This is a genomic window from Flavobacterium sp. GNP002 (assembly GCF_054343795.1).
The window spans coordinates 692,057-749,727 of record NZ_JBTGUW010000001.1; the positions used below are offsets into that span (position 1 = coordinate 692,057).

Here is a 57,671-nt window from a genome sequence, read left to right on the forward strand (position 1 = left end):
AAAAAAATACATATTAGCTGATGTAGCGGTGGTTGGAGACATAAGTTTTAACTCTCAAACCGTAGTCACTTTCTCAGGTTTGCAAAAAGGACAAGAAATAACAGTTCCAGGTGAAGAAATCAGTGCTGCTATAAAAAAACTTGGAAAACTAGGTCTCTTTGATGAAATTTCATTTTATGTAAATAAAGTGCAAAATGACAGTATTTATCTTGATTTGAATATTGTAGAGTTACCTAAATTAAACCAAGTAAAATTTGTAGGTGTTAAGAAAACAAAGACAGAAGCTTTAATAAAAGACAACAGTTTAAATAAAAACAAAGTAGTTAATGAGAACTTGATTACTACTACAAAAAACTACATAGAAAACAAATACAAAAAAGACGGTTTTTACAATACTAAAGTAAACATAAACACTGTTAAAGATACTTCAACAGTAAATTCAGTAAATATGCTTGTCACTATTGACAAGGGTGAAAAGGTAAAAATTCAAACAATTGATTTTGTAGGAAATACAAAAATGTCAGACAAAGCTTTGAGAAAAGCGATGAAGGATACGAAACAAAAAAATCCTATTCGAATTCTAAAGGCATCTAAATTTATAAAAGACAAATACAAAACGGATTTAGAAAAAGTAATTTCAGCTTATAAAGAAAAAGGGTACAGAGACGCCAGAATACTTTCGGATTCCGTAACTTTTGATAAAGAAAAGAACGCATTATCCATTAAAATTAATGTTGAGGAAGGGAACAAATATTACTTTGGAGACATTAAATTTTTAGGAAATACAGTATACACGGATCAAGGATTGAGCCGAGTATTAGGTGTGAAAAAAGGAGAAACATATAATGGTGTTCTGTTGCAAAAAAGGATTGCAGATGCATCAAAACCTGACGGAGAAGATATTGACAACTTATATAAAAATAACGGTTATTTATTTTCTAATATAAATGCGGTTGAGGTAAGAACTGCAAATGACACTATTGATTTTGAAATACGAATCACTGAAGGGCCAATTGCTTATTTCAATAAAATCACTGTTGTTGGAAATGATAAAACAAATGACCGTGTAATTTATCGTGAATTAAGAACAAAACCAGGAGAAAAATACAGCAAAGACGAATTAGTTAGAACCGTACGTGAAATTGGACAGTTAGGTTTTTTTGATCCAGAAGCGATTGATCCAAAATTCAAAAATGTTGATGCAAGTGCTGGAACGGTAGATATAGAATACAATCTTGTAGAAAAAGGATCGAGTCAAATTGAACTTCAAGGAGGTTATGGTGGTGGTGGTTTCATTGGTACGCTTGGACTATCTTTCAACAATTTTTCTGCACGAAATATGTTCAACAAAGATGCTTACAAACCACTACCAATGGGAGATGGTCAAAAAGTATCTTTACGTTTGCAAGCCAGTACATTTTTTCAAACATACAGTGTTTCATTTTCAGAACCTTGGTTTGGTGGAAAAAAACCAGTACAATTTAGCAGCTCTATATCGTATAGTAAACAATTTTTAAATAATTTTGTTACACAAAAAGCTGATAAAACTAAAAGTTTTAACATCATGACATTGTCTGTTGGTTTAGCAAAAAGACTTACTGTTCCAGATGATTTCTTTGTATTGTCACAATCGTTAAGTTACCAACATTATGATTTAAATAATTACAATACAGGATTATTTACTTTTGGAGATGGAACGTCAAGAAACTTTGCCTACACGGTTGGGTTAACAAGAAGTAATAAAGGTGTGAATCCAATTTTTCCAACATACGGATCGGAGTTTAGTATTTCAGCTAAATTAACTCCTCCTTATTCATTGCTAAACGGAACAGATTATGCAACATTAGGCGATAAAGAAGAATATAAATTAAAAAATAAAGAGGATATAAAAGATGTTGCGGGAAATATTATCCTTGAGAAAGGTGCTTATTTAGATGCCCAAGGGAATAAAGTTGGGACTTATCAAGAGGCAGCTGCAGACGCTGCATTAGTCGATCAAAAGAAATTTAATTGGTTAGAATATTATAAAATAAAGTTTAAAGCAGATTGGTATACAAAAATTTATGGTAAATTAGTACTTAGAACCTTGACTGAATTTGGGTTCCTTGGAGCATACAATCAAGACAGAGGTGTTGTTCCTTTTGAACGATTCTATCTTGGTGGGGATGGACAGGCAAACTATTCTATGGACGGTAGAGAAACAGTACAGTTGAGAGGATACAAAAACAACACGTTGACACCTGTAAATGAAACTGGAGATCAAATTGGAGCTACTGTTTTTAATAAATTCTCCATGGAATTACGTTATCCGATAACATTGAAATCATCGGCTTCGATTTATGCATTGGCATTCATGGAAGCAGGATCATCGTTTAAGGATTTCAAAAGCTATAATCCTTTTGCATTAAATCGTTCTGCAGGAGTTGGATTACGTGTATTTATGCCAGCATTTGGATTATTAGGAATTGATTTTGCTCATGGGTTTGATCCAGTACGAGATAATCTACAATCAGTTCATTTCATCATTGGACAACAATTTTAAAAAAATGACATAAAATTTTCTAATACTATAACGTTATGAGAAAACAATTTTTATATCTATTTTTAGCGTTAGTCGTTGTACAAACAATAGACGCGCAAACCAGAGGGACTAAACTAGGCTACATTGACATGGAGTACATTTTACAAAATGTACCTGATTATACGGAAGCAAAAGCTCAATTAGAGCAAAAGGCTGAAAAGTGGAAACTGGAAATCGATACTAAGAAAATTGAAATCAATAAACTGAAGGAAGCCTTAAAGGCCGAAAGAGCCTTGTTGACTAAAGAGCTTATTGATGAAAGAGAAACAGAAATTAATTTTCTTGAAAACGAAAATCTGGATTACCAACAAAAAAGATTTGGTGCCAACGGGGATTTGATGATCCAAAAATCGGTTTTGGTAAAACCAATACAAGATCAAGTTTTTACTGCAGTTCAAGATATTGCAGAACGGTTAAAATATGATTTTATCTTCGACAAAACTTCTGACTTGACCATGTTATTTGCGGCAAAAAGATTTGACATCAGCGATCAAATTTTACGCACATTAAACAGGACCGAAAAGAGAGAACAGTTGACTAAAAAACAACAAAAAGAGGAAGAAGCCAAACAAAATAAAGAAGATGCATTGGATGAAAATCCAGCATTGGCAGACAGACAAAAACTCTTAGATGATAAAAAAGCAACAAGAGATAAAATACTCGCTGATAGAAAATTACTTCAGGAGCAAAAGAAAAAGGAGTTTGATGATAAAAGGAAACAAGTTATAGCCGACAGAGAGGCTAAAAAAAATGGCACGGTTTCTGCAAATGTTAAAGCAGACGCCACAGAAAAAGCTGCAAGTAATGACCCAGCTAAAGACAGTGCAAAACTAGCCATTGAAGATGCTAAACAAAAACAAGCTGATGCAAGAGCGAAAACATTAGAGGATCGTAAGAAAGTTTTAGAGGATCGCAAGAAAGCATTAGACGATAAAAGAAAAAAAATACTAGAAGACAGAGAAGCTATCAGGAAAGCCAAAGAAGAAAAATTAAAAGAAAATACAAACAAAAATTAATTATTAAATATTTTAAAAACGATGAAACAAATTAAAACTCTATTTATTGCTGCAATTTTTATTTTAGGAGCAAACCAAACAATTAATGCACAAGCAAAAACTGCTCATGTTGATGTAAGTGAGATTATGACAAAAATGCCAGCAATGCTAGACGCTCAAAAACAATTGGATAAATTGAGTACTACGTATGATGCTGACTACAAAAAAATGGTTGAAGAATACCAAGGAAAATTGAAAAAATACGAAGCTGAAGCTGCTACAGTTACTGAAGCTGTAAATGGTGATCGTTCTAAAGAAGTTCAAGATATGCAAAAAAGAATTGTTGACTTTAGAGACAATGCTCAAAAAGAATTACAACAAAAAGAATCTGATATCGTAAAACCATTAATGGAAAAAGTAAGAGCTTCTATTCAAAAAGTAGGTAAAGCTAAAGGATTCCAATATGTTCTAGATGGTTCTAGTCTTTTACTTGCTGATGGTCCAAACTTGACTATGGATGTAAAAAAAGATTTAGGTTTCTAAAAAAAACAGATAATCGTACAAAACTGCTCACCCTTATCTTAGGTTTGAGCAGTTTTTTGTTTAAAATAAATTTTAGGAAATTCAAATTCCAGCATGTAACTTTGTTTTTATGAACAGTAATAATCAACCAATAGGAATTTTTGACTCAGGGATTGGCGGAACTTCAATTTGGAAAGCAATTCATCAATTACTACCCAATGAAAAAACTATATATCTGGCAGATAGTAAAAATGCCCCTTATGGACAAAAATCCAAACAAGAGATTATTGCTTTGAGTATGAAAAATACTGATTTCCTACTGGAGATGAAATGTAAATTAATCGTGATCGCTTGTAATACTGCAACGACTAATGCAATCCAAGAATTAAGAGCAAAATATGACATTCCGTTTATAGGTATTGAACCAGCAATAAAACCCGCCGTTACACATTCTAAAACGCAAATAATAGGAATCTTGGCGACACAAGGCACTTTGAATAGTGAACTTTTTAACAAGACTACAGAAAAGTACCAAGACACAAAAATAATTGAGCAAGTAGGTCACGGATTAGTCCAACTGATTGAAAACGGGGACATCAATTCCCCAGAAATGACGAAACTACTTCACTCCTACCTGACTCCAATGATTGAAGCTAACATTGATTATTTAGTGTTAGGTTGCAGTCATTATCCATATTTGATTCCTCAAATAAAAAAAATTCTTCCGGAGCACATTCAAATTATAGATTCTGGTGAAGCTGTTGCGAAACAAACAAAAAATATATTACGAGACAAAGTAGGTTTTTTATCGAAAGAAAAAAGTGAACCTATTTTTTACACGAATACAAATCCCAGAGTTTTGACTGAAATTTTAGAAAATAAATATTCGGTTGAAGAAATAGAATTTTAAACAATATTTTTTACTCTTCCTCTTTAAACCAACTTGAATACATCACGTAATTATTCGAAATGCGTTCGATTTCACCCGCAAAATCAGATTGATCAATATCTTTCACTTTTTTAGCAGGAACTCCCGCCCAGATAGTACCAGATGCTACAACTGTATTTTGGGTAATAACGGCACCGGCAGCCACAATAGAATTGCTTTCGATAACACAATTATCCATAACAATCGCTCCCATCCCTATTAAAACGTTATCGTGTACCAGACATCCATGCACAATGGCATTATGGCCAATAGAAACATTATTTCCTATAATTGTTGGGTGCTTTTTATACGTACAATGAATTACTGCTCCATCTTGTATGTTTACTTTATTCCCAATTTTGATGAAATTTACATCACCTCTAATTACAGCGTTAAACCAAACGCTACAATTTTTTCCAAAAGAAACATCGCCTACAATAGTTGCATTTTCGGCTACATAACAATCCTCAGGAATTGAAGGTGATTTACCGTTTACAGATTTAATTAGCATGAAAAAAAGAATAAATATTAATTAATTGCAGGACAGTTGCAATCGTATTTCACAGGCTTGCAGAACAAATCGATACCTAAAGTAATTTGGTGATAGCCACCATTATCGAATTTAACAGCTCCCGATAATTGAGAATACGTATAAGCAAACATAAATTTATCAAAGTTGACACCAACTATTGGCGTAATATATTGAAGTTTTTGTTTCGAAACAGAATTTCCATTAATGTATTCTGCACCATCAAAACTTCTTCTATAAGATAATCCGCCCCAAAGCTTTCCAAAATCTAACGTCTTGTAAGCTTTAAAGTTAATGTCAATCGATTTTTCTTTGGTTTGATCCACCATTTGGAATAAAATAGATGGCTCCCATAATATTTTGTCTTTGTCACCAAAAATATATCCGGCACTCAATAAATACTTTCTTAAATTATCACTTTCATATTCCGTGTAAATATCTCTTCTGGTTTCTATCGCGTTCTTTACTGTAGCATGTGCATAAAAATCCAAGTAGTTGTATGATGCTCCAATATCCACATTAAAATAAGAGTCCTTTTGCACGACAGTTCCATCAATAATGGGATCAAAATCCCCAGATTGCATAAATTCAGTTTCGTCTAATTGGCTCTGAATTAATCCTGCGCTGATTCCAAATGACAACTGGTTCAAATCAATTTCATTTCTTGAAAACATTAAGTGATAGGCATAACTAAACTTAACTCCTTTTTGGGAATGATATCCGTTTTTATCATTGAAAAGTATAATTCCGGCACCTGCTTTTTCACCTACTCTCCCATTAAAACTTAAGGTTTGAAGCTCTGGAGCATCCTCCTGGTCAAACCATTGTTTACGACCAGTCAACCTAATTTTGGCACAATTTGACGCGCCTGCCATTGAAGGATGAATTAAGTAATAATTATCGGAAAGATAATCAGAATAAACTGGGATTCCTTCCTGCGAAAAGGAATAGAAGGATATAAAAAAAAGGGACGATAAAAATCTAATTTTATTATACATTTAATTACTTTTTAATAGGAATGAATAATTTTAAATCAATAAAAGTTTTATGGAAACAAGAGCTAACAGCTTATCTAAAAATTAAACTAAAGTTAATTTATTCATTAAAAACTCAAATATAGTTATTCATAGAAAATAACTTTAGTAAATTTGTAAAAATTTAAAAGTCATGAACAAAGTTAGCATAAAAGAAACACAAAACCCAACTATATTAAAGTTTGAATTTCAAGATTTTATAACTCAAAATGAAAGTTTTGAATTCAAAAACATTGATGAGACTAAAACGTCTCCACTAGCACAACAATTATTTTACCTTCCCTTTGTAAAAACAATTTATATCTCCGGAAATTTTATAGCAATCGAAAAATATAGCATTGTGGAATGGGATGATGTCAAAGATGCCGTAGCAGAACAAATGGAAACATTTGTAAACAATGGCGGAACAATAATCACTATTGACGAAAACAAAACTAAAAAACAGCCTGTGACCGTTTATGGAGAAACCACTCCAAATCCAGCTGCATTGAAATTTGTAGTGAGTAAAATGTTGACTAAAAACGCTATCGAATTCAAAAATATTGATCAAACAGGTGCATCTCCATTAGCAAAAGAACTTTTTAAATTTCCTTATGTGAAAGAGATTTTCATTGATGAAAACTACATCTCGGTAACTAAATATGAAATCAATGAATGGCAGGAAATAACATTAGAATTAAGAAGTTTCATCAAGCTATATATTGAAAACGGCGGAACAGTTCTAGATGAAAATTTCATTCAAGCCACTACAGCAGAAGAAGATACCAAAGCAAAAGAGTTTGATAATCTGGATGTAACCTCGCAACAAATCATCAACATATTAGAGGAATATGTAAAACCTGCAGTGCAAGCTGACGGTGGAAATATTGCATTCGATTCGTATAACGAAACTGACAAGACAGTAAAAGTTATCCTTCAAGGAGCTTGCAGCGGGTGTCCGTCATCAACATTTACTTTAAAAAGCGGTATAGAAAACATGCTGAAAAGCATGCTGAACGACGAAGGAATTAAAGTGGAAGCTGTAAACGCATAAGCAAAATAAAATTACACAATTAATTGTAAATGTTATAGTTATGTGAAAATAATTGCCATTTTAAATAAAATAGGTACATTTAATACTTAACTTAACAAATAGAAATTATCTCAGTATTAAAAGTAATTGAAGTGCTTTCCAGTTCAGATATAAGTTGGGAAGATGCCACTCGAAAAGGAGTAGCAAAGGCGGCTAAAACCATAAACCACATACGTTCTGTGTACATTAAAGACCAAAGCGCTGCCGTAAGTGGAGGTGAAATCACAGAATATAGAGTAAACCTAAAATTAACTTTCGAACTCGAATAGATTAATTGGACCGATTCATTTAAGCGTTTGCTGCGGCGAACGCTTTTTTATTTCTAGAAGCTATTTAAGGCTATCATTTGCATTACTTTCTGGCGTCAGGTAATTCTTTTATTTTCAAACTGAATGATTCTGGCTGAAACCAAAAATTAAATAGTGTTATTATCCGCACGCTATACAATAAAGAAAACGTTGTTTTATGTTTTCCAAAACAGGACGAAATTGATACCAAATGCTGATTTTCAGTAAATTATTAATAGTTTAATAAAGCAATCCTAAAAAAAATTGTTTAATATTGTAGGACTAATCAAATAAAAATACCATGGGACTATCTTCATTTTTAAAAAATTTATTTGGCTCAGCCAAAGAAACTGCCAGCGAATTAGCTGACAAAGCTGAAACTACTTTTGAGCAAGCAAAAGAGACTGCTGCACCTTACCTTGAAAAAGCAGAAACATTTGCAGAAGAAACATTTGAAAAAGCAAAAGAAACAGCCACTCCTTATCTTGAAAAAGCAGAAACATTTGCAGAAGAAACATTTGAAAAAGCAAAAGAAACTGCCACTCCTTACCTTGAAAAAGCAGAGACATTTGTAGAAGAAACATTAGAAAAAGTAAAAGAAACTGCAGCTCCAATTATAGATAAAGTAGAAGATTTTGCTGGTCTTGCAAAAGAAACGGTTATTGAACATTCTGAGAAAGTAGTAGAATCCGTAAAAGAAAAAACTGCCGCAGCCATAGAAAAAGTCGAAGAAATAGCAAGTGAAACTAAAACAATAGCTACTGATGCTGTTGAAACTGTTTCTGAAAAAGCAAGTGAATTAGCAAAAGATGGTGATGCAGACACCACTGAAAAAGCTAAAGAAACTAAAAATAAAATAGAAGAAGACGCAGATTAATTTATAAAAAAATAATTTATTTGTATTTTTGCACTTCAAACTTAGCCTTCTCTTTTGAGAAGGTTTTTTATTAGATAAAAAATGAACTTAAATCCAAATCAGTTAACTGATTATGCCAATACATTCATCACAGTATTGGTTGATTATTCGCCAAAAATTATTTCTGCCTTTGTAATTTTATTTATTGGTCTTTACGCCATTCGGCTTATCAATAGATTCATTAGAAAACTAATGATAAAAAGAGATTTAGATCCTACCTTGACAAAGTTCCTTGCCGATATTTTACTTTGGGTTTTGAGAGTACTCTTGTTTGTGACTTTCATTTCAAATCTAGGAATAGAAACTTCGTCATTTGTAGCCATTTTAGGCGCAATGGGACTTGCTGTAGGCTTATCACTTCAAGGTTCCTTATCGAATTTTGCTGGCGGCATGTTAATCATTCTTTTTAAACCTTTTAAGGTAAATGATACTATTGAAGCACAAGGAGTAATAGGAACTGTCAGCGAAATACAAGTATTTGTAACCAAATTAATCACAGCAAATAATCAAACTATTTTTGTTCCAAATGGCTCTTTGTCAAATGGAAACATTATCAATTATTCTTTGCAAAAAATTAGAAGAGCTGATTTGACCATCGCCATTTCCTATGATACGGATATTAAAAAAGTGAAAGAAATAATTACTGCCATTTTAAAAAATAATCCAAAAGTACTTCAAACCCCTGCTGCCGAAGTTTCTGTAAAAAACTTAACTGACAATGCCATTCAACTTGCGGTGAGACCATGGGCAAATAATGAAGATTATGGTGTCGTTTTCTCTGAAACTTTAGAAAGCTGCAAACTGGAATTTGACGCTGCCGGAATTGTAATTCAACCTTATGTAAGAGAATCAACTAAGGAGAATTCTTAATTTAAATAAATTATTTCTTTGGAGTTGTAATCATAAAGTCTTTCAAATAATACGGTTCAAAATAAGCGACATCTACAGTGTCGCTTTTTTTGAATTTTTCAAAACTTATCGCACTCATTTCTTTAGCAGAAGGATATACAATTTCATCAAGGAAAATATAATTTTCTTTGGTCAAAACTGACTTGCACTTTTCTGCACAATCACCAACAAAATAAAGTGTTTCTTGCAAATTTTCAAATGAATTCTCTGTAATTATTTCGGCTAGAACTTCTCTTTTTCGTTCCAAATTTGGAGTAAAAACAGCACTATACACTTCCATTCTTCGGGCATCAATCATGGGAATGATTAATCCGTTTGAAATGGCTACCTGCGACGCCAAAGCTTGTAAAGTATCTACAGCAATTAATGGAATATCAAGTGCATAACACAGTCCTTTAGCCGCCGAAACGCCTATTCGCAATCCTGTGTAAGATCCTGGACCTTGACTCACTGCAATGGCAGATAAATCATTAAGCTTAATTCCCGCCTCTTTTATAATTTCCTCAATAAAAACATGAAGTCGTTCTGCATGAGAATATCCTTCTTCGGCAATTTCTTTGCATACAATTGTTTTACCGTTTTTTGCAAGAGCAACTGAACAGTTTTTCGTAGCGGTTTCTATGTTGAGAATGTATTCCAATTTTCAGATTTTATTTTAACTTGAAAATCACAATCATGAAATATATTTCATGATTGTGATTTTTAAAATATTAGTATACTCTATTATTTCTTATTTTCCGTTTTATCCTTATCCGTTTTTAACGTTACCTTATCTCCAGAATTTAAATCCTTTGAAACGGTAGTATAAGGCCCGGTTATCACTACGTCTCCTTTTTTAAGACCGGTTAAAACCTCAATATTTGTATCGTCCTGAATTCCGGTTTTGATAATTCTAATTTTAGCTTTATCACCTACTTTTACAAATACGCATTCAAATTTCTTATCACTTTTAGGTGCAGCTCCTTTTTGTTCTTCATTAGGATCTTCAACTTTAATTTCTTTTACAGCCGTCGTATCTGATTTTACTACAACTGAACTAATTGGCACTGACAATACATTCGTTTTTGTTTCTGTAATAATATCAACCGTTGCAGTCATTCCAGGTCTAAAAGGAGAATAGGTATCTGGTTTTCCTTCTAATAAATCTTGATACGATTCTTTCAGAATTCTTACTTTAACTTTAAAATTAGTTACTTGATCTGCTGTCAAAGCTGAACTAGCTGAATTAGAAATACTAGTTACAGTTCCTTTAAATTGTTTTTTTAGATAAGCATCAACTTCAACATTAGCATCATCACCTACTTTAATTTTCACAATATCATTTTCGTTGACATCCACTTCCACTTCCATGTTATTCAAGTTGGCTACTCTCAAAATCTCTGTTCCAGTCATTTGTTGTGTACCTAAAACGCGCTCACCTAATTCTACGTTTAACATAGAAATTGTTCCATCCGCTGGCGCATAGATTGTCGTACGTCCTAAATTGTCTTTGGCTTCGTTTACAGTTGCCGACGCACTTTGAACATTAAAATAAGCCGTTTGTTTAGCTGCTTTTGCCACTTCATAAGAGGCAACTGCTTTATCCCAATCTGACTTTGAAATAATTCCTTTTTCGAATAATGTTTTATTTCGGTCGTAACTTGACTTAGACTCTTTGAACGAAGCATCGGCCTGACTCAAATTTGCTCTTGTTCCTGATAAATTAGAAACTGAACGATTGTAACCTGAAGTATATAAATCTGGGTTTATTTTAACTAATAAATCCCCTTTCTTTACAACTTGTCCTTCTTTTACGTTTAAAGAAATAATCTCTCCTGATACCTCAGATGAAATTTTAACTTCAATTTCTGGTTGAATTTTCCCTGTAGCCGAAACCGTTTCAACAATAGTTACAGGATTGACTTGGGCGATTTCAACTTCAGTTCCCTTGTCCTTATTCCCGATAACTCCAGATTTTGAAAGTCCTATTAACGCAGCAATAAGTACTACTGCTCCACCTATTAGTATATAAATTGTTTTCTTTGACATGATAAATTAGTTTTTGATAAGTGGAATTCCAAAATAGAATTCTAATATTTTAATTTTAAAAATATAATCGTATTTTGTTCTAAGAACATCTGATTGTGCATTAGTAAGTAAGGTTTGTGATTGATTAAAATCAAAAGCATTCATCAAACCAACTGCATATTTCTCTTTGGCATAATCATACGCTCCTTGTCTTGATTCAAGTGCTACAACCGAAGATTCATAAGCATTCAAAGCACCTTTCGCATCTGCAAATGCAGTGAAAACATTTCTTTGTAAATCTAAATCTTGTTGCTCTACAGCGATTTTTGATCTTTCTAAACTTACTTTAGAACGCTCTACATTATTTTTAGCTGAAAATCCATTAAAGATAGGAATCGATAACTGAGCTCCAAAAGATTGTCCTTTATTATCCCCGAATTGATCAAAAAATGGCGCTGGACTTTTTGTACCAATTACATTTCCCATACTGTCAAAAGCAGGAACATCTGCATAAGAAACTCGACTATTAAAACTATAAAACCCTTGTAAAGTAGGTTGAAAAGCTCCTTTGGCAATTTCTAAATTTTTCTGTGAAATTTCTAAATTAGTTCTTGCAATTTTCAATTCAGTCCTTCCTTCTTTAGCTTTATCATAAATGGCTACCGGAGATTGTGCCATAATATTATTTTCATCTTTAATGTCTGTTTCATCAACAACATCAAAGTTTTCAAAGTCTTTTAGTTGTAATAATTGAGCCAAACTCAATTTTGAAATTAATAACGCATTGTCTGCAGCAATAACATTTTGATTGTTTGATGCTACAGTAGCTTTTATGTCCAATAAATCGCCACGCGGAATAGATCCTGCTTTCACTAACTCTTCTGAGCGCGCATATTGTTTTTCATTAATTCCCAATTGTTCTTTCTGCACTTTTAAGTTTTCTTTATTAAAAAGCACTTGTAAAAAAGCATTGGCAACATTCAAAGCTACATCTTCCTGCATTTTAAGCAATTGGTATTTAGCCGCCACAATCGAAAGATTGGCTTTACGCAATGTATTTTGGTTTTGTAAACCTTTGTAAATATCCACTCCCACATTTGCTCCAGCAGACGTAAACTGAGTCGTTTGATTACGCAAAAGCCCTGTTGTAATATCCTGATTCAAACCAATGTTCCAAGAATGAGAAGCACTGGCATTCAATGATGGAAGGAAGTTCCCAATCGCTCCTTTTTTATCAATGGCTGCCGTTTTAGTATCTAACTCGGATTGCTTGATTGAGATATTATTTTGTATGGCATATTTTACGCATTCTTCCAGAGTCCATTTTTTGGATTGTCCCTGAACGGACAAACCAAATAGCACAATAAAAACGAAACTGATACAACTATTTTTTTTCATATATTTTGAATGAAAGTGTAGCAAAGGTACTACACATATTTAACATTTTTTTAAAAACTAAAATTCTTTTTTGAATGTATTTTTAAGGTTTCATTTCTTCATTTTTTAGACCTTGATTCCATATTTTTATTTTATCTGACGCTTTAATTCCGCTTTTTATTTCAACATAAATTCCATCGCTAACGCCTAAAACTAAATCTTTTCTTGTAAATTTTTGCACTCCGGTTTCAACCTCGACGTATGGTTTTTGTGTTTTTTTATCAAATTGAATCAAGGATTCTTTTATTGCTAAAACCTTATCCGCTTTTTCTAAAATAATGGAAGCATTTGCACTTAAACCTGCTCTGATAAAAGTATCGTCTCTATTTGCCAAAGATGCTTTTATTTCGAATTGAATCGCTCCATTTTCTGTTTTACCTTTTGGGGCAATATATTGTAGAACGGCATCAAATTTTTTGTTTTCAATAGCACCAACAGTAATTTCGATGGGCAATTTTTCTTTTATTTTACCTACTTCTGACTCGTCAATTTTCCCGACGAATATCATACGGCCAACATCGGCAACACTGGCTATAGTTGTTCCCTCATTGAAATTATTGCTTTCAATTACTTGATTTCCTACTTTCACTGGAACATCCAGCACCATTCCATTTACTGTAGAACGAATCAAAGTATTGGCATAACTTCCCAGTCCGGAAGTTGTTCCAGTTTTCACAATATCATACCCTTGTCGAGATGCACTATAATTCTGTTTCGCTTGTTTATATGCTAATTGAGCCGCATCAAAATCATTAGCCGAAATAACACCTTTATCAAATAAGGTTTTTTGTCTCAAAAACACTTTCTCTTGATTGTCTAAAGCAATTTTAGATGTTTGCACCTGATTTTGAGAATTACTTAAATTAGATACATTGGCAACAACTTTAATTTTTGCTATTAAATCACCCGCTTTGATATTCTCACCTGCTTTGATGTAAACCGCTTCAATAATACCTGAAATATTAGGTTTGATAAGCACCTCTTCATCTGGAACAATATTACCGGTTGCAATGGTATTCTTCACAATCGTTTTTATTTCTGCCTTATCGGTTTCAAAAACAATTGGAGATTCCTGATTCTTGGCATACAAATAATACAAAGCACCAAAGAACACTAGCGCGATTGTAATTAAAATAGTTATGGTTAATCCTTTTTTCATTTTGCTTATTGTTTAATCGATTAAATATTTTTTTGATTGATACTTTTATTCAGTTCTTAATGCGTCTACTGGCTTTACATTTATGGCAGTTTGAGCCGGAATTAATCCTGCTAATAAACCCGAACCAATGAGTATAAGCAAAGCAATAAAAACAACTGTCAAATCTACACTTGGATTGGCGAACATCATTCCTTCACTTGGCATAGATGCTAAAACCATATTGATAACTGCTAATAATCCTGTAGCCAATGCAATTCCAAACATTCCTGCGACAATAGTCAGAAAGATAGCTTCTGATAATATTTGGGAACGAATCGCACCCGGAGTTGCGCCTAAAGCTCTTCGAATTCCTATTTCTTTGGTACGCTCTTTAACAACAATCAACATAATATTAGAAATCCCAATTACTCCGGAAAGCAATACCAATGTTCCTACAAAATAAGCAATGAATTTTAGAATAAGGAACAAGCCTTGTATCTTGCTAAACTCCTGAAACAAATCAAAATTACCAATCGCTCTGTCATCTTGAGGATGTATTGAATGTCTGGATTTCATGAAGTCTAAAATTTTAGGTTTCAACTCCGTAATTGAAGCATCATCATTAGCTGTAAGCGCCATCCATCCTACTGTATCACCATAATTAAACGCTTGTTGAAAGGTAGTAAATGGCATAAAAATATTTTTTTGAGCGGATTCAGCATCTCCATTATTTCTAGATTTTGAGTTATAAACACCCACTACCATAAAATTCACGCCATTAATCTTGATGTAAGTCCCAATAACTTCTTCTGCTTTCTCATACATTTCGTTTATTACGCCTTGACCAATAACTGCAACTTTACGCTTCAATAAAATATCTTGCTGATTCACAAAACGCCCTTTTATGATGTCCATTGATTCTTGCTTAATCAATTCCGGGTAATCTCCGTAAATCGTATAAGCTGCCGTTTTTGTTCCTCTGACCACATTATTTGCTCCTTCATAACCACCCAATTGATTTCTGGGCGAAACGTATAATAAATCCGGAAAATTCTCTTTCAAAGCATTAATATCAGCATTTTTAAAATTAAATTCTCTGGTTGTAGGCAATCCTTTGAACGGTTTTGAAGTAGTTTGTGACCACATAAACATAGTATTGGTCGCAATTCCATCAAACCCTTTTTTAACGCCATTTTCCAATCCATTTCCTGCAGCGAGTAATATTACCAAAATAAATATTCCCCAAAAAACACCAAACGCAGTAAGAATCGTCCTGAATGTATTAGCAGTTAAAGCCTCTAAAATCTCGTTCCATTTATCTCTATCAAACATAATTATTCGTCTCTAAGTGCTACAATGGGTTTAATTTTGGCAGCTCTGTATGCCGGAAAAAATCCAGCCAAAGCACCAGCAACAACTAATAATATCAAAGTGGTTAAAGCAATGCTAAAATCAACTTCGGGATTCAAAAAATAATCGCTTGATACTTGCGGACCAACTAACTCCAGCAATAATAAACTTGATAAAAGCCCAACAAATCCAGCTATTGTCGTAATAAAAATGGATTCATGCAAAATCATTCCGATGATAGAAACAGGAGAGGCGCCAAGTGCTTTTCTAATACCAATTTCTTTGGTTCTTTCTTTTACAATAATCAACATGATATTACTTACTCCAACTACTCCTGCGATTATGGTACAAATTCCAACCCACCAAAAAAACAATCGGATATATAGATTTAAATCATAAAACTGTTTTGCATTTTTTATAGAATTATTAATTCCTATAGCACTTTCATCATCTGGTGCAATTGTATTTTTACTTCTCAATAATTGTCCTAACTCTTCTGTGAATTTTGTTGATTGCGCTAAAGCTTCCTCGTAAGTATCTTTTTTAGGAAGTGTAAAATCAAGATTACTAATTTTATCCCCTACACCAAAAGCTTGTTGCGTCGTTGTCAACGGCAAATAAACTCTGGATTCCTCCCTTTCTCCAGCAGGATCAGTAAAAACTCCTATCACTTTAAATGTGATATTATTAATGACAATCTGTTCACCAATAGGATTTTTTTCTTTAAACAAATCCAACTTTACTTTTTGTCCAATAACCGTTACTTTTTCACTGTTTTTTAAATCATTTTCATTGATAAATCTTCCTTCAACTATGGTGGCATTTTCAACATTTATATAATCAGGATAAACCCCTATAAATCTATAATTTCCAGTTTCTTTACCATAAACCATAACTCCGTTCCAAAAAATATAATTGGCAGATTTTATGTTTAATTGATCTCCAAATTTCTGAATTGAAATAGCATAGTCACTATTTCTGAATTGAATTTGTCTCCCCGGATTTAATCCTTTAAACCCTTTTGTTGTAGTACCTGACCAAACAGAAATTAATCCATCAGCATCACGTTCAAACTGTTTTTCAATCCCATTTTGAAGTCCTTTACCCACGCCCAAAAGGATTACTAATATGAAAATTCCAGAAGCCACAGAAATTCCCGTGAGAAAAGTTCTCAGTTTGTTCTTGGCAATTGCCTCAAAAATTTCCTGCCAGCGCTCTACATTAAACATAAGCGGATGCTCTTACTTGTTCTACTAATTTATCATCGATGATTAAACCATCTTTTAAAACCACATTTCTTTTGCACATGGCAGCAATATCAGGCTCATGCGTTACAATCAAAATGGTTTTTCCCTCGTCATTAATCCCTTGTATCAACTCCATAACTTCATAAGATGTTTTGGTATCCAAAGCTCCTGTAGGCTCATCGGCCAATAATACTTTGGGATTTGAGGCCAATGCTCTTGCAATGGCAACACGTTGTTTTTGTCCACCGGAAAGTTCATTTGGTAAGTGATGTGAATGTGATGACAAACCTACTTTTTCCAAAAAATTCATTGCAATTTCATTGCGTTCTTTCCTTTTTATACCTTGATAATATAATGGCATCGCCACATTATCTAAAGCACTTTTATAATTTATTAAATTGAAAGATTGAAAAACAAAACCTAAAAACTTGTTGCGATATCTTGAAGCAATAGTTTCGTTGAGATTTTTAATAGGCACATTATCCAAAATGTAATTCCCAGAATCAGCTTCGTCAAGAATTCCAAGAATATTAAGCAGTGTAGATTTCCCTGAACCAGAAGAACCCATAATAGCTACCAATTCCCCTTCTTTAATGTTGAAATTAATTCCTTTTAATACATGTAATTCGGAATTTCCCATTTTATAGGACTTATGCAAATCTTTAATTTCAATCATAATTATGTTAATTTTAAAACAATATTAATTCTTCTCTAAAAGAAATTGTAATAAGAAAACGTTAATACCTTTATCAGGAATTTAATCATAAGACTTAATTGCTGTGAAAATGTTACACATTAATCCTAAAAAAGAATTGTTTTGCTAATTTTGCCTCATCAAACTAAAATAAAATGCATAGATATTTTTTAGCCCTTCTTACCTTTTTTTCTATCATATTGATAACAAGCTGTTCTACGACAAACAAAATAGCTACTCTAAAACCAGAACCAGATGATGCCACTCCTTTAGTATACGAAAACACTCCTTCCTTTATCAATTTACCCATCAGTGTAAAATTGAAGGATATCGAAAACCAAACAAATTCACTTCTGAATGGGCTGATTTATGAAGACAATAATATCGAAGATGATGATATTGAAATGAAGATTTGGAAATTAGCACCAATCACAATCAAAAATGACAACGCTGCCAATGGTCAAAAAATCAGAACGGTCTTACCCTTGAAAGCTATCGTAAAATATAGGATCGGAACAAAGAAAATGGGTGTCGAATTATACAACACTAAAGAATTTAATCTTGATGGCGTCGTAACTTTACTCAGCGATGTAGGTTTAACCAATTGGAAAATGAATACCAAAACGGAACTAAAATCATTGGATTGGAATGAAAGTCCTACGATGACCGTTTTTGGAAAAAATGTGCCCGTAACCTATCTTATCAATCCCGGAATAAAGCTTTTCAAGTCTAAAATAGAAAAGAAAATTGATGATGCTATTGCAAAATCAATGGATTTCAAGCCGAATGTTTTGGCAGCATTAGAAAAAATTTGCGTTCCTTTTCAAATGAGTGAGACTTATGAAAGTTGGCTTCGAATTGTTCCTATCGAAATTTATTCTACTAATGCCAAACTCAAAAACGACACTTTTGTATTGGAAATGGGAATGAAATGCAACATGGAAACATTAATAGGAAGGCAACCCGAATCTAAATTTAATGCCAGCAAAATTGTTTTAAAACCCGTATCTAAAATACCTCAGGAAATTACTGCAAACATTGTTGCTGTTTCTACCTATCTAGAAGCTTCAAAACTAATGACTAAGAATTTCGCCGGACAAGAATTTGGTTCAGGTTCCAAGAAAGTAAAAGTTCAAAATGTTGCTATTTGGCACAAAAACGGAAAAATGATAATTGCTTTAGATGTATTGGGATCTGTAAACGGAACCATCTATTTAGCCGGTTTTCCTCAATATAACGACAAAACCAAAGAAGTATTTTTCGACCAATTGGATTATGCTTTAGACACAAAAAATAAATTAATGCGAACTGCCAATTGGTTAGCGCAAGGACTAATTTTAAGAAAAATAGAGCAAAGCTGTCGCTACTCCATCAAACCAAATCTTGAAGAAGGCCAAAAAAGCATGATGACCTATTTAAAAAATTATTCTCCGATGCAAGGGGTTTTTGTAAACGGAAAAATGGAGGAAATTCAATTTCAAAAAATCCAATTGACAAATCAAGCTATTATTGCCTTTATAAAAGTAAAAGGAACCGTTAATGTTTCCGTAGATGGACTGAAGTAGAGTGGTCAGTTTGTAGTCATCAGTAAACCATCAAACACAATGTTTTAAGATTGATTTTTGAATCGCTATTGAAATTAATTTTTTAGGATTTTTTCTTTTTCATTCGATAGATAGCATACCCAATTCCTGCAACAAGCAGATATGGAATTACCATTAAATAAACGATTCCATCATTTACCGCTGCTGCTTTAGTTGTATTTCCTTCACTAGTCAATGCGGCGCGACACATGGCACATTGCGCATTTGCTGATAGCGAGGAAAGACTAAAAACCAGAAGAAAGGCATAAACGCAAAACTTCTCGATTCTACTCTTAGCTTTTAACTCTTTACTCTTAGATTTAGTATACATAATACGGTGAAATCATTAAATAAACAACTACTCCAGTTACGGCAACATACAACCAAATAGGAAAAGTAATTTTGGATATTTTTTTATGCTTGTCAAAATTTTCTGCCAATGCTCTAACATACGTTATTAAAACCATAGGAATAATGGCAATCGACAAAATAATATGAGTAATTAAAATTAGCAAATAAACTATTCTCAAAGATCCGACACTTAATTTTTCAGAATCTTCCAATAAATGGTTATGATTTAAGTCTCCGAATACAGCAGAATCAGAAGTCATATGATACGCTACATACATAACTAGAAAAGCAACAGACAAAGCAATAGCTGAAGTCATTAACCTTTCATGAAGTTTTCTTTTTCCATTTTTAATAGCAACAACTGCCGCGATTAAAATAATAGCTGTAATACCATTGGTAGTAGCATATATTGGTGGCAAAAATGAAAGTGGTTCTACATTATATCCAAAATCTTTTAATTTTACTCCAAAAAGTATGGCTACCACAACTGGTATTAAAATTGAAACTGCTATAATAAACTTATTAAACCTATGTTCTAACGTGTTATTTTCCATTATTATTCTTTTAATAAAATATTAATATCTTGCTGAATATTTCTTACTCCTTTTTTATCCAAACCATCATAATATAAAATTGGATTTCCAAAATCATCATTTCTACAACGGATATTTCCATTTTTATCAATCAATGCAAACAATCCTGAATGTTCGAAACCACCAGCAACTTTTTTATTCTCACCTGCATAAAGATTAAAACCTTTATTAGCTAAATTAAAAATATAGGCTTTATCTCCGGTTAAAAAATTCCAATTGGAGGATTTTACACCTAAAAGATCTGCATGGTCTTTTAATACTTGTGGCGTGTCATGAGCTGGATCTATAGTAATTGAGACAATTCCAAAATTAGGATTACCAAAAAAACTCTTTTCTAAAACCAACATACTTTCATTCATTTTTGGGCAAATCGTAGGACAGGTAGAAAAGAAAAATTCCAAAACATACACTTTACCCTTGTAGGTTTCATTAGTAATTTTCTTGTTGTCTTGATTTACTAATTCGAATTTAGGCGCAGGTCCTATTTTAATTAGTTGCCCTTCTTCTGCAGTTACTGGATTAACACTGTCAAGTCTATCCCCTTGAACCACTTTATCGTTTTTAATTCTTTCAACTATTTTTGGAACTGCATAAATCCCAAAAATCAAAATAATAAAAGAGATTCCTATGTATGATTTATTTTTGAACATATAATATTAAATTTTTCTAGTAGCGTTGTTGTTCTTTTTAAGAGCTGCTCGATATTCATAAAGTATAACTTTAAAATCATCCAGCATTTCATTACTCAACTCTGCTGGGTGAAATGTATTGTAACCTTCTTTAGTGTTTTTTACTAGTTTTCGACCGCGAAGATTTCGTTTTTTATCAATAATGTAGACTTTTGGCGTACCAGAATTCTCATCTAATTTTTCAACCAATTTCAATTGATCATAATAAGTGGCAATCTCTTCTGTTGATGCAAATACAAAGCGCCATTGAGCAACATCAGTAAAAGCACCCAAAGCATCTACCACTTTTTTAGCATCTTTTTCAGTTCCAGTTGGACAAATCATCACAAACTGAACATCTTTGAACTCATGATACCTTTGATAAATTTTTTGATTTAAATTGAAAAGATTTCCTCTGTTTATTAAAAGCTCAGTGCCCATAAAACCGAGAATCGTTACTTTGCCATTCAAACTAACTTTTTGGCCGTCTAAAGATTGCCAATTACCTAAATCAGCAGTATTAGGAGTTATTGTAGGTAATTTAGTAAAGCCATTCACACCTGAAGCAAAAAAAAGGTAGGCAACTATAGGTAAAATAAAAAGAACGAAAAGGACAATATTTTTTTTCATTGTAGTGATACTTATTAAAGTACAAAAATAAAAAAAGGTACGCAATGCGTACCCTCTTTTTGAATTAATATCTTGTTAAAAATTCCATTTAATAGTAGAATTTTTAAAAACCTCATAAATATAATCCCCTTCTGTCAAAAGAATGAAGAGTAAATATAATATCAGAAAAATTACTGGAAAAACAACTGCACTTCTTAAAGAACTTTTTTCACCTTCCATGTGCATAAATGCATATACAATGTAATAGGCTTTAAAAATAGTAAGAGCATAGAATATCCAATTAAGTAAGTTCATACTTAAAAAATCATTCATGAAAAGGAAATCTGGTTTCAATATACCCAAATAAACTTCAACAATAGTAACGGCAGATAATATTCCGAAAACTTTCCAGATTCTACCTATATTAGATACGTGTTCGTGTGACATGATAATTACTTTTTGAAAATTAAACTAGATAGAAAACTGTAAATACAAATACCCATACTAAATCGACAAAGTGCCAATATAGACCCACTTTTTCTACCATTTCATAACTTTTTCTTTTCTCATAAGTTCCAATTAACACATTGAAAAATATGATAATATTAATGATTACTCCAGAAAAAACGTGGAATCCGTGGAAACCAGTGATAAAGAAAAAGAAGTCAGCAAATAATTTACTTCCGTATTCGTTTCTTACCAAGTTTGCGCCTTCAACAACATAATGTGCTTGACTCAATCTTGCTTCAGACTCTTCTCTCGAAAGGATTGTTTTCTTCTTGTCTTTGGTTATAACCTCAGTTCTGATCAAAAGCTCAGGATGTGCTTTGAAACCCGCTTGAACTTCGGCAACAGAATAAGAAGGCAAAGTTGGTTCATCCATAAACCATTTTCCTTTACTTCTAGTCAACTGTTCTCTTTCTTCAGGTAAAACAGCTGCAAACTCAGCTAAAGCAACACGATTACCGTCTTTATCCACAAACTGAAGTAAACTTCCTCCTTTTGTTTCGATAGCTCCGTATTCCCCTTTGATGAAATTTTTCCATTCCCATGCTTGAGATCCTACGAAAATCAAACCACCGATAATGGTTAAGAACATGTAAAGAACTACTTTGTTCTTTTTCATTTGATGACCTGCATCAACAGCCAAAACCATTGTTACAGATGAAAAAATCAAAATAAAAGTCATTAATGCCACATAATACATCGGAGCAGAAACGCCGTGCATAAATGGGAAGTGAGTAAACACTTCATCGGCCAATGGCCAAGTTTCAATAAATTTAAATCGAGAAAAACCATACGCCGCTAGAAATCCAGAGAACGTTAAAGCATCTGATACGATAAAAAACCACATCATTAATTTGCCATAACTTGCTCCCATTGGCTCATTGCCGCCTCCCCAAGTTTTTTCTTCACTATTTGCAGTAGTAACTGTCGCTTCCATAAAAGATATTCGTTAAAAAGTTCCCAAATTTACGTTTTTTTCTTATTTAAAGAAATATAAAAACAAAAACAAATAAACCCATAATAAGTCAAGAAAGTGCCAGTACATTGCACCTAGTTCAATTCCAAGGGTTTGAGATGAATTGTATTTTTGTTTAAAATGATTATAAATTATAATTAGAAGTGAAATCACGCCACCAGCAAGGTGAATCAAGTGCACAACCGTAACAACGTATAAAAAAGTAGTGGTTATTGAGCTTCCACTTCCGGTGAAATAATACCCATTATCCACTATTTGTCCAAATCCTACGAACTGTAAAATTACAAACAATATTCCTAGAACTAATGTCGTCAAAAGAAAAATTGTCGTTTTACTTTGATTGTTTTTCTGAATTGCTTTTTTAGCCAAATGAAAAGCAACACTACAACCTATTATAGCTGCTGTACTATAATAAAATGCTATTGGTAATTGAAAATCCTTTAACCAGTCAGCTCTTGACTTACTCACTACAAAAGCACTGGTAAGACCAGCAAACATCATAGTCATACTTACCATTGCAAACAACAAAATCAACTTATATGATCTGGCTGTTCTGGATTTTTGTTCCTCAGTTGTCATTATCATCTCCATAACTATCTTAAAAATTTATCAAATATATAAACCAATTGTAACAATGTAATATAAGAAACGCTAACTAGCATTAAAGTTCTGGCCGCTTTTGCAGTTCTTAATTTATATAATCGAACAGCATAAAAAAGCATCCATAATCCCAGTAAAAATACAATAATCGCAGCAATTGGCGTCATGTATAATCGTCCTGTATAACCCAAAACTGGTAAAAGTGACGCCAAAATCAACCAAACTGTATATAGAATAATCTGCAATGCAGTTCCTTTGTCTTTTTTACCTGTAGGCAACATAAAGAAACCGGCTTTCTCATAATCTTCATACAAAAACCACCCAATCGCCCAAAAATGGGGAAATTGCCAAAAAAACTGAATTAAAAACAAAGTTCCCGCTTCTATTCCAAATTCTCCTGTTGCCGCAACCCAACCCAACATAAAAGGAATTGCTCCAGGGAAAGCTCCCACAAAAACAGACAATGAAGTCATCGTTTTCAAAGGAGTATAAACGCTTGTATATAAAAATATTGAAATGGCGCCAAACATAGCGGTTTTTGGATTGATCGTATAAAGCATCGCAATCCCTACAATCGTTAAAAAACTCGCAATAATCAAAGCCGTAACCTGAGACATTCTGCCAGCTGGAACGGGACGATTTTTCGTTCTATCCATCAAAGCATCTAAATCTTTTTCAATAACTTGATTAAAAGCATTTGATGCTCCTACCATACAATAGCCACCAACTGCCAATTTTAGTAAAACCATCCAATCCAATGAATGCAAATCATAAATCCCAAGCATAAATCCCGCGATAGACGAAAACACAACACTAATAGCTAAACGCGCCTTAGTGATCTCTCGGAAATCAATATAAATGGATTTTAATGAAAATGTATTTTGTGTTGCGTCCAATACTAGAGTTTGTTTGTTTTGAAAAACTTTTGCAAAAGTAGTGTATCAAAAGGGATTTGACAAAAAACAATTCACAAAAGATTAATAATCAAAATACCAATTAAAAATATCAGCTCTCAATCCTAAAGTAAACCAATTAGTGCTTTCGGTAAAAGTGGTCACAGTGTTTTTTGCAGGATCAAAACTTCTGTAAATATAACATCCAAAAAGCTTCAGGTTCGTAGCTGGATTCACCAAATAACCACCTTGAAAATCAGCTATAAAAACAGCCGTTTTATTTCCCTGGCCTACTTTTACACCACTATCAAAAGCCCTATTTTCATCGTAATCTTTATAGATATTCCCACCGTAATTAAAACTGTCTTCGGCTGTATCAAAATCCAGTCCTCGTGTTCCCACAGTAACTTTTGCATCAGCAAAAAGCCTTCCTTTATGATAACGAGCAATGGCAATAAATTCCTTGAAATTTCCGCCCCATTGATGCCCAATACTCTGATTGTTATGCGCATAATTTGTAATTGGCATACTATGAGAATACACATACGGACGCACATGATTGTATTCTAATTGCAACAATAAATTATCTACTTCGAAAGCATTGTAGTACTTAATACCTAACTGATAACCGTACTTATTTTTCCAACTATTGTCTCTCTCCTTGATGTCTCCAAGAGAAAATTCATCCAGAATAAACTGTCCGTAAAAATTGATTTGATTACTCCATTTGTACTTAAAAGTCAATCCTAAAACTGCATTTCCACTTCTTGCCGAAGATGCAAATTCAACTGAACGATAAAATATGATTGGATTCACAAAATTCACATCAAATCCTCTGTCATTCGTGTTAGTCCAAATTACCGATTCGAAAAAACCAAGATTTAATTTATTTGAAACATTCCAACTCAAATAATGATTTGCCATAAATTTTGTGGCATACGTTCTTTCTAATGTCACCTCAGGACGAACATCCTTGAGCCACATATATGTATTCGTATATTTTATTTTCCAAAAATTAGTGTTCAATTTGAAATAAGGATACGGACTGGCACCATCACTTTCTAACAAAGAGCGGTATCCATCACCAATAAAATTTCTGCCGTAACCCAATTGCAAATCATAATATTTACTGGGCGCAAAAGTCAAATTGGCTTCAGCCAAAGGAAAATCATACGCATCTGTTTTGAAGTCTTTTGCAATTCCTATCCCCGGAATAATCGCAGGATTTCCTCCAGCGGGCTTAATAGATTCTGCATAACGATTTAAGTAATCTGCAAAACGTCCTTGGCTCTCAAAAACCGTGGTAGAAAAGTTAAGCTGCTTGCCCAAACCTCCTCTAAAATTGAGTCCTCGTGTATTTACATAACTGTAAGACGCCTCACTTTTTGAAGCTTTACCAACTTGTAAATCAAGTATAGGATTTAATGTAAACCAATACCCATCGCCCTGGATTTCTACAGTACTCTCATTCCATAATTTTCTTGCCCACCAACTAGAAGCTTTCTTTTTTATCTTTTCATTAACTGCTTTCAAGTCGTAATATTTTGAAACCTCAGCATACGTATATGGTTTTGAAGCGGTGTGATTATTACTTCCCACTTGATTTAAGGCCCCATCAAACTGAGCGTAATAACTATGCGAAAAAGGAACATTCAAATGACTTTCAAACTCAGAATTAGTGAATTTTTTATAAACAATACTATCTAATTCCGTAAGTTTCGGTTTATTATTTGAAACGATTTCGGCTTTCGCCAAAGCTTCAGCCTCAATTTCATCCCTACTTTTTAAAGGTATGGCAATAGTTATGGTAAACTTAGAATAGGTAGGTTTTCCGTTATAGGTTGACGGTTCTATTTTTGGAAATGTACCAAAAACCCTTTTTGTTTCTTTTATCAATGCTTCATCAACAGCATCAACATAAATCACTTTAAAAACACCATTACTGTCCACTTCAAAAAGGACTTTTACATTCCCTTGAAAATTATTTTGTTTTAAATTATCCGGAACTTGAAAATTTTGAAAAACAAAATCCTGAACTTGATTGTAAAAACAGCTTTCTAAAACTTTAGATTGTAGATTTACACAATCCGGAAAAACAGGAAATCGCTCCGCCGATTTGCCTGATTGTACTGAAGCAGTATTTAAATCTTGAGAATATGTAAAAAAGGAGTACGAAAATAAAAATAAAGCCAACAACCCTTTTTTCATGTTTATATTTTTTGTGAATTTAATATTCATTATGTGAATTTTGTCCGTTAGCAATACTTTTTGCGCCTGATGTACCTATTCTTTTCACTCCTAATTGAATCATCTTAACCGCTTCCTCATAGGTCCTTACACCTCCTGCAGCTTTCACGGGAAGGGGCGATGCATTTTCAAGCATCATCAGTATTGAAGGAATAGTGGCGCCGTTTGGTAAATTATTTTCTGTTTTATAAAAACCCGTCGAGGACTTCACAAAAACTGATGCAAAGAGCTCTTGTTTGAAATTAGAAACTATTATATTTTTTATCAAACTTGACAACTGGATAATCTCCTTATCACTTAAAGCCGCCACTTCAATAATCCACTTTACAACCTTATTATTATCTAAACCCAATTGGGTACATTTCAAAACTTCTTCTTTTACCAAGGCTAAATCTCCTCTTTTGAATGCTTCATAATTACATACAAAATCTAAATCATCAGTACCATCCTGTATAGCTTGAAGAGCTTCGATAAGTTTATTTTCTAACGAAGATTTACCTTCAGGAAAATCAATTACAGTTCCTATTGATACAACTGAATTTGCCTCAACAATCATTTTTTTTGCCAATGAAACCATATTAGGACGAATCATAATAAGCTTAAAATGTTCCTCAATTGCTTCTTGGACAAATCCTTTGACTACCAAAGTATTTTCTTTTTCGCTGAGTCCCGCTTCTTCTGCCGTTTTTAAATAGGTAGAATCTAAATATTGCTTGATATTCATGCGCTTTGATTTCTTAATTAGAGTCGATTATTACGCACAAAAATACATTTTATATAAACATAAGTTTACTATAAAATTTTACTTTTTTGCATTTTTAACGCTAGAACTGAAGTTTTTACATGCTTTTAAAAAAAAGATGAACCATACTAAATAAACATTCGTGTTTTTGAATGCCATAAAATAAAAAGTCCCACCAAAGTGGGACTCTATAATAAATTGAATTTTATCTAAACTTTGTTTTTAAATCCAATAAAATGACAACAGCTACTCCTAAAATTGCACCAGATAAATTTGCTAAAACATCAAATACATCTGCATGCCTTGTGGTTGTAAATAATTCTTGCGCAATTTCAATACCTATTCCAAAAAAAACAGAAAACAGAAAAGAAATTATTATGGGTTTTAAACTGTTTAATGCATTTGTATATTTTTGAAGAAATAAAAAACAAAGCACTGTTAAAACAAAATGAAAAAAAACATGCACTAATTTATCCAGATTTGAAACCTCTCCCAGTGGAACATTATTCAGTTGAACCAAACAAAAAAAAGCAATAACTCCAGCCCATAATAAAGCGGCCAAAAAATATATTTGTTTAGGCACCAATAAGTTCTTTGTAAGAATCACTAGATAACAAATCATCTACTTCTGCCATATTTGCAATTTTTATTTTGATCATCCATCCAGCTCCATAAGGGTCTGAATTAACACTTTCAGGAGTACTTTCAAGAGCGTCATTGAAAGCAATAATTTCACCTGTCAATGGAAGGAACAAATCAGAAACGGTTTTAACTGCTTCTACCGTACCAAAAACCTCATCTTTGTCTAAAGTCTGGTCTAAAGTTTCAACTTCAACATAAACGATATCTCCTAATTCTTTTTGTGCGAAATCAGTGATTCCTACAGTTGCAGTATCGCCATCAATACTAACCCATTCGTGATCTTTAGTGTACTTTAAATTTACTGGTATGTTCATATAAATTGTAATTGATAATTATTTATTGATAATTTAAATTTTATGCCACAAATGTAATAATCTTCTATTCAAAATTGTTCCCTTTTAGAAAAATTAATTCCCAAAATTATAACGAAGTGTGATTCCGGAACGAACATTTGTCAACGGAAAAGAAGTGGATATTACTGCTTTTGAAAAAGAGTGATCATAGTAGAAAATAGCCGTAAGGTTTTTACTAAAAGCATAATCTGCTTTGACCGTCAAAGACCATATGTTTTGTCCTCCTGCCAATTGATTGTTATCGTAATCCAAATATCTTACAATCGTTTGATTGTTTCTATAGGTCACATCTGCTTTCAAATTGATATCGCTTTTTATTATTCCTGTTGGATTATCAGCTAGCCTGGAAGAGAAAATCACATCTTTGAAACGATAACCCAGTCCTACCACATATTCTATCCCTTTAACTTCTGTCAACAAATTATTATCAAAACTCATTGATAAAGCTCTGTCTTTTTTAATTTCAGCCAATACTTTTAATGAACTTTTCAATTCAAAATCCATTCTTAACAATGGATTAAATTGTTCCACCAAGTTTATATTTGACATTATAGTTTGATTGAAAAAATTACCACTAGCATCCTTTCCATCTGGGTCTTTGTCGTATTCAAAATTTGATCTAAACGCATTTATCGTGTAAGAAGCTCTATAATTATGTTGCAAAGAGAAACGTTTAAAATTCTTTTTAAACAAACCATAACGCATCAAGCCATTGTATTTTATCGACCAATTTGGAATCGGGAAGTTTCTAAAAATCCCGAGAGAAACATCCGAAGCATTTCCGCCTGAGTAAGCCGCTAAAAATGCAGGCAACAATACTGCTTGATTATTTTTTCCATACCCTATCGGAAATCCATCTGGGTCTAAATTACCTGGATTATTGACATCAATTCCTCGTTGTGTAGCTAATCGATTGGCTACCGTAAGTCTGTTCATTCTAAAATCATCAAATGCAACCGATGAATTTTCATCACTAGCAGAAAACGAAGTTTTTATCAACATCGCAGAAATTGAAAAAATACCTGTATCATATGGCGATCTAGGATTATAAACCCCATCCGTAACATCATATTGTTCTGTAGAATTTTCAGAGTAAGCGCGGTCTAATGTCAGGTCAACTTTTAAATCTGGTAACAAATCTACATTTGCAGTAGCTTTAAATAATTTATTGGTTACTTGAGAAAAATTTTGATTAAAATCAGGATAATTAGTCAACCAACCTCTTTTTGCTGCTTCATATCGCACATCGGCTTGACTTCCAAAAATAAATCCTAACGATGGCCTTGACGAACCCAAAAATCCTACACTTGGTGTATAGCCGGGTAAAACCGTACCGCTGTTATAGGTGTAATTCATCTGAATGTTTTTAATACTAGTCAAAACACCTATAAAACCATCTACAAATTCATTGTTTTTTGGTACTTGATTAGGATTTGTATTTACTATTTTTTCACCTGGTTTTGGAGCAGTTGTTTTAGGTTTTGGAACCGTTTTATTTGCATTTTTTGTCAGCCCTAAATATTTATACAACATGTCCATATTTAAAGTTGCATTCAAATTGTTTGAACTCGCATTTTGAACGGTGTTTCCTAAATTATAATTATTCCCTTCGATTTCTATTTGTGACAATGCATTAGAAGTACGCTGCCAGCTATAGTCTCCCGTATAGGAATAATTGGCTTTGACAAAACTAAATAATGGAATTTTATTAATTGGAATTTCATAATTCACAACCAATTGTTGCATGTGTTGATTTGGATCTCCAATGTCCCAATAACTATCCCAGATTGTAAAAGTATCTATAGGTTCATTGTCCTCATTCAAATAATTTTTTACAATATTACTGGAAGAAGCCGTATAATTTAATTTCAATGACTTAGTCAAATTATAATTAAATCCATATTGATAATTGAAGGCAAAATTTCTTCGATACAAAGGGTCCAATCCAATTCCCTCAACATCTACCTGTCTAAATTGCTGACGGTTGTATTGTCTGATGATATTGGTATTAAACGACACATTAGAAGGCAAATAATTAAAATTGAAATCGCTTAATAATTTCCAATAATTACTTTTTTTCATGAATTTTGTCTTCTTGAAAGGCTCTACTGATTTTGGTTTAAAAGTATAGGCATAGTCCACCGATGTATTTACTTGCTGATCTACATAATCTTCAATTTCAAAATCATGTCTTTCCACTTCATTAAAAGACTGAGAAAAAGTAAAATTCTCCGGATCGTATACACGCTGTTTTTGTTCTGGACTGCGGTCTTTTCTAACCCCAATGAAGTTTATACTTTTACGTTTTGTATAATCAATAGCTCTTTTTTCAATATTGTCTTTTTCGTTCTGGTCCGCTGTATTAGCAAGCAATTGTTTTAGTTTTATGTCTTGATTAAAAGGATCATATTCCGGAGTTATAGTCTCCTCACCAATAGCATAATTAAAAGGCAGATTAATTTGCCATTTTGGAGGCAATAATTTACCAAGATTAACATTTGTCACAATACTATACTGCTCTGTGTCCTCACGATTTCTTTCGTTTGGTCCTTGTTCTAAAGTTCCAAAACCAATAGTACTCTTTTTACCTGAAGCAGAAACTGTAGCAAAATCAGCTAAATTTGTATCAACATTCAATAAAGCAGCCATCCCGCCTTGATTATCCATATCAGCTAAGCGAAGTTCATTGAACCAAACTTCTCCTTTAATATCATTTCGGGATTCATTGTTTTTTAGACCAACCATAAGCGTTCGTACTAATCCAAAATTAGGATTTCCTTTTATACCCAATCGCAACCTGTCACTTCCGTCACCCTCCGTATTTGCCGGATCATTATCCGGATAATAAATACCATCTAAGGGCAATGTGCTTGGGTTAATACTCATTGCAAGAATTTTCAATTTTGTCAATAAAGCCAAAGACAAATCAATCTCATTTTCTTCTGGCCAAACTTCCTCAGCGCTCAAAGGCGAACAATCTGTATTTGAAGCAGAAGTTGGGTTCGTCACTTTTAAAGGAATTTCAATTTGATAAAAATTTTGAGTAAAGTCATTTCCAAAACGGATGAATCCAACCATTTGATTGTCTTGTAGCACAACTTCATTTGGTAATGATTCTGCGTGTAAAAACATTTTCAGTTTCTTGAATTGACGCATATCAATACTTACATTTTTAAAAACTGCTCTGGAATCTTCTGGTTCTAATCCGCTTCCTGATACTCTCAATGCTAACGACTGCTCATTTTGATTGATAACCGTATTATTATTGTATAGTTGTTCTCGTTGCACTCCTGGAGGAACAATATAATTAATTGGACATCTCTCGTTATTTTCCTGAACATTAACCGCTAAAACATCAACATTAGTATTATCATCAGCAACATTAGTATCATTAAAATCAAGCGTATTGGTATAGCGTCTCCATTCTCCTCTTACCAAATCCAACGCACCAAAACGAACAGTTACTTCTTCACTAAAACCTGTCATAAACATTCTCATGAAACGTATAGATCTAAAATCAGAAATGTTTCCTATAGTATTTTCAGGTTGTGAAACCGGTATTTTAAACTGCAGCCATCTCGCATCCGTAGTCGAACCATCCGGCAAAGTCACTTGGGTATTTCTTATATCAGTAATATAATTTTCCCCTACATTCATATTTGGCTGAACATCAATACTATATTCGTAATACGCATTGATAGTATTCATCGTATTATCCCTGTTAATATCCTCTACATCTGGAACGGTAGTTGCTCCTCTGTTAGGGTCATTAATATCAACTGCCGAGTTTCCATCAGTACCGTTATACATTTTATATCGGTCTAAAATTCCTCCGGAAGCATTCAAATAAAAGGTATAATCATCTGCCGCTGGATCCAACTCTGAGGCAAAATTTGTATATACTGCTCCTTCATTGCTATTAGCCAAACCATCCAAACCAATATCTTGACTCGTTCTGTTTGCTACATTAGTATCAAAAGCATAAATTAGTGATTGTGAAGCCGGAACATCTCCCCATAATGGCTGTGGATTTACCAATATCTGATCAGGTCCAAGTCCGTTTTCATATTGTTTTCTTCCATCTTTCAAAACATCTTCAGATATTTCACCTAAATTGAAATAAATTTTTCCCGTATTCGCTTGTGGCACCTGACCGTTTCCTACATAAGGATCTAATACCCAAAACTGAATATATTCAACATTTCCTTGTTCGAAATTAGTCGAATTTAATGAGCGCATAATTCCTCCAAAATTATCTCTTGGATTTGTAGCCGAATTCAAATTGTTATTATACGGACCTCTATCAGAAGGATAATAACTTAAATCTAATGTATTTATAACTTGTGACTGTCCTTGTGCAATATCCGTTAACGGATACAATTCCTCACTAAAAATTCTTCTGGTTTTATTAAATGACAAATCTTCATTTGAAATCCCTGTTGGTTTTTGAGTATAAAAAATAGGATCAATAGAATACCAAGCTAGTTTGGCGCGTTTAAAACCATAACTCAAATCATTTGCATTTGCATTGAAATCATAAGTGCTCATGGTATTTCTTTCCGGTGTTGACGACAGGCTCCAAGCATAAGGAGACCGCATATCAATGGTAGATTGTGACCCTTCGAAATCATCAACATAAATGGTAGACTCACCCTGAAATTGATCTGCTTTTGGAGTATCTGGTTTCAAAAAAGCGATTTCACCTCTTACGGAAAGATTAGATGGCACATCAGTATCTACATTTGGTAATTTATTCACCAATCGAGTCAAGAAAGGAACTTCGGTTGAAAAATTAGTATTGAATCCAAAAATAGTATTGTTAACTGATTCCTGACCAAAGCTTGATTTTTGAGTAAAAGGTCTTTCAGTCATCTTAAGGAAAGTTCCTCCAATCAAGAAATTTTCCGAAATTTTATGTTCCACATTTACGCCCATAAATCTTCTGGTTTGTAAACCAAAAACGGAATTATTTTCCAATGAAACTTCGATTGGAGTATTGGAAGCCTGAAGTGATGGATCTAAAATCTGCACTCTTCCCAATTGATAATTTACACTATAATCAATTCCTTCGACTAAAACTCTACCTGCAGCAGTAACCACAACAGAACCTTGCGGCACATTTAAAGCGCCAATCGGTATTCCGTCTCCACCAGATGATTTATATTTTCCTCTTAATAAAAATTTATTTTTATCACTGTCCTGTAAAGCTCCAGATTGTGTGTTTCGGTACATACTGCGAAACACATATTTCTTTTGATTTTCATTATAAGAACTCGTATTGTTATAATTTTCCCCTCCAGCTGACAATTTAGAAAACAATAATTCTCCAAATGGTTCTTTCGTAGTAAAAATAATCCTTCCGTATTGAGCATCCATAGTTAAGCCCGGCATAAAATCAAAAAAACCATCACCTCCAGCTTGAGGATCATTGTTATAATTTAATTTATCCAAGTTAAATACTTTTAACAAAGGCGTTTCGGCAACTTCATTTTGAGGCAAAGGGTTGGCAGGAAAAGGACTTCCAGGAACTTCAGTAATATAATTTAAAGGCGATGGATCTGTGTACAGAATGTTAAATCTAAAATCCTCTTGTTTTACTTGATAAGCACCCGGAATCTGATAGATGTTTTTCATCATCAGGTTCCAAACAGGATTTTTAACATTGGTCAAATTACTTTTCAGCATTTTCAGAATTAAACTCTGAGAAATAATAGCTTGATTTGAAGGACTGTTTCCTGTAACTACAGTTGCATCAACTCCGTCATTCCCAAATTCCCCAACTTGATACACCTGATCCCCAATTGTATATTGATAAGCAACTGCCAAAACCTCATCATTAGCCAATCTTTGTTGTAATGAGATATATCCTAATTGCGCGTTATACGTGTATTCATTTGGATTCAGCTTTCGAGCATTTTCTAATTTAGAATAATCCTGTCCTTCGCTTACTGTAACATTAAAACCTGAGTTTGAAGTTACAATTTCACGAATATTTGGATTCAATAAACCACCACCTGCTTGAATTAATTCAGGATTGTATGCATTGTTTTTATTATCTGTTGGAGTATCCGGTCCTGCAATAAAAAACGGAGGACTGGAAGGAATAGGATCCAAAACAACTACTTCATTATCCGTCAAACCATTTAATTGTCCTTCCCCTAAATCCTGAAGTGCAATAATATTTCTGAGGTTATTGTTGGTAGCTACTACCCTATTTTGTTTGTTAGTTACCCAAATTTCAAGTCGGGTAATTTGAACCCTACTGTCTATAAATGGATAATTCACTAATGATTTATCGTATCTGCTTCTAAAGTATTGGGATAAGAAAAAGTGTCTGTCATTATCATAGTCCAATGCAAACATGTCAAAATCTTGAATCGTCCCTCCGCCTTGAGCGATTAAACTTTTTGTTTGTGACTTTTGCTCAGAAAAAACTCCGGTAATCGTCGTTTTTCCAAATTGCAATTGTGTTTTTACACCAAATAAACTTTGCGCGCCTCGAATCAAAGAACTATTCAAAGGCATACTCACATTTCCTACTTCGATTTTTTGAATAATATCGTCTTCTGAAGGCGCATATTCCAACTTCATTAAATTTTGAAAAGCAAATGTTGATTGCGTATCGTAATTAGCATTTACATTAAGTCGCGTTCCTACTTTTCCCATCAAACTCATACTTATCCTTTGATCAAAATCAAAAGAAAGATTGGATCTGTTTCTGGGTGAAAATGAGGGATTATCTTGTTTTGTATAACGCATTCCTAAATCCATTTCTATAGATCCGGTTGGTTTTACATCAATGGTATTACTTCCAAAAATAGATTCGAAAAGCCCTGATTTAACGTAATATCTTGGCAATAAATCTTTTTTAGCTTCTTCGCTACCTTCTTTTTTACCTTCAATAGCATCCACCTTTTTTTTGAAATAATCGCGCATTGATTCTTTCAAAACCAATTTTTCATATTCTTTTGGCGTCAATATAATAGGATAATTGATGGAGAATCCATCGACAGAATTAGTGTAAATATACCTGTCTGTAATAGGGTCATAGGTATAAGCTGAGAGGATACTCTTTGGGTTTTTCATCTGGACTTTTCCAATAGAAAATCCAGTTTTAACGGTATCCTGAGCTGCTTGATTTACTTGGGCTTGCGATGCAAAACCACAGAATAATACAAGCAAAAAAGTACAAATTTTATGCATACAACTCGTGTTACTTGAATACCTCTATAGATTTTTTAAAGCTTTCTTGATGATTGACTCCACAGAAGCATCTGGGTCTTCTTTGACAATCTTTTCTACCACTCGTTCTGAAGATTTCCGTAAAAACCCCAAAACTTCCAAAGCTGATAACGCCTCATCTCGATTTGTATTGCTTTGCGACATAGAAACTTCATCTAAATCATACAATTTTAATACTTTGTCTTTCAAATCCAGTATTACTCTTTGCGCTGTTTTGCTCCCTATCCCTTTTATAGATTGAATGGTTACCACATCCCCAGATGCAATTGCATTAGTGATTTGTTTTGGGTCTAATGAAGAAAGCATTGTTCGTGCTATACTTGCCCCTATTCCAGAGACTGATAATAACATTTTGAAAATCTCTCTTTCTGACTTTTCCACAAAACCAAAAAGTGTATGCGCATCTTCTTTTATTTGAAGATGCGTATATACTTTTATAAAATCCGTATTTGGAAGCAAAGAATATGTATGTAAAGAAATATTTACATGATAACCAACTCCTCCACAATCAATTATTATATGCGTGGGCGATTTCTCTACTAATTTTCCTTGTAAATGTGCTATCATTAATTCTTAAATATAGCACCAAATATAATAAAATTAGCACATAATTTTATCATATTCATCAATTTAACTTCGCTAATAATTTATAGCTTATTAAACTAAAGTAAATTTGCTTTTTTCTTTCCTTTCTCCTGAGCATCTATCACCGCAATTGCCGCCATGTTTACCATTTCCTCAACACTCGCGCCTAATTGAAATATGTGAACTGGTTTCCCCATTCCTAACATAATAGGTCCTATTGAGTCTACTTTATTCAATTCCTTCAATAATTTATAAGTGATATTAGCAGATTCTAAATTAGGAAAAATCAAAGTATTTACTTTCTTTCCTGCTAACTTAGAAAAAGGGAATTTTTCTTTTAACATTTCAGGATTCAATGCAAAATCGGCTTGAAGTTCTCCGTCAATAACCATGTCAGGATGATTTTTATGCAAATAAGCTACTGCTTCTCTAACTTTACCAGCACTTTCATTTGTAGATGATCCAAAATTTGAAAACGATATCATTGCAATTACAGGCTCAACACCAAACATTCTCGCCGTTTTCGCAGTCATAATAGCAATTTTAGCTAAATCATCTGCTGATGGATTAATGTTTATTGCGGTATCTGATAAAAACATTGGCCCACGAGCCGTCATCATCATATTTGTAGTAGCAACAATTGAGGCTCCATGCGCTTTTTCAATAAGCTGTAACATTGGTTTCACCACAGATGGGTAACTTCTGGAATGTCCGGTAACCAAAGCATCAGCCTCGCCTTCGTTAACCATCATTGCTGCAAAATAGTTTCTTTCGCGCATTAATTTCTGTGCATCCAAAAAGGAAATCCCGCGTCTTTGTCTAGAAGACCAATACGTGTTTGCAAACTTATTTCTTCGCACTTCCTCTTCTTTAATTTTAGGATCTATAATCTCAATATCTGCATCAAAACCAATTTCTTCTTTTAATTCTAAAATAATTTCTTTGTTCCCTAATAAAATTGGAAAACCAATACCTTCTTCCCATACAATTTGAGCCGCTTTAAGAACATCTAAATGATCTGCTTCAGCAAAAACAATTTTTTTAGGATCCATTTTAGCTCTGTTTGTAATCAAACGAACCATTTTATTATCATTCCCTAAACGGTCTAATAATTCTTCTTCGTACTTTTTCCAATCAGTAATAGGATTCAATGCCACACCAGAGTCCATCGCAGCTTTTGCAACAGCAGGCGCAACAATAGTTATTAATCTTGGATCAAATGGTTTTGGGATGATATATTCTCTACCAAAATTTAATTTTGTAGCTCCATAAGCAATATTTACTTGCTCAGGCACTGATTCTTTTGTCAATAATGCCAATGCCTTAACGGCTGCCATTTTCATAGCCTCATTTATCTTGGTTGCACGAACATCCAATGCGCCTCTAAAAATATAAGGAAATCCAAGAACGTTATTCACCTGATTAGGAAAATCAGAACGTCCTGTTGCCATAATAACATCTTTGCGAGTTGCAATTGCCAAATTATAATCTATTTCTGGATCAGGATTTGCCATTGCAAAAACGATAGGATTATCAGCCATTCCAAGCAACATTTGCGGAGACATAATTCCTCCGGTGGACAAGCCTAGAAAGATATCAGCCCCAACTAAAGCTTCTTCTAAATTCATAGAAGGTATATCTTTTGCATACTTTAACTGTAATTCCGATAGTTTCGGATTGTCTTTTGTCAATAATCCTTTGCTATTAAACATGAAAATATTTTCAATTTTCACTCCTAATAAAACATATAAGTCGGCACAAGCCAAAGCAGCAGAACCTGCTCCCGAAACGACCATTTTTACATCTTCTGCTTTTTTATCCGCTAATTCTAATGCATTCAACAATGCCGCAGATGATATGATTGCCGTACCGTGCTGATCATCGTGCATCACAGGAATATTTAACTCTTCGACTAATCTTCTTTCAATTTCAAAAGATTCCGGCGCTTTAATATCCTCCAAGTTTATACCACCAAAAGTTGGTGCTATATTTTTAACTGTCTGGATGAATTCTTCAATATCTTTAGTTCCAATTTCGATGTCAAATACATCAATATCAGCAAAAATTTTAAACAACAATCCTTTCCCTTCCATTACTGGTTTTGATGCTTCGGGACCAATGTCACCCAATCCTAAAACTGCAGTTCCATTTGTGATTACGGCAACTAAATTTCCTTTTGCTGTGTATTTATAAACGTTGTTTATATCTTTGGCAATTTCTAAACAAGGCTCAGCTACACCAGGAGAATAAGCCAAAGATAAATCTCTTTGTGTTGCATATTTCTTAGTGGGAACTACTTGAATTTTACCAGGTGTTGGCTTTGCGTGGTATAATAATGCCTCTCTTCTTTTGCTATTTTTGTCCATTGTTTTTAGATTTTATTCTAGCGTACAAAGATAGGGGTCTAGATTTAAAAAAAGAGGACTTTTTCCCCATTCTTTTGTATAGAAACAAGCCTAATTGGATTCCAAAAAAAAAGCTGCAATAACTGCAGCTTTCTGTAAGTATCATTATTATGATTTTTTTTATTGGGTAATGTAAGAATTTAAATGTTGAATAGTATCTTTTTGCATCTCGATTATGGCTTTTACGACATCACTTATTGAGATAATTCCAATTACAATTTCATTTTCTAAAACGGGCAAATGGCGGACTCTTTTAGTACTCATTAATTCCATGCAGTACTCTAAATTATCCGTCGGGCTTACCGTAACCACATCAGTCTCCATAATTTCATGAACAAAGGCTTTCTTTGAAGATTTTGCTTTCAAAACAATTTTTCGTGCATAATCTCTCTCAGATAAAACTCCTTTCAAAACGGTATCTTCAATGATAAGAATTGCTCCGATGTTTTTTTCGCTCATCACTGTCAATGCTTCGTATACGGTGTTAGTGGAAAGTATGGAATAAACTTCTTTTCCTTTAGTGCCTAAAATTTGATTAACTGTCATAATTGATTCATTTAGTGAATTATAAAGTTAAAAAAAATATGCATTCAAACAACAAAAAAACATTTTTTAACCTCTAAAATATATCATCAGGAGAAACTAACGCTCCTAATTTCTGTTTCAATTCGTCATTCAAAATTTGTAATCCATACTGATAAGACGCATTCACCCAGCCAAAACCTTCCTTTGCGATGTAATCAAATTCAGTTCCTACATTTCCATATTCGGCAAAAACTTTATGAGAACTGATTTCCAAATCAAATTTTTCAGGAATCGTCCCATTATAATCCACCGCATTTCTGGTAATTAACCACAACCAACGGTATACCATTTCTTGTGCTTTATCAAGACAATTATAGTTAATCAATCCTTCCCATAACAACATTTGGTGCGGCGCCCAACCAAAAGGATAATCCCATTGTCGTTGCGGTGCTTCTTCTGGAGCATCTGCTATACTCGCCTTAGTACTTCCTGTAATTCCACCTGTTTTTACAAATTGTGGTAAAGCAATTTCAACTAATTTTTTGGCCTGATTTTCATCACACAACCCAGCCCACAAAGGAAAAAATGTTGTTGCAGCTTCAAACGGGAACTGCTTATGATTCACAAAATCATAATCAAAATACATACTTGCGTCCTCGTTCCAGCACAATTCATTCATTTTATCTTTACGAAAAAGCGCTTTTTGTTCCCATTCCTCCGAAGTATAAATGACATTGCCAACTTGAAAAGCTTTCCCGAAATAAGTTTTAATTAGCTTGGCGACGTCTTTTTCATACTTATAAAGAAAACTGTTGACATCTACTGAATTCAAATTGGCACACGTATTAATTAATCGGTTTGTTGTGTCGTGCCCGCTTTCTCTCATACTTCTATCATGAACGAAATAAATGTCGAGTTCATCATCAATAAGCGTTCGCTGTAAATATTGCTTTTCGAATTCCCTAATGGGTAAATTATATTTTTTAGCATACGGTTCTAAAACATCATCAAAATGTCCGGGTTCCACTTCAAAGGGCATTCCAATTCCATCCGCTTTGTATCGGTTTAAACCCGTTGGTGTTAATCGGTTTCCTTGAATCATCCAAACCGTATTGTATTCCAAAATGACCGTTTCCAAATGGCTTCTTAACCACTCTAAACTTGGCATTCCCTTTTTTGCAATTTCAATTAGCAAAGAGGAGTATAAAGGTGGTTGCGTTCGTGTCAAATAATAACTTCTATTCGCATTTAGAATTTTTCCATAGTGAATAATTTGATATTTAAAATTTTCAGCAATCGCGATTGCTTTGCCTATTTGACCGTCAATCAGCAACCCAACGCCAATAAAATAGCTATCCCAACCATACATTTCGTTAAATCTTCCGCCAGGAACTACAAAAGGAACGCCTTGCAGACTGTAAATTTTTTGTTCCAAAGCCAAAGCCAGAATTCCCGGTTTCTCATTTAAAGTTTCCACATATTCCACCGAATAATTCTCAGGCAGAATTTCAACTTTAAAATTTGGTAATTCTTTTTCTAATGCCTGAAAGTAAGCAACTCCTTGTTTGTCTTTGGCAACAACATAAAGCGTTGCTACATCACTGGACGTTTTTTCGTCTTCAATAATTTGTGTCAATCCTTTTTTGTCAATGGTTCTAGTTAGTTCTTCCCAATAATCATCCTTGATTTTTCTTGAAATTCGCTGAACTGGATTCTCTTGAATACGACTCAAATCAACTTCTCCAAATGTTGAATTAGCTTCCTTAAGCTGGGCTAATTCCTGTAATAAATTGGACAAATGATATGTGCCAACAATAACTTCTTCTTGCTTAGTAGTTTCGTCAACCAAAACAAATTTTTTAGGTCCATTATCGTCTTTCGTGATTTTTTTATCTTGGTCAGTATCCTCTTGAAGCAATAGTTCCTGGAATACTTTGTCTATGTTGAGTATGAATTTCATTGTTTAGCGGTAAGTTTTTTTAGAATAAAGAAAGAAACAAGCAGTAATGACATTGGAATTAAAGTATAATAAAAGGCGTTTTCCGGCCCTTCGTTTTTAAATAAATAACCAATAACCCTGGAACCTAAAGTACCGCCAAGCGCAGAGAAAACGACAATTAAACCGGTCATGGAACTGTGTAGTTTTTTAGGTAAAGCACTCAAAACCACCGAATTTAAAAGCGGATAAATTGGTGCAATAAAAAGTCCTACTAACGGAAATGCAAATCCTATCAATGGAATATCACCAAGCGAATTGATTTCTTTGACCTCTAAACCAACTGCTTTAGGAAGTACAAAAATCACAATAAGCATAGCCGCTACGATACAAAAACTAAGTACCCAAATCCAACTGACACTTTTAGTAATTACACCCGCCAAAAGTCGTCCTACAGCTAATGAAATTGCCAAAATACTTGCCATCATGATACTAATATTCTCCGGAAGATGTAACACTTTGCTATTAAAAGTTGGCAACCAAGACATTATTCCTTGCTCAATCATTACAAATAAGAATGCACTGATTACAAAAACTATGGTTAACAGTTTTGCAAATAATTTGAACATTTCTTTGAAGTCATCGGCTAGATCAACGCCCGGAATATCCGTTTGATTTTCGAATTTGGTAAAAAATAGAAAGCCAAAAGACAGTAACGAAATCCCAGCTAATAGCCAATAAACATTGAGCCAAGCATCTGGATTCGCATCTGAATTAAAAGCCGGGAACAAGAAATACGCTAAAGCAATTCCTATCATAAATACCCCTTCAATGCTACTCATCAAACTATTGTGTTCCTGCTGATTTTCTGTTATTGTTCCAATAAGCGAATATACTGATACTTTTATCAATGCAAATGAAACACCTACGGTAGCAAAAAGCAATTTTGCCGTTCCAAAAGAATTACCAAAATACATACTAATACAAGCGACAGAAACTAGGGCTAAGCCAATAAGCATGGCTCTTTTATATCCTATTCTGGGCAAAAAAGAAGCGATTAGAAAAGAAACTATCGCGATGGGCAAATCCTTGAAAGCCTCTAAAACGCTAGCTTGCAATTCATCTACGCCATAATTTTTTTGCGCCTTTAATATCACAATTCCTACGCTATTTAGCAGAATCGCAAAAACGAAGTAATTGAGATACATCGCAATTTTAACCGTACTTTTTTTCATTTTTTACTTTTTTGAATAATTATTAGATTTCAGTGCTTTTAGGTAATTATACGTATTACTATAGTTTTTATTTGTTATTTTGATTAGAGAAAAATCAATAACTCTTAGTGGTTGTTATTTCATTCTCAGTATGTTTAATTGTAAAACCTTTGTTATTAAGGTTTGCGATTAGGTGTGCAATGCTTGTACCATTAGTCCATTTAATATCTAAGATATCATCCGCAAAATCATTTATTTCTACTTCACCAGAAAATGCATCCGAAGTATTTCTTAAGCGAATGATTTCGAGCTGTTTCTTGACAATTTCTGTTTTCAACCCTTCTGCAATATCATTCATTGACAATGCAGTGCGATTAATTTCTTTATGTCCAGCACTACCTCCATTATCCGCCGCTTCATAATTATTTTTACCTGCAAAAATATCCAGATACCAAATTTGCGGTATTCCGGGCATAAACATTTGAATGACTCTTGCAAGCAGTAACTTTTGTTCATTTTCACCTAATGCACTAAAAAAAGTAGCATTTATTTGATAATAAGAAATTTTGTTTCCTGATGGATCGTACAGATTTTTGACACGACCGCCTCGTTCCATGATGGTATTCATGATACTTTCAATCTCAGCATCTTCTAACAATCCTTTATTATAAACGCCATTTACCTCCTTGCCCTTCAGGTCTAAAACTGGTATTCCATCGTGACAACCAAGCATATTTACCGTTTTATAATCTTTGGCTATAATTTCCTTAGCCCATCGAATTAAAGCGCTACTAGTTTGACTTTCTATAGTGTGAATGGTTAAGCCTGGCAAGAAAAAATCATAGATATAATACCCTTCATTGGCGACCTCATCATGCAAATGCAAACCATATTCTGCATGAATTTCTGGTAAAAGCATCAAATTATTTTGTTGTGCTATTTTCTTGATACGCTCTAAATATTCCCAGGTTCCAGGGATATTAAAAAAATTGGATTCTCCCACTTGTTTATGCAGATAGGCAAAAGCATCTAATCTAAGAATCGTACAACCATATCCACTTAATTTTTTCAGAGTCTCCTCATAAAATTCCCATACTAATGGCGAAGCAGCATTGACGTCCATTTGTCCTAAATAAGATCTTTTTTGTTCCGCTATTTGTAAAATCTCTGATTTAAACGGAGCACAATCATCAAAATTTAGGGCAGCAAAATCTTGATTGTCATTTATAGCGGCGTTCACAAGAGTGACAACCGATTGTTTTTGCGTCTCAGTCAACCCTTCAATAGACTGCAAATCAGTTTCGGCAATTGGATTGTAGGTGATTTGCTGATAAAAGGTGTTCCAATAGGGTTGTTCAGTCCCATCCGGAAAACGTACTTTTAATATGGGTAAACCTGACTTTCTCATGAATAATTTATTGAGAAATTCTGGTTTTGGTATTATAATTCCATCTTCATTCTTTGTTCCGTTTCCTTCCCAGAATTCATTCCAATTGATAAAAAAATCTTTGAATTTAGATTTTTCCCCATGTTGCAGCATGTCTTTAAACTGAGGAGAAGCAACAGAGAGATGATTTAATACAATATCAAATTTCAGTTTTATTTGGAGTTCATTCAAGTCCTTTAAATCTTTCTCATCTACTAACTCCTTGTTTATATCATAATCAATAATAGAAAAACCTCTATCTAAATCACTGTTAAAAAAGGTAGGTAAAACGTATATTAGAGAAAACACATCTTTAAATTCTTCCATTTTAAGCATGGCTATTGAATCCCTAAATTTTTCTCCAATACTATCCGGATAAACATTAAGCATTACACCATTGCTTATATTTTTATTGTCTTGTATCATTGTATTTTAAAGAAGTTTAGAAAGGATATTGATATTATCTGGAAGTCGACCTACATTTTGCAGTTTTAAAGCGGCTAACTTTAAAGCGATATCCAAACATTCATGAATTGATTTTTCTTTTATATAAGCAAACAAAAATCCAGACCAAAAAGCATCACCCGCTCCCGTAGAATCCATCACTTTGTCAATTTTTATTGCCGGCATTTGTATTACTTCTTTCCCTTTTTGAGATAATTTCACCCCTTTGCTACCTAAGGTTAAGCAAACCAAATCCACACCTTGATGGTGAAAAAATTCGAATATTTCTTCATGCGGAAGTTCTTTCTCAAAAAGACGCAACATATCATCCTCACTAATTTTTATTAGTGGATTGAACTGGCAATAGGTTTTGATAACTTTGAAAGCCTTTTTTTGACTTTTCCACAATTTTCTTGCATAGTTAAGATCAATACTTAGCTTACATCCTAAACCGTGCGCTTCTTGGGCTTTCTTCAAGATTGTTTTTTGCGCCGGATTCTTACTTAATGCGAAACAAGTGGTATGGAATATCTTTGTATTAGATAGTATTTCCTTTGAGATTTGTTCTTCATAAATACAACAATCTGCCGAACGATAAGGTATAAAATCAGGTGTACCCTCAGACCTTGAAACAAAAATCACACTAGTCGACTTATCGTCTAAAACATTAAGGTGTTCTGCATTCACTCCAACACTTGTTAAGCGCTCCGTGATATAAGAACCAAAACCATCGTTCCCCACCGTGGCAACCATAATAGTATTCAAACCTAATCGTGTGGAATTCATCGCTACGTTAGTAGGTGAGCCTCCTAAATACCTATGATAATCCCTGGTTTCATTAATCAGCACACCCTCTTGATGCCCGATAAAATCAACTAATACTTCACCAACACAAAGAATATCTATAGTTTCCATCTTATTATTTATTGTATTATTCACTTACGTTAGTTTTTTTGTTTTTGATTAATAAAGTACAGATTGCAGCAAGAACTAATAATACTCCTGCAAAAGTAATTGCTTGACGGGGATCGTTATCTAAGAAGTTCTTTAAAATGTAACCAAATGACAGATTTTGAATTATCATCGGAATAACAATCATCATATTAATAATTCCCATGTAAACTCCATAACGCTCTTTTGGAACAACAGCAACAACCATCAAATACGGTATTCCCATCATGCTTGCCCAAGCAATTCCGTAACCAATAATCACCGCAAAAAATACATATTGATTTTGCACCATCGGAAACCATAAAAAAGAAACGGCTCCAAATAACAGACATACAAAATGAATCATTTTAGCACCGTGTTTCTTGGCTAATTTTGCCAAATAAAAAGCAATTGAAAAGGTAACAATAAAACCAAAAGCACCAATTAATCCGTTCCATTCTACTGCTTTTTCATACCCCATCACGTTCTTTGGAGTTACGTTCCACACAGATAAGGCAATACTTTTTGAATTGTTTTGCCAATAGCACATCATAGCATACCACTGAAAAAGATACACCAGAAACAATTGCCACATCACTGTTGGCATTTCTAAAACGGCCTGATAAATATCAATAAAGGGTGAAAAAATCTTTAATGGTTCTGCTTTTAAAATGGCTATTTCTTCTGCCGTTGGCGGTATTTCTTTCGTTTTGTTCATACTCCACCATATAGACGAGATTGAAAGGATTGCACCTAAAAAGAAGGATGCGTAAATCCAAGTGGGTAACGATCCGGTATAACCAACAAAAACAATTGGAAACAGAAAAAGAGAAATATAAGCGAGAAACTGCCCGAAACCAGTAAAGAAACTCTGCGCCTGAAAACCTGTTGGCTGCTGCTCTTCGTCTAGTGTATCTGCAATAAAAGCACGATAAGGTTCCATAGCAGTATTATTTCCAATATCTAAAATCCAAAGCAAACCTGCTGCCATCCACAAGGAACTGCTAAATGGGAATAGAAATAAAGCAATACTACAGACTATTGCTCCAATAAAAAAGTATGGTTTTCGTCTTCCCCATCTTGGATGCCAGGTTTTATCACTCATTGCTCCAATTATGGGTTGAATCAATAAGCCCGTTAAAGGACCTGCAAGATTCAGTATCGGAATTTGATCTGGACTTGCATGTAAAAAATCATAAATAGGATTAACGGCACTTTGTTGCAAACCAAAACTGTATTGTATTCCAAAAAAACCAACATTCATATTGATTATCTGCCAAAAGCTCAATTTTACTTTTAAATTCATTCTAGATGATTAATTTGTTAATTTTTTATAAATTTAATTTTAAAATTGCCAATTAAAAATAGAATAAAAACAAAAACGTTTTCGGAAGACCCGAAAACGTTTTCGATAATTTTAAATCATCTAAAAAATTACTCTTTATTTTGAAGCAAAAGGAATGATTATTTTCGTTTCCCATTGTAGCTCTTCTCCGCCATTAAATGGATTGGACAAGAAATGTTCCAAAACTTTATTTTCCAATTTAAGATTGTGCTTTTTGGCATGGTCCATCAAGGCAAACCAAGCTCTGTCTGAGGTTCTGAAATTGCCATAATAAGTTGCTTTCAATCCTTTTACAGCAGGTAAGGTTTTGAATTTTACAACTTCATTTTCAATGATTTTGGTGTTTTTATCAATTGGGAAGCAATAATTAAAATCGATAGTTTCTTTGTCTAAATTCCAATTTGTAATTTCAACATAAGGCCTTCCTATTATTTTGATTTGATTTTCAAAAAGGAAGCCGGTAATTAAAGCATCATTAGCAATCATATTTTGTGCTTTTTCCTGTAAAACACTTTTCAAACTAATGTAGGCAACAAATGTTTCTTCAGAAGAGCCTTCTCCGTCAATTCTTACTTTAAAATTTTTCAAATGATCGCTCAATCCTTTCTTAAAATCAGTAACTTTTCTAATTTGTTCTTGTTTGAACTTAGTATTAAAAAATGGAGCCGTTATTTTATTATACCAACTATGATTTAAATCTTTAATCCCAACATTCACTTTTGTCACTGAATCATTTATGTACGTAATATTCCAGATGTATTCCATTTGAGCATCACCTTTTTTCATTTTTTGTCTAATGAAATCAAAATTTCTCTTTTCTAAAATGGTAAAACTTTCTTTTTCACTTATCAATTGAATAGCAGACCATTCTTGAATTCCTTGAAAAACGGTTCCTGTAGCCGCTTTTACTTTAAAAGAAATACAATAATCTGTTTCTTTTATGAACAAATACCAAACTAAAAACAAACAGAATAAGGCACTGAATGCTATTGTAATTTTTTTTCTAACAGTCATTATTTCTTAAGCATCTTTAATTTATTATTAATATAATCTCCAATAGTATTACCTTGAGCAACACCATTTTCAATAGCAGCTCTGTAATGAATTCCTCCGTAAAGCCTGCTAATTGAAGCTTCTGCGGCAGCTTCTTTAAATGAATTAAAAGGTCTTTTAGGCAACCCAAAAGAAACTTCTGAATCATCGATATAACTAAAATTATCTCCAAAAATAGAGGTTAGAATAATTGCCGAACACGAAGAAACAACAGAATGTCCGCTTACATATTCTGGAAAAGGAGGTGTTTGTAATTGTGGTCTCCAGTTCTCATCTATATTTTGATTAATATACGTTTCAGGACGTACTACATTACTTCTGTACTTTTCTTCCCAGCAACTAATGAAACTTTCAAAAATTCCGATAGAAGTTTTAGTGTAAGCAAAAACTGTAGTCTCAAAATCTGATTTGGATTTTTTTAACGCAATTTTAGTAATGTTAATCCAATGCGCATCAGGCGTATTTTTTTTCTTTGCAAACATCATATGACCCTGTATCACTGTCGCATAAGGATTACAATCCCAAAATGAGGCAATTGCTGATTCTTCTGGAATTGGTTTGCTTTGATTTTTCTCTACTTCAATTAATTTTTTGGAAATCAAATTCCCTACATCGTACGTTTCTTTTGCATCTTTATAAAAAGCAGAATTTTTATCAGTAGAAAAAGGATAAGGTGCTTTGGGTTTAAATTGAGATGCGGAATCCATAACTAAAGTCCTTATTTCTCCCCAATGCGGTTCCACACCATCCATATAAGATGGCGGAGTTGGCTGCCATCTTCCTGGTTGATCTGAATAAACTGAAAATTTAGAAGAAGTTCGAGTTTGCTTATAATTATCTTTCCCCATCCACATTTTGATTCTATCTACCACTTTTAAAGCATATTCTTTAGACACGTCAAATTCTTTTTGATTTTCAGCACCCCACTTTTCATATAAACTATCTCTGTATTTTTCTAAAGCTTGCTCCGAAAAAATCAATTGCTTACTAACTTCAATATGGGCAATAAGTGCTGCTAAATTTTTATTCACTCCACTTTTCGGATCTAGTTTAGGAATAGAATCTAATCCTTTTAACTGCCCTTGCAAACTTTCATATTTAGTGTTGTTTTGAGCCATAATCTCATAAGCGGCAACGTTAGGATAAACATAAATTCTGCTGGCAACCGGAGGCGAAAATATATCATGAACCATAATTCCTGTTACAGTATCAACTGCAGCACAGAAGTCATCGGTCGTCACTTTAATTGGAGTCTCTTTTTTACATGAAGTTAAAAAAAGCATCACAAGTCCTAAAAGAAAAATTTTAGAATTCATGTTATTGGATTTAATTATTTTGTTTGTCATTAAATTATTTTTTAACCGAAGGCATTTCATACAATTCCGCCTTCTTATTATTGATAGTAATCAACATATATTTCTTTCCATTGAAATTGACAATATCCAAGTGTCTAACTGCTTTTTGGGTCAAATTAATTCCTATTTGATTACCTAAAAATATGGTTTTATCATTCTTGATTAAAGCTCCTGAAAATCCGTCAAACCTACTGTGATAAGGAGAAACCCCAAAGTAATTTCCTGCTGCAAAAACTTCTTCTTTCGCATCTGAATCGAAATTAGATTTCAGGAAACTAGTAATAGGAGCGACTTGCATTTTATTCGAAAAAGGAACAAAAGTAAACTTCCCTTTATCATTTCTCAAATAGCCCGATTTCAAATTATGAACTTCGAACAGCTTTCCATTCTCCAGCATTTTTGGATCAAAAACTTCTTCAAGTGTTTTTCCTGCAAAGGATTTGTAACTATTGAATTTCTTTTTTAGCATCCCGCTGAATTGTTCCGCAAGTTCATCAAGACCTAATGTAGTGTAATATTGCCCTTTCTTTTCTATTGCCACAATTGTTTCAAAAGATCCGTTAGTATCAAAATCATCGTAATACATTTTCATTGGAAAATCCTGTGAAGCTTTAAATTTAGAATTCATTCCCCAGTTTCCTACCAAATAATCTTGGTCTCCATCATGATCAATATCAAAGGAAAGTACTGATTGCCACAATCCATTGCTTTTTTCTGGAAGAATGGTTGCTGTTACATCCGTAAATTTACCGTTTTTATTAGCAAAAAAAGTAGGTTTCATCCACTCACCCACAACAATTAAATCTATTTTTCCGTCTTTATTAAAATCACTGAAAATAGCATCCGTTACCATCCCTATTTTCTCAAAAGTTTTGTTTTGAACAATAGTAAACACTCCTTTATTGTTGTTCAACAAATAACAATCTGGCATGCTTCCAAATCTATTATTGATTGAATTATTTCCAACAAAAATATCTAAATCACCATCTTTATCATAATCAAAAGCCTTTACCACGGATGCATTTTGAGTCAACTTAGGCAACTTAGCATTCAGCAATTGATTGTTTGTATTTAAATATAAACGGTCTTGCAAATTAGATGCATTTTCACCTCCACCGGAAGCCACATATAAATCATTTGTTTTATCATTATTGAAATCGCCTATAACAGCTGAAGCGTCTTCAAAAACAGAATCCTTTTCAATTTCAGCTAGCCCTTTTTTAGAAAATCCGGTAGCATTTTGAAAATAAATTGCAGCTTTTTTACCTTTAGAGCCACCAAAGAAAATATCCTCTTTACCATCGCCATTCAAGTCACCAATTGCTGTAGCTGCACCACGATCAGTGCGTTGGTATGGAATTAATTTTTGGCTTAAAATATCAATAAAATCATTTTCCTGATGCACAAAGTCGATTCCTAAACCCGTTTCAAGCTTTTTGAAAATTGGCAAAACACTTGGATGCAATTTTTTATAATCAAAAGCTTTTCTATTTTGATTGGCTTTTATGGTAAGCGTTTGGCACGTTTTAACATTCTTTATTGTTTGATACGTTTTATCTGGCCAAACCACCACTAACGAATCTATCTTAGTTATTTTTCCATAACCAAAATGAATCATTGGTTCTGATGAAGACTGAAATCCTCTTGTAGTTTGCAGTTCCTTGAATTGTTTTTTCCCTTTTGAATAAGAAATTACTTTGGCTCCAATCCCAAAAGTGTTTTTTCCGGCAAACCTAAGTTTTAATTTTAAATAGTTTGATTTTGTATCTGTTTTATTAATGTAAACTGAAGCCGTAGCATTTGTATTATTGGTAATTACGTCTAAATCTCCATCATTATCAATATCTGCATAGCCACTACCATTTGAAATTATAGAATCATTTTCTATCCAATCACTTGAACGGTTTTTAAACTGTAAATCAGCTGCACCTTGAAAAACATAATTTGTCACATTTCCTTTTGGCATTCGCTTTAACGCTTCTTTATCCAATAACTTCGTCGTACTGATTTTGCTTTTTATTTGATCATTGGAATAGTATTTCACGTAATCCAAATCATTAGGACGCTTAGGAATTCCGTTACTTACAAAAATATCCTGCTCTCCATCTTGATCATAATCACCAAATAAAGTGCTCCAACTCCAATCAGTCGCTGCTACACCGCTCAACAAAGCTGTTTCAGTGAAACCGCCTCCCGCTTGATTAAGCTGTAGCATATTTCTGGAGTACTGATAATGATAGCCTAGTTTTTCGGTTCTCATTTTTAGCATTTGCACGTTATCATCACCTAAAGAGGATTTCAAAACTTTTTCATCTTCAGGCAACATATCTAAACTCAAAATGTCAGGAAAACCGTCATGATTTACATCTGCAACATCAACCCCCATTGAAAAACGACTGGTGTGTCCAAAATACTGCTTGAGACTTTCCGTAAAAGTTCCGTCCCCATTATTTAAATAGTAATAATCATCTTCGTGAAAATCATTCCCCACATAAATATCAGGATAACCATCTAGATTAAAATCAGAAACTGCCAATCCCAAACCATATCCATTAGCACCTCCAAAAATTCCTGCCTGCTCACTTACATCTACAAATTTTCCGTTATCATTTCGAAATAATTTATCCCCACATTCATAGCTTCTTTTATTTCTAATGTCTGCATTTCCAAAAGATGACTCAGAGTGTACGGCGTGATTCAATAAATACATATCTAAATCCCCATCTAAATCATAATCAAAAAACGCTACCGAGGAGCTATAATTATCTAAATCTAAACCGTATTCAGCCGCGCTTTCGGTAAACGTGTTATCCTTGTTATTGATAAACAATTCATTTTGACCTTCAAATCCATTAATCCCAACTACCGCACAAACATAAATATCAAGATACCCATCTCCATTTACGTCAGCCATAACGGTACCGGCGTTCCAATCACTTTGTCCTTCTACTCCGGCTTTTGCAGAAATGTCTTCAAATTTATTTTTCCCTTTATTCAAGTACAATTTATTTTTTCCTTGATTAGAAGTAAAATAAACATCCACCAAACCATCATTATTGATGTCGCCAAGAGCTACACCTCCGCCATTATAATAATAGAGATAATCTAAAATAGAGATGTTTTTGGACTCAACTAATTCGTTATTGAAAGTAATATTACTTTCATCAGAAGACAATTTTTCAAACAATTGTCCTTCTTTTTTGGAACAACCCATAAACAGCAATGAAGCCAGTCCTATTCTGCAAAAATTATTCATGGCGTGTAAATATTTTAGGAGTATTATCATTAACTACAGCTATAATTGAAACCGTTTTATTCTTGTCTTTTACTATTTTCAGTTGTTTCACTTCCCCTTTTATGAAGAAACCTGATTTATTATAGGGCAACCATGAAAAAGTTCCGTTTTTGCTTCCTAAAAGTACGCTGCCATAATTTGCATCCAATCTGGAGAATTGTGGTTTGAATTCGTATTGATTTCCACCTAAAATTAAATCCAAAATTCCATCATTATTCACGTCCATTGTGGTAATGGTGTTTACACAAGAAAATTGAACTTCTTTAGGAAGTGCTTTTATCTCAAACTTACCATTTCCTTTGTTGATTGCAATAACACTTTCTTGAATATTCACTGTCCTTTGAATCGAATTATCAACTACTTCCTTCGCAAATAATTCCTGAAATGTTTTCTTAGAATAATCTGCATAGCTCAAGTTTTTCTTCTTAATCGAAGGAATTTGTTTAGCCAATTCTTGTTTTAGGTTTATTGGTAAATCTTTGCCTTCAATAGAACGGGTTGCAATTTGTTCAATAGTTCCATTATTATCAAAATCATTGGTAAACAATTTCATTGGATTTGTATTGGTCGCTTTGTAGGTTGTATTAGTCCCTTTATTCCCCAGAATCAAATCCTTTTTACCGTCATTGTTCAAGTCAACACAACTTACGGCATTCCAAAAACCAAGATACCCTGTAAGATTAGATTTGAATTCTACCAATCGGCGTCCATTGTTTTTAAAAATCATAGGTGCCGTCCAATCTCCCACTAATATTAAATCTTTTTTTGAATCGTTATCAATATCTTCCCATACCGCATCTGTTATCATTCCAACTGCATTAATTTTAAATGCTTTTTTATCAGTAACATTGGTGAAATTTCCTTTTCCATCATTTTCCAATAACAAATGTTTAGGATCAATTCCATAAACACCCGGAACGCTTCGGCTTCCTATGAATACATCAATATCGCCATCATTATCAAAATCATTTGGTGCTATTACCGAGACGTTGTTATTGGTTGTTGGCATATTGGTTTTGCTTTTCACAAAAACTCCTTTTCCGTTATTCAAATACAGACGGTTTTTATAATTAGCCTGATCCGATTTTTCGTTTCCACCAGAACCTACTAGTAAATCGATGTCTCCATCATTATCAGCATCAAAAAAACTGGCGGCAGTATCTTCAAAAGTTGCATCTGCCTCTAAGTCTTTTTGGTCTGTAACTGAATAATTACCAATCCCTTTATTTAAATATATTTTACCGGATTGCCCTTTGGCACCGCCAATAAATACATCCTCATTCCCATCACCATTTAAATCAGCGACTGCGAGTGAAGGTCCTTCTTGTGAAAGCATTTTAGAGATTAATCCTTCATGATCAAAATCGACATAATTATTTTCTTTGTGTGCTGAGAAAATTGTTTTCTTTTCAGCAAACAATGGTTTTGGCTTGTCATTTTTAGGAACATAATCTACTTTAGCATTGTTAATGTTCAAATTTAAAGTGCTATTATTGGTGATTTTTTTAATTGTTTGAGATTTACCATTTGGCCAAATTACTTGCAATGAATCAATTTTTTTGGTTCCAATACCAAAAGTCATTACATAATCGATAGAAGATTGAAAACCTCTTGAAGGAATTAATTCTTGTCTAAGAATTTCTTTACCAGAGAATAATTCCACAACACTTCCAACAGCAAACTTGTTTTGATTGTCTCCTTTTAGTTTTACCTTAACGTAATGATTTTTCTTGTTTTTCTCTGAATTATTTCGATACACAAAAGATTCCATATTGACATTATTGACAATCAAATCTAAATCACCATCATTATCTAAATCACCATAAGCTGCTCCATTAGAAAAACTTGGAGTGTCTAGTCCCCATTTCGTAGCTTCATTACTAAAGGTCAAGTTTTTGTTATTCTTGAAGGCGTAATTTGGTATTGGTGTACTTGGCATTTTACTGATAATGGTTTGAATTTCTTCTTTTTTACCTGTAACCACCATTTTTTGCATAAACTCATTAGCAAAAAAATCAACAAAATCTTGATTAGTTAAATCGTTATAAATTCCGTTACAAACGTAGATATCTTTATAACCATCATTGTCCATATCAAATAATAAAGCGCCCCAACTCCAGTCAGTTTTAGCAACTCCGGCATGATTTGCTATTTCAAGGAATTGATTATCACCATTGTTTATTTGCAATGTATTTTGCATGTATTGATAGTAGAAATCCAGATTTACTTTTCTAGTAAATAAATCATAGTTTTCAAAATTTGTAGTCGTTTTTAAGCGTTCGTCCGGTTCGGGTAACATATCTGTTACAAAAATATCGGCTTTCCCGTCATTGTTGACATCTGCCATATCAGCTCCCATTGAAGATTGACTAATGTGTGATGTCCATCCCTGAATTTGCTCGGTAAAGGTTCCGTTTTTATTATTTATATATAAATAATCTCTTTCATAAAAATCATTTGAAATATAAATATCCGGATACAAATCTCCATTTACATCTCCTACTGTAACTCCAAGACCAAAGCCTATTAAACTACCATATATTCCTGATTTATCACTTACATCAACAAATTTTCCGTTATCATTGCGCAGTAGTTTATCACCTCCACCTTTCAGAATTTCCGCTACATCCCAATCTTTATCTCTTAAGTCTCTTTTGTTGGAATAATTAAGACTGCTTACTGGGATAAAACTGTTATTCAAAATATATACATCTAAATCACCATCTTTATCATAATCAAAAAAAGCAGCATGTGTAGTTATACCTGTGTCAGCTAGATTGTATTCATCTGCTTTTTCAGTAAAAGTATTATTGCCATTATTTATAAAAAGTTCATTTTTTTGTTGATTACCCAGACTATTTCCTGCATTACATACATAAATATCAAGTAAACCATCCGCATTTAAATCAACCATTACAACACCGGTTGACCAAGTTTTGGTTCCTTCAACACCAGCTTTTTTAGAAATATCCTCGAATTTAAAATTTCCTTTATTTAAGTAGAGTTTATTGGTTCCAAGATTTGAAGTGAAATATACATCTGAAAGACCATCATTGTTGATATCTCCAATAGCGACACCACCACCATTATAAAAATTTCTGTATTTGAATATGTTCATGTCTGCGCCATTTTTAACTTCATTTAGGAAATTAATTCCGGTTTCTGAAGCATCCAATTTGGAGAATAAGGCATCTTTATTTTCTGAGTTTTCTTTGGAACAATTGACAAAAAGAAGAATTAAAATAGAAAAGAAAATAGAACGAGTAAACATATTATATGCAGTATTTAGTTGTGACATTTAAAAGGAAAGAAAGGCCTAATTTATATAATATTCAGTAAATAAAACAATGAATTGAGTTAAAATTAAAAAAATAAAGAGGGCAATACTATTGCCCTCTTTATAACTAACTCAAAAATATAATAATAATTTAAAAAATCTAGTAACCAGGGTTTTGAGCAAGGTTTGCATTGAATAATGCATCTGCTGGTATAGGAAACAATACATATCTATTATCAGACACATAAGGTTTCAATTCTCTTGCAGCTAGGAAAGTTCCAAAACGAATCATATCATTTCTTCTCCATCCTTCTAACCACAATTCTTTACCTCTTTCTTTGTAAATCCCATCTAAAGTAGTTGGAAAAACACCAGCTTGTCCAGATCTAGATACTATGGTTGCCAATTTAGCAATATCATTTGTACCAGCACCACCTCTAGCTATTGCTTCTGCTTTCATCATTAAAGCATCCGAATATCTCATGAATACAAAGTCATTATTAGGGGAACCAAGATTAGCAGCATCTGGAATGTATTTTTGCATTCTAATCCCTGCCGTTTCAAGAGTTGCTCCACTAGTAATCAAAGTAACTGCAGAAGTATAAAACAATGGGTTTCCATTTCTGTCTTTCAATGCAACAGTACCTCCTGGTTTGTACATTTGACCTACCTGCAAACCTACTGGATTACCAAAAGTAGCAATTATAGCTGGATCAGCATTTTTTATACGTCTATCATTTGGATTAAACTTATTGTAATATTCTGCTACTGTAGAGAAACCGTTCCATCCATCAGGAGTCTGATTATAGTGCATAGACATTCTCCAATGGTATTGAATTCCACCACCTGCACCACCTTGAATATTTTTAGAAGAAAGTAAAATCTCTGGCGATGTATTATTAGTGGGTTTGAAGTTATCCCAATAATCAGCAGATAATGAACTATTAATTGCATCAACATTAGTAACAACTTTAGTCATATCTGCAGCAGCAAAAGTATAAGGCCCTGCAGGAGTAGTTGCAGTAAATACTCCTTTGTTCAAGTATAATTTAGCTAACAAAAAGTGAGCCGCATCTTTATTTGCTATACTTGCATCTCCAGCAGTTCTTGCAGGCAATGAACCTACAATAGCTTCTAATTCACTAATTACAAATTCAGTTGCTTCAGTTCTAGTCCAAACTTTAGGATCATCTGTTAATGGAGATCCAGCTTCTCTATATGGCACTTGTCCAAATAAATCGATTACATTATAGTAATAAAATGCTCTTAAGAAACGAGCTTCAGCTATTTGTGAACCTGAACCATTTTCAATAACTAAGTTACAGTTGTATACTTGAGATAATAAAGCATTCCAAGCATTTCTAACTTCATTATGATCAGGAGCCCAAGTATGTACGTGAATTTGTCTCCAAGTGGCATTATCATCCCAGTCACCTCCACGTGTTGGTCCTACTAATGCATCAGATGACATTTCGTCTAAAGCAAACATTTGACCTTGCGTTTGAAAGCCTCTTAAACCTTCATAAGAACTAGTTAAAAGTGAAGCAGCGTTTACTGTTCCTCCACCAGTATTAGATATAACTACACCATCTAATACTTCTTCATCTAGATTAGTACAACTTACACCTAATACAATAGTACTAGTTAATAAGATGCCTTTTATAATATTAATTCTTTTCATCGTTTTTTAATTAAAATGTTACGTTAAGACCTACAGATACACTTTTATCTCTTGGATATGATAAATATTCCATACCTGCTGAAGGAACACCGTTCAATGATTTATCAGTATCTACCTCTGGATCTGTTCCTGAATAACCCGTGATTATAAATAAATTAGAAGCATTTACATATAATCTTGCAGTAGACATTTTAAGTTTATCTAAAATAGCTCCTTTAACTGTATAACCAAAAGTTAAGTTACCCATTCTCAAGAAATCTCCTTTTTCTAAGTATTTAGTAGAAGGTGAATTTGGATCTCCTTGCGCTTGAGCAGATGTAGCTGCTTCTTGAGTTACGTTTCTACCACCTAAGAAAGCTCCTTTAAAGAAATAAGCATTCGTTGTGTTGTTGTAGATGTAATGTCCAAAAGCACCATAGAATGAAGCTCCTAAATCAAAATTCTTGTAAGTAAAGTTTGTATTGAAACCAACATTGATTTTTGGTAAAGGTTGTTTGTCTAATAATATTTTAGCTGCTGTACCTAAACCAGTATCATTTCCTGCTGCA

45 protein-coding genes (2 of these 45 running past the window's edge) are annotated in these 57,671 nt (G+C 33.4%); 9 read left to right on the forward strand and 36 right to left on the reverse strand.

The features are described 5' to 3' along the window. The 4 genes from ACXX80_RS03170 to murI all read left to right on the forward strand — a co-directional run. Positions 1 to 2,542 carry the 3' portion of a BamA/OMP85 family outer membrane protein gene (locus ACXX80_RS03170; protein ID WP_458551962.1) on the forward strand. 170 nt of this gene lie to the left of the window's left edge, so the window shows 2,542 of its 2,712 coding nt (coding positions 171-2,712); the start codon falls outside the window, past its left edge; it ends in the stop codon at positions 2,540 to 2,542. 35 nt (positions 2,543 to 2,577) lie between these two features. Further along, positions 2,578 to 3,597 (forward strand): OmpH/Skp family outer membrane protein, encoded by a 1,020-nt coding sequence (locus ACXX80_RS03175; RefSeq protein ID WP_458551963.1) that lies wholly within the window; start codon positions 2,578 to 2,580, stop codon positions 3,595 to 3,597. Positions 3,598 to 3,618: 21 nt separating this feature from the next. Further along, positions 3,619 to 4,119 (forward strand): OmpH/Skp family outer membrane protein, encoded by a 501-nt coding sequence (locus ACXX80_RS03180; protein WP_458551964.1) that lies wholly within the window; start codon positions 3,619 to 3,621, stop codon positions 4,117 to 4,119. A 109-nt stretch (positions 4,120 to 4,228) separates the two neighbouring features. Further along, the gene (gene murI / locus ACXX80_RS03185) at positions 4,229 to 5,008 is read left to right on the forward strand and encodes a glutamate racemase (protein WP_458551965.1); all 780 of its coding nucleotides are present in this window, start codon (positions 4,229 to 4,231) and stop codon (positions 5,006 to 5,008) included. A 10-nt stretch (positions 5,009 to 5,018) separates the two neighbouring features. On the opposite strand, the gene ACXX80_RS03190 is transcribed toward murI, so the two are convergent. Both ACXX80_RS03190 and ACXX80_RS03195 read right to left on the reverse strand, forming a co-directional pair. Continuing rightward, positions 5,019 to 5,537: a gamma carbonic anhydrase family protein gene (locus ACXX80_RS03190; RefSeq protein WP_458551966.1), complete on the reverse strand. Its 519-nt coding sequence runs from the start codon at positions 5,535 to 5,537 to the stop codon at positions 5,019 to 5,021. Between the two features lie 17 nt (positions 5,538 to 5,554). Further along, the gene (locus ACXX80_RS03195) at positions 5,555 to 6,553 is read right to left on the reverse strand and encodes a PorP/SprF family type IX secretion system membrane protein (RefSeq protein ID WP_458551967.1); all 999 of its coding nucleotides are present in this window, start codon (positions 6,551 to 6,553) and stop codon (positions 5,555 to 5,557) included. A gap of 169 nt (positions 6,554 to 6,722) precedes the next feature. Here ACXX80_RS03195 and ACXX80_RS03200 point away from each other — a divergent pair, with 169 nt between their 5' ends. The 4 genes from ACXX80_RS03200 (at position 6,723) to ACXX80_RS03215 (ending at position 9,734) form a co-directional block, all read left to right on the forward strand. Next, the gene (locus tag ACXX80_RS03200; RefSeq protein WP_458551968.1) at positions 6,723 to 7,622 is read left to right on the forward strand and encodes a NifU family protein; all 900 of its coding nucleotides are present in this window, start codon (positions 6,723 to 6,725) and stop codon (positions 7,620 to 7,622) included. Between the two features lie 107 nt (positions 7,623 to 7,729). Further along, positions 7,730 to 7,930, forward strand: a complete 201-nt coding sequence (locus ACXX80_RS03205) for a dodecin family protein (protein WP_417990507.1) — start codon at positions 7,730 to 7,732, stop codon at positions 7,928 to 7,930. Between the two features lie 319 nt (positions 7,931 to 8,249). Beyond that, entirely contained in the window at positions 8,250 to 8,825 is a 576-nt protein-coding gene (locus tag ACXX80_RS03210) for a YtxH domain-containing protein (protein ID WP_458551969.1), read from the forward strand. 81 nt (positions 8,826 to 8,906) lie between these two features. Then, positions 8,907 to 9,734, forward strand: a complete 828-nt coding sequence (locus tag ACXX80_RS03215; protein ID WP_458551970.1) for a mechanosensitive ion channel family protein — start codon at positions 8,907 to 8,909, stop codon at positions 9,732 to 9,734. A gap of 10 nt (positions 9,735 to 9,744) precedes the next feature. Here the strand turns inward: ACXX80_RS03215 and tsaB are convergent, their stop codons facing one another. The 7 genes from tsaB to ACXX80_RS03250 form a co-directional block, all read right to left on the reverse strand. Continuing rightward, on the reverse strand, positions 9,745 to 10,413 hold the full coding sequence (gene tsaB / locus ACXX80_RS03220) for a tRNA (adenosine(37)-N6)-threonylcarbamoyltransferase complex dimerization subunit type 1 TsaB (RefSeq protein WP_458551971.1): 669 nt from the start codon (positions 10,411 to 10,413) through the stop codon (positions 9,745 to 9,747). Between the two features lie 83 nt (positions 10,414 to 10,496). Then, complete coding sequence (locus ACXX80_RS03225) at positions 10,497 to 11,801, reverse strand: efflux RND transporter periplasmic adaptor subunit (RefSeq protein WP_458551973.1); 1,305 nt, start codon at positions 11,799 to 11,801, stop codon at positions 10,497 to 10,499. 6 nt (positions 11,802 to 11,807) lie between these two features. Then, a complete protein-coding gene (locus ACXX80_RS03230) occupies positions 11,808 to 13,178 on the reverse strand; it encodes a TolC family protein (protein WP_458551974.1) in 1,371 nt (456 codons plus the stop codon). An 82-nt stretch (positions 13,179 to 13,260) separates the two neighbouring features. Then, positions 13,261 to 14,376: an efflux RND transporter periplasmic adaptor subunit gene (locus ACXX80_RS03235; protein WP_417990512.1), complete on the reverse strand. Its 1,116-nt coding sequence runs from the start codon at positions 14,374 to 14,376 to the stop codon at positions 13,261 to 13,263. Positions 14,377 to 14,421: 45 nt separating this feature from the next. Continuing rightward, a complete protein-coding gene (locus tag ACXX80_RS03240; RefSeq protein WP_315206382.1) occupies positions 14,422 to 15,687 on the reverse strand; it encodes an ABC transporter permease in 1,266 nt (421 codons plus the stop codon). A gap of 2 nt (positions 15,688 to 15,689) precedes the next feature. Then, positions 15,690 to 16,934: an ABC transporter permease gene (locus ACXX80_RS03245; protein ID WP_417950615.1), complete on the reverse strand. Its 1,245-nt coding sequence runs from the start codon at positions 16,932 to 16,934 to the stop codon at positions 15,690 to 15,692. Further along, positions 16,927 to 17,628 (reverse strand): ABC transporter ATP-binding protein, encoded by a 702-nt coding sequence (locus ACXX80_RS03250; protein ID WP_315162943.1) that lies wholly within the window; start codon positions 17,626 to 17,628, stop codon positions 16,927 to 16,929. The genes ACXX80_RS03245 and ACXX80_RS03250 overlap by 8 nt, the downstream gene beginning before the upstream one ends. A 173-nt stretch (positions 17,629 to 17,801) precedes the next feature. On the opposite strand from ACXX80_RS03250, the gene ACXX80_RS03255 reads away from it, so the two are divergent. Then, the gene (locus ACXX80_RS03255) at positions 17,802 to 19,211 is read left to right on the forward strand and encodes a DUF4403 family protein (RefSeq protein ID WP_458551977.1); all 1,410 of its coding nucleotides are present in this window, start codon (positions 17,802 to 17,804) and stop codon (positions 19,209 to 19,211) included. Positions 19,212 to 19,293: 82 nt separating this feature from the next. On the opposite strand, the gene ACXX80_RS03260 is transcribed toward ACXX80_RS03255, so the two are convergent. From ACXX80_RS03260 to ACXX80_RS03390, 27 genes are all read right to left on the reverse strand, one after another. Then, positions 19,294 to 19,560 carry a CAMCR motif-containing small membrane protein gene (locus ACXX80_RS03260; protein ID WP_315206369.1) on the reverse strand — a complete coding sequence of 89 codons (267 nt, stop codon included), beginning with the start codon at positions 19,558 to 19,560 and terminating at the stop codon, positions 19,294 to 19,296. Next, positions 19,550 to 20,134, reverse strand: coding sequence for a DUF420 domain-containing protein (locus ACXX80_RS03265; RefSeq protein WP_458551979.1), 585 nt, complete (start codon positions 20,132 to 20,134; stop codon positions 19,550 to 19,552). The genes ACXX80_RS03260 and ACXX80_RS03265 overlap by 11 nt, the downstream gene beginning before the upstream one ends. 2 nt (positions 20,135 to 20,136) lie before the next feature. Next, positions 20,137 to 20,823: an SCO family protein gene (locus tag ACXX80_RS03270; RefSeq protein ID WP_458551980.1), complete on the reverse strand. Its 687-nt coding sequence runs from the start codon at positions 20,821 to 20,823 to the stop codon at positions 20,137 to 20,139. Between the two features lie 6 nt (positions 20,824 to 20,829). Continuing rightward, positions 20,830 to 21,471: a hypothetical protein gene (locus ACXX80_RS03275; protein WP_458551981.1), complete on the reverse strand. Its 642-nt coding sequence runs from the start codon at positions 21,469 to 21,471 to the stop codon at positions 20,830 to 20,832. A gap of 75 nt (positions 21,472 to 21,546) precedes the next feature. After that, positions 21,547 to 21,897, reverse strand: a complete 351-nt coding sequence (locus ACXX80_RS03280; RefSeq protein WP_099714321.1) for a cytochrome C oxidase subunit IV family protein — start codon at positions 21,895 to 21,897, stop codon at positions 21,547 to 21,549. 19 nt (positions 21,898 to 21,916) lie between these two features. Next, positions 21,917 to 22,894: a cytochrome c oxidase subunit 3 gene (locus ACXX80_RS03285; protein WP_315206358.1), complete on the reverse strand. Its 978-nt coding sequence runs from the start codon at positions 22,892 to 22,894 to the stop codon at positions 21,917 to 21,919. A 42-nt stretch (positions 22,895 to 22,936) separates the two neighbouring features. Next, positions 22,937 to 23,524 (reverse strand): cytochrome c oxidase subunit 3, encoded by a 588-nt coding sequence (locus ACXX80_RS03290; protein WP_099714319.1) that lies wholly within the window; start codon positions 23,522 to 23,524, stop codon positions 22,937 to 22,939. A 2-nt stretch (positions 23,525 to 23,526) separates the two neighbouring features. Next, positions 23,527 to 24,429 (reverse strand): heme o synthase, encoded by a 903-nt coding sequence (gene cyoE, locus ACXX80_RS03295; RefSeq protein WP_458551983.1) that lies wholly within the window; start codon positions 24,427 to 24,429, stop codon positions 23,527 to 23,529. Between the two features lie 81 nt (positions 24,430 to 24,510). After that, the gene (gene remB, locus ACXX80_RS03300; protein ID WP_458551984.1) at positions 24,511 to 26,634 is read right to left on the reverse strand and encodes a gliding motility outer membrane protein RemB; all 2,124 of its coding nucleotides are present in this window, start codon (positions 26,632 to 26,634) and stop codon (positions 24,511 to 24,513) included. 19 nt (positions 26,635 to 26,653) lie between these two features. Further along, on the reverse strand, positions 26,654 to 27,397 hold the full coding sequence (gene deoC, locus ACXX80_RS03305) for a deoxyribose-phosphate aldolase (protein WP_458551986.1): 744 nt from the start codon (positions 27,395 to 27,397) through the stop codon (positions 26,654 to 26,656). A gap of 223 nt (positions 27,398 to 27,620) precedes the next feature. Continuing rightward, positions 27,621 to 27,977, reverse strand: coding sequence for a VanZ family protein (locus ACXX80_RS03310; protein ID WP_458551987.1), 357 nt, complete (start codon positions 27,975 to 27,977; stop codon positions 27,621 to 27,623). 13 nt (positions 27,978 to 27,990) lie between these two features. After that, positions 27,991 to 28,371 (reverse strand): glycine cleavage system protein GcvH, encoded by a 381-nt coding sequence (gcvH, locus tag ACXX80_RS03315; RefSeq protein WP_099714316.1) that lies wholly within the window; start codon positions 28,369 to 28,371, stop codon positions 27,991 to 27,993. 93 nt (positions 28,372 to 28,464) lie between these two features. Next, entirely contained in the window at positions 28,465 to 35,613 is a 7,149-nt protein-coding gene (sov, locus tag ACXX80_RS03320; RefSeq protein WP_458551988.1) for a T9SS outer membrane translocon Sov/SprA, read from the reverse strand. A gap of 24 nt (positions 35,614 to 35,637) precedes the next feature. Beyond that, positions 35,638 to 36,219 (reverse strand): Holliday junction branch migration protein RuvA, encoded by a 582-nt coding sequence (ruvA, locus tag ACXX80_RS03325; protein WP_458551989.1) that lies wholly within the window; start codon positions 36,217 to 36,219, stop codon positions 35,638 to 35,640. A gap of 95 nt (positions 36,220 to 36,314) precedes the next feature. Next, positions 36,315 to 38,603: an NADP-dependent malic enzyme gene (locus ACXX80_RS03330; protein ID WP_458551990.1), complete on the reverse strand. Its 2,289-nt coding sequence runs from the start codon at positions 38,601 to 38,603 to the stop codon at positions 36,315 to 36,317. A 159-nt stretch (positions 38,604 to 38,762) separates the two neighbouring features. Further along, a complete protein-coding gene (locus tag ACXX80_RS03335) occupies positions 38,763 to 39,188 on the reverse strand; it encodes a CBS domain-containing protein (protein ID WP_458551991.1) in 426 nt (141 codons plus the stop codon). A gap of 73 nt (positions 39,189 to 39,261) precedes the next feature. Continuing rightward, a complete protein-coding gene (locus tag ACXX80_RS03340; RefSeq protein WP_458551992.1) occupies positions 39,262 to 41,127 on the reverse strand; it encodes a trehalase family glycosidase in 1,866 nt (621 codons plus the stop codon). Further along, complete coding sequence (locus ACXX80_RS03345; protein ID WP_458551993.1) at positions 41,124 to 42,338, reverse strand: MFS transporter; 1,215 nt, start codon at positions 42,336 to 42,338, stop codon at positions 41,124 to 41,126. Before ACXX80_RS03345 ends, ACXX80_RS03340 begins: the two co-directional genes overlap by 4 nt. Before the next feature lie 94 nt (positions 42,339 to 42,432). Further along, positions 42,433 to 44,169: an alpha-amylase family glycosyl hydrolase gene (locus ACXX80_RS03350; RefSeq protein ID WP_458551994.1), complete on the reverse strand. Its 1,737-nt coding sequence runs from the start codon at positions 44,167 to 44,169 to the stop codon at positions 42,433 to 42,435. Positions 44,170 to 44,175: 6 nt separating this feature from the next. After that, a complete protein-coding gene (locus ACXX80_RS03355) occupies positions 44,176 to 45,102 on the reverse strand; it encodes a carbohydrate kinase family protein (RefSeq protein WP_458551995.1) in 927 nt (308 codons plus the stop codon). A gap of 16 nt (positions 45,103 to 45,118) precedes the next feature. Next, positions 45,119 to 46,423, reverse strand: a complete 1,305-nt coding sequence (locus ACXX80_RS03360; RefSeq protein ID WP_417979907.1) for an MFS transporter — start codon at positions 46,421 to 46,423, stop codon at positions 45,119 to 45,121. Positions 46,424 to 46,558: 135 nt separating this feature from the next. Beyond that, positions 46,559 to 47,476, reverse strand: a complete 918-nt coding sequence (locus ACXX80_RS03365; RefSeq protein ID WP_458551997.1) for a GyrI-like domain-containing protein — start codon at positions 47,474 to 47,476, stop codon at positions 46,559 to 46,561. After that, entirely contained in the window at positions 47,476 to 48,831 is a 1,356-nt protein-coding gene (locus ACXX80_RS03370) for a vanadium-dependent haloperoxidase (protein WP_458554070.1), read from the reverse strand. The genes ACXX80_RS03365 and ACXX80_RS03370 overlap by 1 nt, the downstream gene beginning before the upstream one ends. Positions 48,832 to 48,865: 34 nt before the next feature. Further along, positions 48,866 to 52,126, reverse strand: a complete 3,261-nt coding sequence (locus tag ACXX80_RS03375; protein ID WP_458551998.1) for a VCBS repeat-containing protein — start codon at positions 52,124 to 52,126, stop codon at positions 48,866 to 48,868. Then, positions 52,119 to 55,463: a VCBS repeat-containing protein gene (locus ACXX80_RS03380; protein ID WP_458551999.1), complete on the reverse strand. Its 3,345-nt coding sequence runs from the start codon at positions 55,461 to 55,463 to the stop codon at positions 52,119 to 52,121. The genes ACXX80_RS03375 and ACXX80_RS03380 overlap by 8 nt, the downstream gene beginning before the upstream one ends. 139 nt (positions 55,464 to 55,602) lie before the next feature. After that, positions 55,603 to 57,123 carry a RagB/SusD family nutrient uptake outer membrane protein gene (locus ACXX80_RS03385; RefSeq protein WP_458552000.1) on the reverse strand — a complete coding sequence of 507 codons (1,521 nt, stop codon included), beginning with the start codon at positions 57,121 to 57,123 and terminating at the stop codon, positions 55,603 to 55,605. A 10-nt stretch (positions 57,124 to 57,133) separates the two neighbouring features. Next, positions 57,134 to 57,671: the end of a SusC/RagA family TonB-linked outer membrane protein gene (locus ACXX80_RS03390; protein WP_458552001.1), read on the reverse strand. 2,435 nt of this gene lie beyond the right edge of the window; the window shows 538 of its 2,973 coding nt (coding positions 2,436-2,973); the start codon falls outside the window, past its right edge — the gene reads right to left on this strand; it ends in the stop codon at positions 57,134 to 57,136.

Bases quoted from the DNA above. Each gene is read 5' to 3' on its own strand.
- ACXX80_RS03380 (WP_458551999.1), bottom strand. From the start codon at position 55,463: ATGTCACAACTAAATACTGCATATAATATGTTTACTCGTTCTATTTTC.
- ACXX80_RS03250 (WP_315162943.1), bottom strand. From the start codon at position 17,628: ATGATTGAAATTAAAGATTTGCATAAGTCCTATAAAATGGGAAATTCC.
- ACXX80_RS03255 (WP_458551977.1), top strand. From the start codon at position 17,802: ATGCATAGATATTTTTTAGCCCTTCTTACCTTTTTTTCTATCATATTG.
- ACXX80_RS03385 (WP_458552000.1), bottom strand. From the start codon at position 57,123: ATGAAAAGAATTAATATTATAAAAGGCATCTTATTAACTAGTACTATT.
- ACXX80_RS03180 (WP_458551964.1), top strand. From the start codon at position 3,619: ATGAAACAAATTAAAACTCTATTTATTGCTGCAATTTTTATTTTAGGA.
- ruvA (WP_458551989.1), bottom strand. From the start codon at position 36,219: ATGATAGCACATTTACAAGGAAAATTAGTAGAGAAATCGCCCACGCAT.
- ACXX80_RS03275 (WP_458551981.1), bottom strand. From the start codon at position 21,471: ATGAAAAAAAATATTGTCCTTTTCGTTCTTTTTATTTTACCTATAGTT.
- ACXX80_RS03375 (WP_458551998.1), bottom strand. From the start codon at position 52,126: ATGAATAATTTTTGCAGAATAGGACTGGCTTCATTGCTGTTTATGGGT.
- ACXX80_RS03195 (WP_458551967.1), bottom strand. From the start codon at position 6,553: ATGTATAATAAAATTAGATTTTTATCGTCCCTTTTTTTTATATCCTTC.
- ACXX80_RS03225 (WP_458551973.1), bottom strand. From the start codon at position 11,801: ATGTCAAAGAAAACAATTTATATACTAATAGGTGGAGCAGTAGTACTT.
- gcvH (WP_099714316.1), bottom strand. From the start codon at position 28,371: ATGAACATACCAGTAAATTTAAAGTACACTAAAGATCACGAATGGGTT.
- ACXX80_RS03260 (WP_315206369.1), bottom strand. From the start codon at position 19,560: ATGTATACTAAATCTAAGAGTAAAGAGTTAAAAGCTAAGAGTAGAATC.
- ACXX80_RS03345 (WP_458551993.1), bottom strand. From the start codon at position 42,338: ATGAAAAAAAGTACGGTTAAAATTGCGATGTATCTCAATTACTTCGTT.
- ACXX80_RS03215 (WP_458551970.1), top strand. From the start codon at position 8,907: ATGAACTTAAATCCAAATCAGTTAACTGATTATGCCAATACATTCATC.
- ACXX80_RS03285 (WP_315206358.1), bottom strand. From the start codon at position 22,894: ATGGAAGCGACAGTTACTACTGCAAATAGTGAAGAAAAAACTTGGGGA.
- ACXX80_RS03340 (WP_458551992.1), bottom strand. From the start codon at position 41,127: ATGAAATTCATACTCAACATAGACAAAGTATTCCAGGAACTATTGCTT.
- ACXX80_RS03290 (WP_099714319.1), bottom strand. From the start codon at position 23,524: ATGGAGATGATAATGACAACTGAGGAACAAAAATCCAGAACAGCCAGA.
- sov (WP_458551988.1), bottom strand. From the start codon at position 35,613: ATGCATAAAATTTGTACTTTTTTGCTTGTATTATTCTGTGGTTTTGCA.
- ACXX80_RS03370 (WP_458554070.1), bottom strand. From the start codon at position 48,831: ATGAATTCTAAAATTTTTCTTTTAGGACTTGTGATGCTTTTTTTAACT.
- ACXX80_RS03360 (WP_417979907.1), bottom strand. From the start codon at position 46,423: ATGAATTTAAAAGTAAAATTGAGCTTTTGGCAGATAATCAATATGAAT.
- ACXX80_RS03365 (WP_458551997.1), bottom strand. From the start codon at position 47,476: ATGACTGTTAGAAAAAAAATTACAATAGCATTCAGTGCCTTATTCTGT.
- ACXX80_RS03200 (WP_458551968.1), top strand. From the start codon at position 6,723: ATGAACAAAGTTAGCATAAAAGAAACACAAAACCCAACTATATTAAAG.
- ACXX80_RS03190 (WP_458551966.1), bottom strand. From the start codon at position 5,537: ATGCTAATTAAATCTGTAAACGGTAAATCACCTTCAATTCCTGAGGAT.
- ACXX80_RS03280 (WP_099714321.1), bottom strand. From the start codon at position 21,897: ATGTCACACGAACACGTATCTAATATAGGTAGAATCTGGAAAGTTTTC.
- ACXX80_RS03265 (WP_458551979.1), bottom strand. From the start codon at position 20,134: ATGGAAAATAACACGTTAGAACATAGGTTTAATAAGTTTATTATAGCA.
- ACXX80_RS03245 (WP_417950615.1), bottom strand. From the start codon at position 16,934: ATGTTTAATGTAGAGCGCTGGCAGGAAATTTTTGAGGCAATTGCCAAG.
- ACXX80_RS03175 (WP_458551963.1), top strand. From the start codon at position 2,578: ATGAGAAAACAATTTTTATATCTATTTTTAGCGTTAGTCGTTGTACAA.
- ACXX80_RS03270 (WP_458551980.1), bottom strand. From the start codon at position 20,823: ATGTTCAAAAATAAATCATACATAGGAATCTCTTTTATTATTTTGATT.
- ACXX80_RS03210 (WP_458551969.1), top strand. From the start codon at position 8,250: ATGGGACTATCTTCATTTTTAAAAAATTTATTTGGCTCAGCCAAAGAA.
- ACXX80_RS03230 (WP_458551974.1), bottom strand. From the start codon at position 13,178: ATGAAAAAAAATAGTTGTATCAGTTTCGTTTTTATTGTGCTATTTGGT.
- remB (WP_458551984.1), bottom strand. From the start codon at position 26,634: ATGAAAAAAGGGTTGTTGGCTTTATTTTTATTTTCGTACTCCTTTTTT.
- ACXX80_RS03330 (WP_458551990.1), bottom strand. From the start codon at position 38,603: ATGGACAAAAATAGCAAAAGAAGAGAGGCATTATTATACCACGCAAAG.
- ACXX80_RS03240 (WP_315206382.1), bottom strand. From the start codon at position 15,687: ATGTTTGATAGAGATAAATGGAACGAGATTTTAGAGGCTTTAACTGCT.
- murI (WP_458551965.1), top strand. From the start codon at position 4,229: ATGAACAGTAATAATCAACCAATAGGAATTTTTGACTCAGGGATTGGC.
- deoC (WP_458551986.1), bottom strand. From the start codon at position 27,397: ATGAATATCAAGCAATATTTAGATTCTACCTATTTAAAAACGGCAGAA.
- ACXX80_RS03235 (WP_417990512.1), bottom strand. From the start codon at position 14,376: ATGAAAAAAGGATTAACCATAACTATTTTAATTACAATCGCGCTAGTG.
- ACXX80_RS03335 (WP_458551991.1), bottom strand. From the start codon at position 39,188: ATGACAGTTAATCAAATTTTAGGCACTAAAGGAAAAGAAGTTTATTCC.
- ACXX80_RS03350 (WP_458551994.1), bottom strand. From the start codon at position 44,169: ATGATACAAGACAATAAAAATATAAGCAATGGTGTAATGCTTAATGTT.
- ACXX80_RS03355 (WP_458551995.1), bottom strand. From the start codon at position 45,102: ATGGAAACTATAGATATTCTTTGTGTTGGTGAAGTATTAGTTGATTTT.